This is a genomic window from Persephonella sp. (assembly GCF_027023985.1).
GTDB lineage: Bacteria > Aquificota > Aquificia > Aquificales > Hydrogenothermaceae > Persephonella_A.
In genome coordinates this window covers 165,339-209,350 of sequence record NZ_JALVTW010000033.1, presented here as the reverse complement: position 1 = coordinate 209,350, position 44,012 = coordinate 165,339, and the positions used below count along the sequence as shown (strand labels likewise).

Annotated in this window: 46 protein-coding genes (1 of these 46 only partly in view); 29 read left to right on the top strand and 17 right to left on the bottom strand. The window is 35.1% G+C overall.

The genetic code is table 11. The annotated features are described in order from the left end of the window. Positions 1-171: 171 nt before the first annotated feature. The 11 genes from MVE07_RS09315 to MVE07_RS09265 form a co-directional block, all read right to left on the bottom strand. Entirely contained in the window at positions 172-435 is a 264-nt protein-coding gene (locus MVE07_RS09315) for a hypothetical protein (protein WP_297456720.1), read from the bottom strand. Positions 436-649: 214 nt separating this feature from the next. Further along, positions 650-910 (bottom strand): hypothetical protein, encoded by a 261-nt coding sequence (locus MVE07_RS09310; protein ID WP_297456717.1) that lies wholly within the window; start codon positions 908-910, stop codon positions 650-652. A 46-nt stretch (positions 911-956) separates the two neighbouring features. Next, positions 957-1,409 (bottom strand): hypothetical protein, encoded by a 453-nt coding sequence (locus MVE07_RS09305; protein ID WP_297456714.1) that lies wholly within the window; start codon positions 1,407-1,409, stop codon positions 957-959. A gap of 211 nt (positions 1,410-1,620) precedes the next feature. Beyond that, complete coding sequence (thiE, locus tag MVE07_RS09300; protein ID WP_297456711.1) at positions 1,621-2,262, bottom strand: thiamine phosphate synthase; 642 nt, start codon at positions 2,260-2,262, stop codon at positions 1,621-1,623. Continuing rightward, positions 2,263-2,685, bottom strand: a complete 423-nt coding sequence (locus MVE07_RS09295) for an arsenate reductase ArsC (RefSeq protein WP_297456708.1) — start codon at positions 2,683-2,685, stop codon at positions 2,263-2,265. Positions 2,686-2,706: 21 nt separating this feature from the next. After that, positions 2,707-3,186: a DUF2231 domain-containing protein gene (locus tag MVE07_RS09290; protein WP_297456705.1), complete on the bottom strand. Its 480-nt coding sequence runs from the start codon at positions 3,184-3,186 to the stop codon at positions 2,707-2,709. A gap of 2 nt (positions 3,187-3,188) precedes the next feature. Beyond that, positions 3,189-3,572, bottom strand: a complete 384-nt coding sequence (locus MVE07_RS09285; protein WP_297456702.1) for a carboxymuconolactone decarboxylase family protein — start codon at positions 3,570-3,572, stop codon at positions 3,189-3,191. A gap of 1 nt (position 3,573) precedes the next feature. Next, complete coding sequence (locus MVE07_RS09280) at positions 3,574-4,794, bottom strand: FAD-dependent oxidoreductase (RefSeq protein WP_297456699.1); 1,221 nt, start codon at positions 4,792-4,794, stop codon at positions 3,574-3,576. 4 nt (positions 4,795-4,798) lie between these two features. Further along, the gene (locus MVE07_RS09275; RefSeq protein WP_297456696.1) at positions 4,799-6,109 is read right to left on the bottom strand and encodes an arsenic transporter; all 1,311 of its coding nucleotides are present in this window, start codon (positions 6,107-6,109) and stop codon (positions 4,799-4,801) included. Beyond that, positions 6,102-6,410 carry a metalloregulator ArsR/SmtB family transcription factor gene (locus MVE07_RS09270; RefSeq protein ID WP_297456691.1) on the bottom strand — a complete coding sequence of 103 codons (309 nt, stop codon included), beginning with the start codon at positions 6,408-6,410 and terminating at the stop codon, positions 6,102-6,104. The genes MVE07_RS09275 and MVE07_RS09270 overlap by 8 nt, the downstream gene beginning before the upstream one ends. After that, complete coding sequence (locus tag MVE07_RS09265; RefSeq protein ID WP_297456687.1) at positions 6,411-6,686, bottom strand: hypothetical protein; 276 nt, start codon at positions 6,684-6,686, stop codon at positions 6,411-6,413. 134 nt (positions 6,687-6,820) lie between these two features. Here MVE07_RS09265 and ndhC point away from each other — a divergent pair, with 134 nt between their 5' ends. The 20 genes from ndhC to tsaE all read left to right on the top strand — a co-directional run bounded on the left by ndhC (position 6,821) and on the right by tsaE (position 25,439). Beyond that, a complete protein-coding gene (gene ndhC / locus MVE07_RS09260; protein ID WP_297456684.1) occupies positions 6,821-7,189 on the top strand; it encodes an NADH-quinone oxidoreductase subunit A in 369 nt (122 codons plus the stop codon). Beyond that, positions 7,180-7,719, top strand: coding sequence for an NADH-quinone oxidoreductase subunit B (locus MVE07_RS09255; protein WP_297456681.1), 540 nt, complete (start codon positions 7,180-7,182; stop codon positions 7,717-7,719). The genes ndhC and MVE07_RS09255 overlap by 10 nt, the downstream gene beginning before the upstream one ends. Before the next feature lie 52 nt (positions 7,720-7,771). Further along, positions 7,772-9,520 (top strand): NADH-quinone oxidoreductase subunit D, encoded by a 1,749-nt coding sequence (locus tag MVE07_RS09250; protein ID WP_297456678.1) that lies wholly within the window; start codon positions 7,772-7,774, stop codon positions 9,518-9,520. An 89-nt stretch (positions 9,521-9,609) separates the two neighbouring features. Next, complete coding sequence (gene nuoH, locus MVE07_RS09245) at positions 9,610-10,620, top strand: NADH-quinone oxidoreductase subunit NuoH (RefSeq protein WP_297456675.1); 1,011 nt, start codon at positions 9,610-9,612, stop codon at positions 10,618-10,620. Between the two features lie 4 nt (positions 10,621-10,624). Then, on the top strand, positions 10,625-11,227 hold the full coding sequence (locus tag MVE07_RS09240; protein ID WP_297456672.1) for an NADH-quinone oxidoreductase subunit I: 603 nt from the start codon (positions 10,625-10,627) through the stop codon (positions 11,225-11,227). Then, positions 11,218-11,748: an NADH-quinone oxidoreductase subunit J gene (locus tag MVE07_RS09235; protein ID WP_297456669.1), complete on the top strand. Its 531-nt coding sequence runs from the start codon at positions 11,218-11,220 to the stop codon at positions 11,746-11,748. The genes MVE07_RS09240 and MVE07_RS09235 overlap by 10 nt, the downstream gene beginning before the upstream one ends. After that, positions 11,748-12,050: an NADH-quinone oxidoreductase subunit NuoK gene (gene nuoK / locus MVE07_RS09230; protein ID WP_297456666.1), complete on the top strand. Its 303-nt coding sequence runs from the start codon at positions 11,748-11,750 to the stop codon at positions 12,048-12,050. Before MVE07_RS09235 ends, nuoK begins: the two co-directional genes overlap by 1 nt. A 10-nt stretch (positions 12,051-12,060) precedes the next feature. Further along, positions 12,061-14,007 (top strand): NADH-quinone oxidoreductase subunit L, encoded by a 1,947-nt coding sequence (gene nuoL, locus MVE07_RS09225; RefSeq protein WP_297456663.1) that lies wholly within the window; start codon positions 12,061-12,063, stop codon positions 14,005-14,007. Between the two features lie 12 nt (positions 14,008-14,019). Beyond that, positions 14,020-15,528: an NADH-quinone oxidoreductase subunit M gene (locus tag MVE07_RS09220; RefSeq protein WP_297456660.1), complete on the top strand. Its 1,509-nt coding sequence runs from the start codon at positions 14,020-14,022 to the stop codon at positions 15,526-15,528. Between the two features lie 3 nt (positions 15,529-15,531). Next, the gene (locus MVE07_RS09215; RefSeq protein WP_297456655.1) at positions 15,532-17,001 is read left to right on the top strand and encodes an NADH-quinone oxidoreductase subunit N; all 1,470 of its coding nucleotides are present in this window, start codon (positions 15,532-15,534) and stop codon (positions 16,999-17,001) included. Then, positions 17,001-17,621, top strand: a complete 621-nt coding sequence (gene gmk / locus MVE07_RS09210) for a guanylate kinase (protein ID WP_297456652.1) — start codon at positions 17,001-17,003, stop codon at positions 17,619-17,621. Before MVE07_RS09215 ends, gmk begins: the two co-directional genes overlap by 1 nt. A gap of 1 nt (position 17,622) precedes the next feature. Then, complete coding sequence (locus MVE07_RS09205) at positions 17,623-17,964, top strand: VanZ family protein (protein WP_297456649.1); 342 nt, start codon at positions 17,623-17,625, stop codon at positions 17,962-17,964. A gap of 42 nt (positions 17,965-18,006) precedes the next feature. After that, a complete protein-coding gene (gene rpoZ / locus MVE07_RS09200) occupies positions 18,007-18,216 on the top strand; it encodes a DNA-directed RNA polymerase subunit omega (protein ID WP_029520029.1) in 210 nt (69 codons plus the stop codon). 5 nt (positions 18,217-18,221) lie between these two features. Beyond that, a complete protein-coding gene (locus MVE07_RS09195) occupies positions 18,222-19,391 on the top strand; it encodes a HAMP domain-containing sensor histidine kinase (protein WP_297456645.1) in 1,170 nt (389 codons plus the stop codon). Continuing rightward, positions 19,372-20,742, top strand: coding sequence for a sigma-54 dependent transcriptional regulator (locus tag MVE07_RS09190; RefSeq protein WP_297456642.1), 1,371 nt, complete (start codon positions 19,372-19,374; stop codon positions 20,740-20,742). The genes MVE07_RS09195 and MVE07_RS09190 overlap by 20 nt, the downstream gene beginning before the upstream one ends. A 58-nt stretch (positions 20,743-20,800) precedes the next feature. Beyond that, positions 20,801-22,537 carry a lysine--tRNA ligase gene (lysS, locus tag MVE07_RS09185; RefSeq protein WP_297456638.1) on the top strand — a complete coding sequence of 579 codons (1,737 nt, stop codon included), beginning with the start codon at positions 20,801-20,803 and terminating at the stop codon, positions 22,535-22,537. A gap of 64 nt (positions 22,538-22,601) precedes the next feature. Beyond that, positions 22,602-23,549 carry an ADP-ribosylglycohydrolase family protein gene (locus tag MVE07_RS09180; protein WP_297456636.1) on the top strand — a complete coding sequence of 316 codons (948 nt, stop codon included), beginning with the start codon at positions 22,602-22,604 and terminating at the stop codon, positions 23,547-23,549. 13 nt (positions 23,550-23,562) lie between these two features. Next, on the top strand, positions 23,563-23,817 hold the full coding sequence (hfq, locus tag MVE07_RS09175) for an RNA chaperone Hfq (RefSeq protein WP_297456633.1): 255 nt from the start codon (positions 23,563-23,565) through the stop codon (positions 23,815-23,817). Positions 23,818-23,899: 82 nt separating this feature from the next. Further along, positions 23,900-24,937 (top strand): cytochrome-c peroxidase, encoded by a 1,038-nt coding sequence (locus tag MVE07_RS09170; protein WP_297456630.1) that lies wholly within the window; start codon positions 23,900-23,902, stop codon positions 24,935-24,937. A 43-nt stretch (positions 24,938-24,980) separates the two neighbouring features. Further along, positions 24,981-25,439, top strand: coding sequence for a tRNA (adenosine(37)-N6)-threonylcarbamoyltransferase complex ATPase subunit type 1 TsaE (tsaE, locus tag MVE07_RS09165; RefSeq protein WP_297456627.1), 459 nt, complete (start codon positions 24,981-24,983; stop codon positions 25,437-25,439). Positions 25,440-25,787: 348 nt separating this feature from the next. On the opposite strand, the gene MVE07_RS09160 is transcribed toward tsaE, so the two are convergent. Genes MVE07_RS09160 through ffh form a run of 3 tightly spaced genes read right to left on the bottom strand, consistent with a single transcriptional unit; the run spans position 25,788 to position 27,659 of the window. Beyond that, positions 25,788-26,027, bottom strand: a complete 240-nt coding sequence (locus MVE07_RS09160; protein WP_012676045.1) for a KH domain-containing protein — start codon at positions 26,025-26,027, stop codon at positions 25,788-25,790. Positions 26,028-26,061: 34 nt separating this feature from the next. Then, positions 26,062-26,310: a 30S ribosomal protein S16 gene (gene rpsP / locus MVE07_RS09155; protein ID WP_297456622.1), complete on the bottom strand. Its 249-nt coding sequence runs from the start codon at positions 26,308-26,310 to the stop codon at positions 26,062-26,064. 20 nt (positions 26,311-26,330) lie between these two features. Beyond that, entirely contained in the window at positions 26,331-27,659 is a 1,329-nt protein-coding gene (ffh, locus tag MVE07_RS09150; protein ID WP_297456619.1) for a signal recognition particle protein, read from the bottom strand. A 177-nt stretch (positions 27,660-27,836) separates the two neighbouring features. Between ffh and MVE07_RS09145 the strand changes: the two genes are divergently transcribed. The 8 genes from MVE07_RS09145 (at position 27,837) to MVE07_RS09110 (ending at position 36,482) form a co-directional block, all read left to right on the top strand. Beyond that, positions 27,837-29,048 carry a pitrilysin family protein gene (locus MVE07_RS09145; protein ID WP_297456616.1) on the top strand — a complete coding sequence of 404 codons (1,212 nt, stop codon included), beginning with the start codon at positions 27,837-27,839 and terminating at the stop codon, positions 29,046-29,048. Between the two features lie 13 nt (positions 29,049-29,061). Then, positions 29,062-29,895, top strand: coding sequence for a polyamine aminopropyltransferase (speE, locus tag MVE07_RS09140; RefSeq protein WP_297456614.1), 834 nt, complete (start codon positions 29,062-29,064; stop codon positions 29,893-29,895). A gap of 12 nt (positions 29,896-29,907) precedes the next feature. Further along, on the top strand, positions 29,908-30,984 hold the full coding sequence (locus tag MVE07_RS09135) for a bis-aminopropyl spermidine synthase family protein (protein ID WP_297456611.1): 1,077 nt from the start codon (positions 29,908-29,910) through the stop codon (positions 30,982-30,984). Positions 30,985-31,106: 122 nt separating this feature from the next. Further along, positions 31,107-33,179 carry a molybdopterin-dependent oxidoreductase gene (locus MVE07_RS09130; RefSeq protein ID WP_297456608.1) on the top strand — a complete coding sequence of 691 codons (2,073 nt, stop codon included), beginning with the start codon at positions 31,107-31,109 and terminating at the stop codon, positions 33,177-33,179. 72 nt (positions 33,180-33,251) lie between these two features. Further along, positions 33,252-33,992, top strand: coding sequence for a hypothetical protein (locus tag MVE07_RS09125; RefSeq protein WP_297456605.1), 741 nt, complete (start codon positions 33,252-33,254; stop codon positions 33,990-33,992). Positions 33,993-34,052: 60 nt separating this feature from the next. Then, a complete protein-coding gene (locus tag MVE07_RS09120) occupies positions 34,053-34,778 on the top strand; it encodes a type IX secretion system membrane protein PorP/SprF (RefSeq protein WP_297456602.1) in 726 nt (241 codons plus the stop codon). Further along, entirely contained in the window at positions 34,775-35,404 is a 630-nt protein-coding gene (locus MVE07_RS09115) for a response regulator transcription factor (protein WP_297456599.1), read from the top strand. Before MVE07_RS09120 ends, MVE07_RS09115 begins: the two co-directional genes overlap by 4 nt. A 43-nt stretch (positions 35,405-35,447) precedes the next feature. After that, complete coding sequence (locus tag MVE07_RS09110; protein ID WP_297456596.1) at positions 35,448-36,482, top strand: HAMP domain-containing sensor histidine kinase; 1,035 nt, start codon at positions 35,448-35,450, stop codon at positions 36,480-36,482. On the opposite strand, the gene acnA is transcribed toward MVE07_RS09110, so the two are convergent. After that, positions 36,479-39,217, bottom strand: a complete 2,739-nt coding sequence (acnA, locus tag MVE07_RS09105) for an aconitate hydratase AcnA (RefSeq protein ID WP_297456594.1) — start codon at positions 39,215-39,217, stop codon at positions 36,479-36,481. The two genes, MVE07_RS09110 and acnA, sit on opposite strands and share 4 nt — an antisense overlap. A 129-nt stretch (positions 39,218-39,346) precedes the next feature. Between acnA and MVE07_RS09100 the strand changes: the two genes are divergently transcribed. Continuing rightward, complete coding sequence (locus MVE07_RS09100) at positions 39,347-40,513, top strand: FAD-dependent oxidoreductase (RefSeq protein WP_297456589.1); 1,167 nt, start codon at positions 39,347-39,349, stop codon at positions 40,511-40,513. A gap of 26 nt (positions 40,514-40,539) precedes the next feature. Here the strand turns inward: MVE07_RS09100 and acnB are convergent, their stop codons facing one another. Next, positions 40,540-43,131, bottom strand: coding sequence for a bifunctional aconitate hydratase 2/2-methylisocitrate dehydratase (acnB, locus tag MVE07_RS09095; RefSeq protein ID WP_297456586.1), 2,592 nt, complete (start codon positions 43,129-43,131; stop codon positions 40,540-40,542). A gap of 275 nt (positions 43,132-43,406) precedes the next feature. Further along, on the bottom strand, positions 43,407-44,012 hold the 3' portion of the coding sequence (rlmN, locus tag MVE07_RS09090) for a 23S rRNA (adenine(2503)-C(2))-methyltransferase RlmN (RefSeq protein WP_297456582.1). The gene runs 480 nt beyond the window's last position; only the last 606 of its 1,086 coding nucleotides appear in the window; its start codon lies off the right edge, out of view; its stop codon occupies positions 43,407-43,409.

Sequence of the window (44,012 nt, the reverse complement as noted above, 5' to 3'; positions counted from 1 at the left end):
CTTTGTAATAGTATCCAACTATTTTTCTGTGCAGTTTTTTGGACTCAATAGAAAATGTATCTTGCTTTAGATTTTTTCTATTCTTTAATTTCTGTAATATTCTGTCCTGTTTTGTTTTTTCTACATTTTCTTCGGTTAATATTTTCTTAATATCCTTTTCTGAAAACATATTCATTCCTGTATTGAATTTTTAATAAGATTATAAAAACTTTTGATACGTATTTCCTTAATAGGAATTGATTTAATTTCTGCGAAAGTATAACTGTCAATTAAGACTAATTGCACATCAAAATAATCATTTTTGTTTATCCATAATCCTAACCTATCTATTATTTTTGCTTCTGGTAAATCATCAACAGAGTATATGTTCCCATTTTCATCAACAATTTCAACATATCTATAAGGATTTTCAAAAAGAAAGATTATTCCTTTCACAAATTTTCCTTTTTTGTTTTTACGGGTTGCTTCAAGTATTTCTGTGGGATACGGATTAATATTTTCAATTGTTATTTCTTGATATCTTTTAATTTCACTTTTTATCCCTTCTATTAGTATTGGAGATAAACTGATATTTAATGCTTCTAAATTTTTTTTAATGGCGTTTAATGTATCAATTTTGGGGTATTTTTTTCAGCTAATTCTCCTTATTTTATATTTGAATTTCATTGGGAACTGCAAATGCTGCATAGTAGATATTTTTTTGTATTGAACTTTTTTCAAGGAACAAAACTAATCCAATTTCTTCTCCTATTTCCACATGTTCTATAAAAGTTTTTACATTTTTGTTACAACGGATATTTAGAACCTGGATTTGATTTTTCTTTTTTACTTTAATTTGAAATCTCCATTCCTTGTTAAAAGGAATAATTTGTGAATGTAATTTCCCATTAACTATAAATGTTTTTTTCATTTTTTCCTCCTATAATGAAAATTTTTAAATTAAAACTTTTGTTTTTTTAATCATCATCTTTTTCTATATAAACCCTTTTTGCGCTTAATTCGTAGACATCATCTGTGATAACACCAAACACAAATTTTGTAGCAGACACCCATATACCTATCATAAGTATTGAGATAAAATTGTCATTGGAAACAAAATTATTGAGAGCTTCTGTTAGGAAATAATGTCCTGTAAAATGTTTAACTATGCCCATATAGACACCTGTAAATGCAGCATCTGCAATAGGATAGATCAGACCTAATAGAGCAATAAGTCCTATTAAAGATATAAGAGATATTTCTGCACATCTTATATAAAGGTCAGGATTAGTGAATGTTGATAGTAAAAACTTAACAACATCGAAATTTTTTGAGGATATACTTATTCCTGCAAATAGTAATATAAATAAATAGGCAGTTATAAATGAAGATATATACATTATTACCGGAAAAAAGATAAGCTTTTTCATTTTTCCTCCCTTTTTTATTTATTGGAGGGCATAAATGCCCTCTCACTATATATAACTTTTACTTTTTGTATTTTCTGACATAAAAAAATTATGTTTATGGTGTTAAATTTTTTAACATAATCTACAAATAAGTAATTGGAGATTAAGAGTTTTTGTAATGAAGCGATTTTTTGGAAAAAATTATCAGGATTTCAGTATTAATTTTATTTTTTTAAAATCCCATTCTTTTCTTCTTGCTTAGGATTTCTTTTAGGCGTTTTGCGTTTTGTTTTATGTTTTCATTTTTAAAAACTGCAGATACTACAGCCACATTTTCGCAACCTGTGTCTAAAACAGACTGTAGATTTTCTTCGTTTATTCCTCCTATTGCAACTACTGGTTGAATAGAAATTTCTATGGCTTTTTTAAGTTGTTCAAGTCCTGCAAGCTGGGCGTCTTCTTTCGTTCCTGTCGGAAAAATACTGCCAAATCCTATGTAGTCAACAGGGAGTTTATTTGCTTCTTCAACCTGTTCTATGTTTTTTGTGGATAAACCAAGAATTTTGTCAAAACCAATTAATTTTCTAACTACTTCAACATCTAAATCATCCTGACCAACATGGACACCATCGGCATCAACAGCCAAAGCAATATCTACTTTGTCATTTATTATTAGCGGCTTATTGTATTTATCGCATATTTTTTTTATCTGTGTAGCTTCCTGATATATTTCTCTGGAGGATTTGTTTTTTGCTCTATACTGGATAATATCTGCTCCGCCTAAAATGGCTTCTTCAACTGCTTTTGCTACATTTTTTCCCTCAAGGAGTTTTTCATCGGTGATTACATATAAAGACAATTTCAACTCTTTCATTTAGAATCCTTCAATAAGATTTTTTACTCTTTCTTCTATTTTATCTCTAATCTGTCTGAAAACCTGTAGTTTCTCTTCTTCTGTGCCTTCTGCTCTTGCAGGATCAGGAAGTCCCCAGTGCTGAGTATTAGCACAAGGGATAACAGGACAAGTTTCAGCAGCATCTCCACAAAGGGTTATTACATAATCAAGTTCATTTAAAGGTATATCATCTAGAGATTTAGACTTATTGTTAGAAATATCTATTTCTTTTTCTGCCATAGCTTTTATAGCAAGGGGATGGACATATCCAGAAGGATTAGACCCTGCAGAGTAAACCTCTACATCTTTTCCTAATTTTTCTGCATAATATTTCCCAAATCCTTCTGCCATCTGGCTACGGGCAGAATTTCCAGTGCAGATAAAACCTATTTTTATGGTCATTATTTATTACACCCCAAAGATTTAATCTTCATCTTCTTCAGAAGAATGTATTACAGGAGATTTCCCCATTAAAGGTTTTACTCCAACTCCATACTCATAAACCATTTTGCCACCTAATCTTCCTTGATAACCTATTAACCCTATACCAATAAATGCTGCAATTAAATAAATTATCATCAGCTTAGAGTTTTCTTTAACATAAAGATAAACCCTAAATAGACCTAAACCTGTAAATATCCATGGTAAAAACTTTCCAAGTTCTTCATGGGGTTCAAAAACTTTTTCTACATTTGTTCCTTCTATGAACTTTTCTACTACTTCTTCAGCAGCTTCACCTGAAAACATAGCTCCCCATACGGCTAATACTCCAACAATAAACGTCCAAAAGGCCGCATGTTTTAAACTTTCTCTTTTAAGTGCAAAACCAAGAAGCTCAAAAATGACTCCTATTATTGTTAAAGCTATTGCAAAATGAACTATAGGTGGATGTAATTCAGCCATATCTATTTCCTCTCAAAAATTTCTTTTAATATAGGTGTAGAGGCACCTACTATTGATGAATTTACTGCATGTTTAACTATTTTGATAACTGCAAGAAGTTCTTCTTTTGTTGCTCCCATATTTAATGCTGCTTTAGTTTGAGCTTTTATACATTCCTCATCCCTTAAAGCCAGTGCTGCAGCAAGAAAAATAAGTGTGCTTGTTTTTGGATCAAATGGTGAATTTTCATCTGCAACGCTTTTTTTAGAACTCATTGCAACATCAACTATTAATTCAGGTGCAATCTCTTTTGCGTGTTTGATTGCTTCCGGGATATGTTCTTCTCCTCCAAGTTTGTTCGCCATCATTCCTAAAATTTGTTCTATACTTGGCATCTGATTTGACATTTTATTTACCTCCAAACATTTTTTCTATTAGATATTTTGATACTTCCAGAATAAAATCAGGTGGTAGTTTACCGTGGGCATAGTAGTATTCTTCATCAAAACTGATTTTCATTAATTTTGCTATTGGTGAATGCCATGCAATGTCGTATTCATTATCATAAAGGGCATTTGATAGTATTAATGTTGCTTCAAAACCTCCCATGTTCATGATACAGAACACTTCCGGTTTGAACGGTTTTATTTCGTCTGTTAAACCTTCCTGTTTTTCTATTGCCGAAGATGCAACATCAGCCTGTATAATGGCTATGTGCCCTAATTTTGGCTGTGCTAAAGCGTTTACATCACCAACAGCATATATATTGTCATACTTTATATGTTTCATTGTTTTGTCTGTTGGAACCCAGCCTTTATCATCTCCCAGACCACTATTTGCTATAAATTCTGGGGCTTTATACGGTGGAATGATAATGGCTAAATCTGCAGGTAAACTACTCCTATCTTTAAAAACCACTTCTTTATCTGTGATTTCTACCAGTTCTTTATTTATGTGTAGTTTTATTCCTCTTTCTTCCATTATTTTTGCCACAGTATTTCTTGCATTATCTCCAACATCCTCAAAGAAAACTTTCCCGGGAGTAAATACATTTATATTGCTTCTTTCTCTTTTACCTTCTTTTCTAAGTTTATGGTCTATCATAAACATTATTTCTCCAACAGGACCTTCACATGGTGCTTTTAGGTCAGGAGCATTTACAGTATGTCCAAAATAACTTCTTGCAGCTCCAACAACTACGTTACCACCATCAAAATTTTTTAACCTTTCATAAAGCCTTACAGCCTCTTTATCATCACAAACAGAATAGCCGTATTCTCCATAGCCTTTTATCGCGTCATAATCTTTTATGGCTCCTGTGGCTATAACTAAATAGTCATAAAGTATAGTTTCTCCATCAAGTTCAACTTCATTTTTTTCAGGATTTATTTTTTGAACTTCTCCAAGTTTAAAGTTAATACCTTTTTTTTCCAGAAAATCTTTTATTTTTATCTGGGTTTTGCTAACAGGTTTTCCTTCAATAGCAACTTCAGGTAATGCTGGTCGTTCAAGGGAATAATCAGTTTTATTAATCACGGTAAAATCAAATCTGTCTTTGTATTTTTCTAGATTGTAAATAGTTCTTAATCCTCCAAAACCTGCACCGATGATAACAACTTTTTTCCTCATAGCTTTATCCTCCAATGGCTAAATGCCAGATATAAAGTCCAAACAGCGTAAACAGTAAAACTGGTGGAGTTAAAATTATTCCCACCTTAAAGTAGTATCCCCAACCTATTTTTATCCCTTTTTGCTCCAAAACGTGAAGCCATAGAAGTGTAGCAAGAGAACCAATTGGAGTGATTTTAGGCCCTAAATCACAGCCAATAATATTTGCATAAGCAAGTAAATGCTGAATACTTTCTTTAAAACCTGTATATGCTATAGCAAGGTCTACAACCATCACAGAAGGCATATTATTCATAATTGCTGATAAAACAGCAGCTATAACTCCTGTTCCTATAATTCCAGATAAATCTCCGTAAGATTGAAAATCTTTGATAAACTTAGCAAGTTCTGAGGTTAAGCCTACATTTTTTAGCCCATAAACAACCACATACATACCTATTGAAAAAACGACAATTTTCCACGGAGTTTCTTTGAAAACAAGGGTTTTCATGTTAACTATTTTTTCTCTGTAAGTAGCTATACCAAGAACAATTGCACCGATTGTTATTATTATTGAAACTGGTATGTGGTAAATCTCCGATACTATGAAACCAATAAGCAAAAATCCGCCAAGCCACCAGGCAATTTTAAAAATAAACCAGTCTTTTATAACCTCATCTGGATTTTTTAGAAGAGATGGGTCATATTCCTTAACAATATCCTTTTTGAAAAACAGATATAAAACAGTTAAAGTAGCCAGTAGCGAGAAAATATTTGGAACAATCATTTTAAAAGCATACTCAATAAATCCTATACTGAAAAAATCTGCTGTAACAATGTTTACAAGATTAGAAATAACAAGGGGGAGGCTGGTTGTATCAGCAACAAAACCACTTGCCATTATAAATGGAAGTATAAATCTATCCTTTAGTCCTAAATGTTTGATCTTTGCATAAACTATTGGAGTGAGCATTAAAGCTGCACCATCATTGGCGAAGAATGCAGCGATTAATGCTCCAAGCAAAATTATATAAACAAAGAGTTTACGACCGTTTCCATCAGCCCTTTTCATTATATGAAGTGCTGACCATTCAAAAAATCCAATTTTATCAAGGATAAGGGATATAAAAATAATTCCAACAAATGCAACTGTCGCATCCCAGACTATTTGGACAACAACCCAGACATCCCGAAGAGATACCACACCGGTTAAAAGGGCAACAATAGCCCCAATGGTGGCAGTCCAGCCTATACTTAGACCTTTAGGCTGCCAGATTACAAAAATAAGAGTCAAAAGGAATATAACAACTGCTAGAATTGTATGAAATTCATTCATTTTTCAGCTCACAGAAAGATTTAAGTTCAGGTGTGTCAATCTCTTTTTCTATAGATGGAATAAGCTGTTTCAAAACAGAATTATCCATATTTAATGAATAATAACTCCATTTTCCATCTTTACGGGACTTTATTAATCCGGCATCTTTCAAGACTCTTAAATGGAACGAGATATTGGGTTGTGATATACCGAAAATTTCTTGAAACTGACATACACACAGTTCAGAATGGCTTATTAAAAGCCTGACTATTTTCAATCTAATCTCATCTGATAAAGCATAGAAAACTTTTCTCAGCTCCATTTATAACTCTTTTTTAGACCTGCTTACAGCCTCTTTTATTTCTTCTTCAGAAACTTCTCCTTTTATCTCTATCACAGGCTTTCCATTTTCAACTCTAAAATCCATAAATGTAACTTTTGCTTTTGTTTCTTCAGACATACAGTCACACTTTCCTGTCTGGCAGTTTTCAACTACTTCTTTTACTTTGTTTGCATCTACAGTTTCATCAACGACTTCTATAACAACCCCCTCTTCTGTTGATTTTACCTGAGACACATCTTTCATAGTTTTTTTCATTTTTCCACCTCATATAAAAAATTTTTTATATATTTTAGACCTAAAGGCAGATTAAAAGCAAGGGAATTGATTTTAAAAAAATTATCAGTTATTCTAATAAAACACTGTTTGAAAAATTCGCTGAGGTTGGGGATATGACTGGTTATCTGGCTCTGGTGATATTTGGAATAAGTGCTCTAATAGTAGGTGCAGCACTACTGTTGATTAACAGACTTGTTGCTCCTAAGATTCCTGACCCAATGGAAGGATACACTTATGAGTGTGGTGTTCCCCTTTACGATAAAACATCACATATATCCCTTGAACAAAAATATTATCTGCTTGGACTACTCCTTGTTCTGTTTGACCTTGAGGCAGCATTTGTCCTGCCGTGGAGTGTAATATTTAAAGAAGTAGCAAAAATTAATGCTGGATTTATTTTCACAGAAATGTTTATATTCCTATTTATCCTAATCCTTGGATATGTATATGCCTGGAAAAAAGGAGCGTTAAAATGGCAATAAAACACAACAATGGGATAATATTAACAACAGTAGAAGAAGTTTTAAGCTGGGGAAGAAGAAACTCTTTATGGCCTGCTTCTGTAGGCCTTGCCTGCTGTGCTATTGAGATGATGCACACGGCAGCATCAAGATTTGACACAGACAGACTTGGAATTATATTCAGAGGTTCCCCAAGACAGTCTGACGTTCTTATAGTTGCCGGAACAGTTGTTAATAAAGTTGCCCCTATGCTTAAGCTTATATATGATCAAATGCCAGACCCTAAATGGGTTATTTCAATGGGTGGTTGCTCATCAGCAGGTGGTCCATTCCCAACTTATGCAACACTACAAGGTGTAGACAGAATAATACCTGTTGATGTATATGTTCCAGGATGCCCTCCAACCCCACAGGCTTTATTATGGGGAATAATGCAACTGCAAAGAAAAATTAAAGCCCAGAAAGAAGGAAAAATCTGGAAGGAAATTCCTGTTAGAGAAGTGCCAACAGCTTCTCAACCTGTTAAAGAAAAGTCTATATTTGGATTTTAAGGCTCCTTGTGGGGTGTTTCCCCTTTTATAAAAAATTTTAAGGGGCATTATTTTGCGTTTATGGATTGATAAAGAAGATTTGGATTTAATAAAAAATAAATTTCCTGAAGTTGAAGTCCAGCAAAGGGAAAACTTTACTTCAATAACTATAGATAAAAAAAATCTTAAAGACCTTTTACTTTTTCTCAGGGATGAACTTTCCTATAAGATGTTTATAGACCTTTTTTGTATAGATTTTCCCCTTCATAAACCCAGATTTCAGGGTATTTATCTCCTCTTTAATCCAGAAAAGAAAAAACGAGTTGTTGTTAAATCCTGGGCTGAAGATGATTCATTGCCTACCGTTACAGATTTGTGGAAAGGTGCCAAATGGGCAGAAAGGGAAGCCTGGGATATGTTCGGAGTAAATTTTGAAGGCCATGAAAATCTGGTAAGAATGTTTTTATGGGAAGGATATAAATACCATCCCCTCAGAAAAGATTTTCCTTTAAAAGGGATAGAAGATACATATTTACCTTCTTTAAATCTTAGACCTGAGGAGGTTCCTGCCCATAACTACAATCCATATCATACAGCTATACCTACCCTTGAGGATTTAGAAAGAACAGAAAAAGCCAGAATGGAAAAGAAAAATCAGATAGTTCTTAACTGGGGTCCTCTCCATCCAGGGACACACGGAACAATATGGTTCTTATTTGATATGGAAGGTGAATATGTTAGAAATTGCGATATTATTCTTGGGCAACTTCATAGAGGCGTTGAAAAAATAGCAGAAAATCTAACATACACCCAGTTTATCCCATATACAGACAGGATGGATTATATCTCTGCATTATGTTCGCAGGTTGCCTATGTAAATGCTGTAGAAAAACTCCTTGGTGTTGAACCTCCTGAGAAGGCGAAATGGATTAGAACTATGATGTGTGAGCTGCAAAGGATAAATTCACACCTTCTCTGGCTTGGAACATTTGCCCTTGACCTTGGAGCCCTGACAATCTTCCTTTATGCATTTAGGGAAAGAGAAAAAATAATGGATATTATAGAAGGTATATCAGGCATAAGGCTAAACTCTTCATACATAAGAATTGGAGGAGTCGCAAAGGATTTACCTGAAGGAGCTCTTGATGTTATTGAACATTTCACAAATGATTTTCCACAAAAATTAGAAGAGTATGAGACTATCCTGACAAAAAATAGAGTATGGCTTAAAAGAAATGTTGATATTGGAATAATATCTGAGGAAGATGTATATCAATACGGTCTTACAGGTGTTGTTGCCCGTTCTGCAGGAGTTCCTTATGACATTAGAATGATTCAACCTACAGATGCTTACGATAAAGTTGATTTTGAAGTTCCTTTAGGCACTGTTGGTGATTGTTATGATAGATATTTACTTAGAATGGAAGAGATGCGCCAGTCTAATAATATTGTTAAGCAGTGTGTCAAAAAGCTGAGAGAAATAGAAGATGATGATTATGTTTTTACAGAAAATCCATATGTTCTTCCAACCCTTGAAGAAGTATTTAACTCAATAGAATCAATGGTTAAAGACTTTACTCTTAGGGTTTATGGAGAACAGGCTCCGGAAGGGGAGATTTATCTATCTGGAGAAAATCCAAGGGGAGAATTGGGATTTTATATCAACAGTAAAGGAGAAGGAAAACCTTACAGGCTTCGCATAAGGTCTGGTGCTTTTTATAATCTGCAGATTTTCACAGAACTTATAAAAGGTAGAACAGTTGCAGATGCTGTTGTATTACTTGGAAGCCTTGACCCTGTAGTCGGAGAAACAGACCGATAATTTAACAAACACTGTTTGATTTTTCCTCTGTTTATGTTAAGATTTTTTAAACTTTTAAGGCCTGAATAACAAAAATAAAGAGGTTTAGGATGGAGATACTCGGAACGGTTATTGGTTTAACAATAAAGTCTTTAATCTTCATCATAGCAATGTTTCTTGGTGCAGCATATCTCACATTAATTGAAAGGAAATTTGCAGGTCATGTCCAACAAAGACCAGGTCCTTTACATGTTGGGCCCCATGGAGTTCTTCAGCCTATAGCAGATGCACTTAAAGTTTTAACAAAAGAAGATATTGTTCCTGATAGTGCGGATAAATTTCTTTTCTATCTTGCGTCATTAATGGCTTTCGTTCCTGCAATAATGATACTTGCTGTTGTTCCTTTTGGAGAGCCATTTACAATTTTTGGAATAACAATAAAGCCTTATATAACAGATTTAAATATTGGCCTTTTACTTGCTCTGGCATTTGGTAGTATTTCAATTTACGGTGTTATTTTTGCCGGATGGGCTTCTAACTCAAAATATCCAATGATTGGTGGTTTAAGGAAAGCTGCTGTCTTAATAGGATATGAAGTTGCCCTTGGTTTTGCACTTGCAGGACCTATTATGATGGCAGGTTCTTTCTCCCTTAAAGAAATAGTAGAAGCACAGCAAAATATCTGGTTTATAATTCCAAATATTCTCGGTTTTGTGGTAATTATCTTTTGTGTTCTTGCTGAGACAGGTAGAACACCATTTGATGTTCAGGAAGCAGAAGCTGAGCTTGTTGGTGGTTATGTTACAGAGTATACAGGAATGAAATTTGGATTGTTCCCACTGGCTGAATGGTATATTGCAACATTCGTTCTCAGTGCAATTACAGTAATTCTTTTCTTTGGTGGATGGAATCCATTACCGTTTATGGGATGGCTTCCAATACCGGCTTTTGTATGGTTCTTCTTAAAGTTATTCCTCGTATTTATGTTCTTCTTGTGGGTTCATTGGACACTTCCAAGATATAGAGTTGACCAGATTACAGAGCTTGCATGGAAAGTAATGCTTCCACTTGCCCTTGCAAATATATTTATCGTTGCAATCTGGATAATAATATTTGGCTAAAAAGATGGTAAAAGTTAAATATGTGGAGAGACCCGGGCTTTCAAATAGGGAGAGGATTTTTTTCCTTGATTTTATAAAAGGAATGAAAATCACCATTAAGAATTTCTTTAGAAAAACAATAACAACTTCTTATCCATTTGAAAAGCTTACTCCTCCCAAAAGATTCAGGGGAACACATGCCCACAGGGTAAAAAATGGAAATGAACCTCCTTCCTTTAAGGTAATTGAGAAATTTATGGATATAAAAGATGGAGAAAGCAGGTGTGTTGCATGTTATATGTGTCAGCAAGCCTGCCCTGTTCCAGAATTATTTAAGATAGAAGCTGTTCAGACACCTGAAGGTAAAAAAAGAGTTACAAGATTTGATATGAATTTACTTAATTGTATGTATTGTGGTTTATGCACAGAAGCCTGTCCTGTAGATTGTTTGATTATGACTGATATATATGAAACGGCTGCATATCACAGAGCAAGTTGTGTCACACATATGGAAGATATGGCACAACGTGCTATTGATTTTGATAGAAGAAGATACAATGAGCCTGACCGAATCTGGATAGATGATGAACAAAGAAGTAAGTTATGGGGGCAGATTAAATGGAGTTAACATCTGTTGCATTCTGGACTTTTTCAACACTGGCTGTTTTATCAGCAATGGGCGTAGTGTTCTTTAGAAATATTATTTATGCAGTTTTATCCCTTATATCAACTCTTGTAATGGTATCTGGTTTGTTTTTCACTATGGGTGCTGAGCTTATAGGTGCTCTCCAGATACTTATTTATGCTGTTGCTATAGTTGTATTCTACGTTCTGGTTATCTCTACAGTTCCAGAATTTAAAGGAAAAGCATTTGAGCCTAAATATATGCTTTTATCTATACCGACTGGATTTTTGATCTTTATTGAACTTGCCTTTGTTTCCCTTTACGGTGCTTGGAAATCTAATACTGGGATGTTTACACCAGAAATCATTGAAAAGGTTGGAAATATTAAAGCAGTATCAACAATGCTATTTACAAAATATCTTTTCCCATTTGAGGTCGCTTCTCTAATTCTTTTAGTGGCAATGATTGGGGCAATTATAATTGGTAAAAAAGAACATGTATTAGATGAGGAGGCAGAAGGGTAATGATTCCTTATGAATATTATGTGGTTCTAAGTGCATTGTTGATGGTTCTTGGATTAATTGGTATTGCTATCAGAAGAAATATAATTGCTTTGCTTCTTGCGACAGAGCTTATGCTTAACGCTGTTAATATCGCTTTTGTTGCCTTTGATATGAAACTTGCCGATGTAAGTGGACAGGTTTTTGTGTTTTTTATACTGACTATTGCTGCTGCTGAAGCAGCTGTAGGACTTGGTCTAATTATGGCGATTTACAGACTTCGTAAAGATGTAGATACAGAAACACTAACAGAATTAAAAAATTAAGAGGAGAGAGATGGAGTACTTATGGATTATACCGTTTTCACCTCTGGTTGCATTTATAATCATTGGGCTTTTGGGATATAAGTTCTTAAGAGAACCTCTTGCAGGTATTCTTGCTGTATTAGGAGTAGCAATATCAGCAGTGGCTTCTATAGTAGGATTTATCAATGTGGCACAAACAGGTGCCCATTATGACCTGAAATTATTTACGTGGATGCCTATAGGGGATTATTCTATCTCTGTGAGTATATTCTGGGATCCATTATCTGCATTAATGACCTGTGTTGTTACAGTGATATCAACATTTATTTTCATATTTGCAACTGGTTATATGCGGGGTGAACCTTCTTATCCAAGATTTTTTGCATATCTCTCTTTATTCGTGTTTATGATGCTTATGCTTACCCTTTCAGATAACCTTGTTCAGCTATTCTTTGGATGGGAAGGTGTTGGTTTAGCATCTTATCTCTTGATTGGTTTTTATCACCATAAAAGCTCAGCTGCAGATGCAGCATTTGAATCTTTCATAACAAACAGGGTTGGTGATTGGTTATTCCTTACAGGAACTATTCTTACTTTTGTAACTTTTGGAACACTTGATTATTTAGATGTATTTAATAAACTTCCAGAAGCAGGATATTGGACAATTACTGCGATAGCACTTCTTCTGTTTGGTGGTGCAGTTGGTAAATCAGCTCAGCTGGGGCTCCATATATGGCTTCCAAACGCGATGGAAGGTCCAACTCCTGTTTCTGCATTAATCCACGCTGCTACAATGGTTGCAGCTGGTGTTTACATGGTTGCGAGATTAATGCCGATATTTGCTTCTTCTGATCTTGCTCTTGATGTAGTCCTTTATGTTGGTGCATTCTCAGCATTTATAGCGGCAACAATGGGTCTTGTTCAAAACGATATTAAGAGAATAATTGCTTACTCTACAATGTCCCAGCTTGGATATATGTTTGCTGCAGAAGGACTTGGATTATTTAAACCGGGAATGTTCCACCTTGCATCCCATGCTGTGTTCAAAGCATTACTATTCCTTGCAGCAGGTTCAGTTTTAATAGGAATTCACCATATACTTAATGTTCAAAAAATGGGACAGCTTAGAAAATATATGCCAATTACTGCTATAACTTTTCTAATTGGTGCACTTGCACTTGCAGGTATTCCTCCATTTGCAGGATTTTTCTCTAAAGACCCGATTATAGAAGGTGCTTATGAAATAGATAAATTTGTTTGGATTCTTTTATGGTTCGGAGCACTGCTAACAGCATTTTATATCTTTAGACTTTACTTCTTGGCATTTGAAGATGGTGATAGATTAGATCCTCATGTAAAAGCACATGTTCATGAGTCTCCACCAACAATGACTGTTCCACTTATTGTGCTTGCTACAGGAGCAGTTGTATTAGGATTCTTTAAAGAATTCTTTGATAAATTCCTTAATCCTTCTCTCAATCCGGATGCTATGCCTTTCCTATCAGAAGAAACGAGGAAACTTGTTGAAAATGGCCTTGCAAGGGCACATCACGTTCATATAGCAGAGGATGCATGGCATTTCCTCGTTCATTCATTAACATCACCACTGGGATTACTTGCATTATTTACAGCATTGGCAGGTATATTTGCTGCTTGGGTTATTTATCAACTCAGGAAAATTGATGCAAGGGAAATTGCAAAAACATTCAAACCTCTTTATCTGCTTCTGTATAACAGATGGTATTTTGACTTTATTTACTATGCAATATTTGTATACGGCTACTACAAATTTGCGAAAATACTGTGGTTCATCGGTGATAAGGTAATAATAGACGGAATTGTTGATGGTTCTGCAAAAGCTTCACTGGTTACAGGAAGTGGTTTAAGACTCTTCCAATCAGGAAGGATTGGTGCTTATATTACACAAATGGCAATAGGAATACTTATATTCCTTGGAATATTCTTACTTTTTATGTAGGGGGCTGAGAGAATGACAGTAGAATTTGTGCATGCGTCGTTTCCGATCATAACGATTTCTATACTGATACCTCTTGTTGCAGCGGCTATTCTGTTTTTCTTAAATGAAAGATTTGCAAAACCTATAAGTATAATTGCATCTCTGGTTGTGTTTCTAATCTCTACTTATATGCTGTTTGCTTATGATTATTCAACCTATGCAATACAGTTTTATGAAAAGTATTCATGGATACCTTTCCTTGGGGTTAATTATGAAGTTGGTGTTGATGCTCTTAGCTTAACAATGGTCTGGCTTACTGCTATATCCTTTGTTGCTGCTTTTGTATGGAGCACAAATATTCAAAAAAGAATTAAAGAATATTTTATTGCTTTTCTTGTTCTTGAAGCAGCATGTATTGGTGTTTTCGTTGCCTGGGATATGGTATGGTTCTATATCTTCTGGGAAGCAATGCTCATTCCAATGTTCCTGATTATTGGTATTTGGGGATATGCTGAAAGAATCTATGCAGCAACCAAGTTCTTTATTTATACATTCTTTGGTTCTCTTTTCCTTCTTATCGGTGTTGTTGGAATGTATATCTATCAATATATGGAAAAGGGAATATTATCTACAAGCTATTTTGATCTTGTAAATCTTGGTTTACCATTTAAGCTTGAAGTAATTTTCTTCTTACTTCTGGCACTTGGTTTTGCAATTAAGGTTCCTATGTGGCCGTTCCATACATGGTTGCCTGCAGCACACGTTCAGGCACCAACAGCAGGTTCTGTTATACTGGCAGCGGTTCTGTTGAAAATGGGAACTTACGGTTTTGTTAGATTTTCTCTTCCTTGGTTTCCTGAAGCATCAAAATACTTTGTCCCGGTTATGTTTGCACTTGGAGTGATTGCTATTATCTATACAGCTGCAATGGCTTTATCGCAAACACATATTAAGAGAATTATTGCTTATTCTTCAGTATCTCACATGGGCTTTGTAACAATAGGGACATTTGCCCTTAATACAGAAGGTATGAATGGTGCTATTATTACCATGATTTCACACGGATTTACTTCTGCGGCATTATTCCTTGCTGCAGGTTTCATATATGAGAGGGTTCATTCTTATGAGCTTAAAGACCTTGGAGGTCTAGCCAGATTTATGCCTGTTTTTGCAACTTTATTTATGATTTCTGCTATGGCTTCAGCAGGATTACCGGGCTTATCTGGATTTGTTGGAGAGTTTTTGTCACTCCTTGGGACATTTAAGGTAAGTATTCTTACAGCAGTGCTTGCAGGTCTTAGCTTGATAGTGGGTGCCGGATATACCCTTTACCTTTATCACAAATCTATGTTTAAAGAAAGCTTATTACCTGAAAAGAAAATAGAAAAGTGGGAAAAACTTAGAGATATGAACACAGCTGAATTACTTTCATTCTTACCACTTGTAATAATGATGTTTGTAATTGGTATATACCCAACATGGTGGGTGAGATTAATAGAAACAACTTCTAAAGCTATTCTTTCTAAGTTTATAGGAGGCTAAGGGATGTCGGTATTACAGGATATAGTGGCAGGTTTAGGAGCTCCAAACTTCAGTGTATTGATACCGGAGATAATTATTCTAATTACGGCGCTTATAGTATTCTTCATTGAATTGTTTACAAAAGCAAGGCTTGTAATATCTATTGTTACTGCGATTGGTTTGCTCCTTGCAGGGATAGCAACATTAACAATGGAACACGGTGATATAACATTCTATGGTCTCTATGCTGTAGATTCATTTTCTTTAACATTTAAATTTTTCCTGATACTAACTACTTTCTTTGTTGTGATTGTCCTTAGACCTTATCTTGAATCTAAAAGAACATACTACGGAGAATATTACTATCTGATTCTCTTTGCCCTCCTTGGAATGATGATAATGGTCTCGGCCAATAATCTGGTGACAATGTATATTGGACTTGAACTTGCGTCTGTGACTATTTATATACTGGCAGGTATGTTTAGAAAAGATTACCTTTCTAAAGAAGGTGCTTTTAAATATCTAATAATTGGTGGAACAGGAACAGCTATTTTAAGTTATGGTATTGCTGTTATTTACGGTAGAACAGGAAGCTTTGATTTTGCACAAATAGCAGATGCAATAACATCAAATAATCTTGATGTAGCAGCTCTTGCCGGAATAGCTTTGATACTAATAGGATTAGGACTTAAGGCTTCAACAGTGCCGTTCCATTTCTGGACACCAGATGCTTATCAGGGTGCGCCTACGCCTATTACTGCATTTATGGGTGTTGCTGCAAAAATAGCTACCTTTGCTGTTATTCTTAGGGTTATGGTTCAGGCATTCCCATTCGCTTCTGAAGCCTGGACACTGGGGTGGGCATTACTTGCAGCTGCCTCTATGATTTTCGGTAATTTTGTTGCGCTCAGACAGGATAATGTTAAAAGAATGCTTGCATATTCTTCTGTTGCCCATGCAGGTTATATACTGGCAGCTCTCGCAGCTCCAACAGGTATGGCATTTACTGCATTAATTTTCTACTCCTTAGTTTACATCTTTATGGGTCTTGGAGGATTTATATTCCTATCTGCAATGGAAAGGCAGCATGGCTGGACAAATAATATAAATGATTTTAGAGGACTTGCTAAAAGAAGTCCTATGATGGCTCTGTTTATGCTGATATTTATGTTCTCAATGCTTGGAATTCCTCCAACAGTTGGATTTTTTGGAAAATTAGGTGTATTCCTTGCACTTATTGGTTCTGATATATGGTGGCTTGCTATTGTTCTTGTAGTTATGAGTATTGTATCTGCTGGATACTATCTCAGAGTTGTGGTTTATATGTATATGCATGAACCTCAATCTGCAGCAAGATTTAACTTCTCTTTAGGAGAAATGTTTACTATAGCGTTTATGGCAACATTTATCCTTATACTTGGTATATATCCAACAGTTTTCTGGGGATTATCAACACTTTTAAGTGACCTTCTAATACAGGGTATTGGAAGATAATGAAAAAAGGGGAATTATTTATATTGTCCTCTCCTGCCGGAGGGGGCAAGACTACTCTTGCTAATCTACTTATTCAAGAAATTCCAAATCTAAAAAGAGTTATCACCTGCACAACAAGAAAACCCCGTCCCGGAGAAAAAAACGGGGTTGATTATTATTTCCTATCCAGAGAAGAGTTTGAAAAAAGAATAAGAGAAAATGATTTTCTGGAATATGCAGTGGTTCACGGAAATTATTATGGAACTCCAAAAAAAGAAGTGGAAGATGAATTACAAAAAGGTTTTGATTTACTGCTGGTAATTGATGTTCAGGGGATGAGACAGATTGTTTCCAATAAAAAGGATGTAATTACCATTTTTATACTTCCTCCATCCCTTGATGAACTTGTAAAAAGGATGAAAGAAAGGGGAGATAGCGAAGAAGAAATTCAAAAAAGGTTAGAAACTGCCAAAAAAGAAATACCTGCATGGAAAGAATATAATTATGTAGTAATTAATGACAATTTGGATAAAGCCAAAGAAAATTTAAAACATATAATCTTATCCAGCAGATTGAAAACAAATAGGTTTGATTTATCTCAGATAAAAGATGAAAAATTAAAAAAACTTATGCAGGGGTAAAATGGTAAAATTACTGAAAGTCGCTTTTTGGATTTATACAGTTTTAATAATGTACTTCGCATTTACACCCCAGACAATTACCCAGAATCATGACAAAATATACCATTTTTTTGCATTTTTCATTTTTGCTATTCTGTTAAAAGAATCATATAATACAAGTTATTGGGGGGCATTTTTCTATTCGTTGTTTTTTAGCCTTTTCATAGAAGTGGTTCAATATTTTCTACCATATAGAACCGCTGAGTATGGAGATATAACAGCTGATTTACTTGGAGCTACATCTGGGTTATTTATGTATTTTGTAATAAAACTAACCTATCTGGAATTAAAATATAAAGAATGATATACTAAATTGTTACTATAAAAGCTGTCCGGAGGAACAGATTTGAGCAAGAGACCTTTAATTGAACAGGCTTTAAAAAGAGTTAATAATAGATATGAGCTGGTTCATGCAGCGGCAAAACTTGCAAAAGAACTTTATGAAACCGGTGCTGAAAGTTACGTAACAGAAGAGGGAGTTCCACTAAAAAAGACAGTTATTGCAATAGATGAAATAGCGAAAGGAAGAGCAATAATTATAAGAAAATCTGAGTAGGATATGTGCATTTAGGAAAAATTCAGTATAATTACAAGCTATTAAGGTTTATATTCTCCTTAGCCCTTTTAATCTCATTTACCTTTTTTGCTGGAACATCCGATCTTAAAAGTTCCACTCAGGTTGTAGCGGTCTTTATTTTATTTGTTTATACGGCTGTTTCATTTGTTACACTTTTTATAAAAAATGTTTCTATAATTGATACTATACTTGATGTTACTTTCATTTCAGCCTTTATCTTTACAGATTTTGATAAACTGAAATACTTTTCTCTCCTGTATTTATTTCCGCTGTTCTTTTCAGGATTTAGTTTTGAAAGCAGACAGGCCTATTCTGTATTGCTTTTAACAGCTTTTGAATATTCATTTTTGTTTTTTATGTATAGTGAGCAACATTCCAGTGGATATTTACATTTAATCTTAAATTTATTTGCATTCTGGATAATAACATTTGCCGGTTTAAGACTAAGAAGAGACTTACAGCTTCAACAGGCTTATATTTCCAAATTGGAGGAAGAAAAGAAACAGGCAGAAGTATACAAAAAACTTTATAGAATTAGTGCAGAACTTGCCCATGAGATAAGAAACCCTCTGGCCTCAATAAAAGCTGCTGCAGACCTTCTTGCAGAGGGAAAAACTGACCAAAAATTAATAAATATGATTAGAAATGAAGCAGACCGTCTTAATAGATTACTCTCGGATTTTTTACTGCTTTCAAGACCAAAAGAGAGTGAAAAAACATTAATCAATGTTAAAGAAAGAGTGCTTAGGTTTCAGGAACTATTTAAAGACCATAAAGAAATTAATGTTAATGTTTCCGGAAATCCTTACGTTTATATGAGCGAAAAAGCCTTTGATTCTGTATTATCTAATCTTATTAAAAATGCAGTAGAATGGGCAAAGAGCAAGATAGTTATAAATGTTTATCAGCTTGGGAATAAAGTCTATATAGAGATAGAAGATGATGGAAAGGGAATAAAACCCGAAATAAGAGACAAAATATTTGAACCTTTCTTTTCTACAAGTAAAACAGGGACAGGTCTTGGCCTTGCTATTACAAACAGGATTGTAATGGAAAACAAAGGTAATATATTGGTGGAGGATAGCTCGCTGGGTGGAGCTAAGTTTGTTTTAATTTTTCCTTTAGGGAGGGAAAATGAAAGCGCTGATAGTTGATGATGAAATAAATATACAGGAAATTTTATCAATGCTTCTTGAAGAAGCCGGATTTGAGGTAGATAGGGCTTCTTCATATAAAGAAGCTTTAGAACTCATTGAGAATAGGTACTACGACCTTGCACTTTTAGACCTTAGGCTTCCAGATGATTCAGGCATAGATATCTTAAAAAAACTGAAAGAAAAAAATCCTAAAACCGAGGCAGTTATTATAACTGCTTTTGCTTCTTCTGATACGGCAGTTGAAGCCATAAAACTGGGTGCTTATGATTATCTGACAAAACCCTTTGAGCTTAATGAACTTAGACTGATAATCAGAAATGTAAAAAATAAGATAGAACTTGAAAGGAAATTAGCACAGCAAAAAGATGAAAAGTTTGAAGGTTTAATAGGAAAATCTCCAGCAATCAGAATAGTAAAGGAAACAATAGAAAAAATAGCTCCTTATGATATAAACGTTCTTATCATAGGAGAAAGTGGAACAGGGAAAGATGTTGTTGCAAGGACAATACATAAACTTTCAAAAAGAAAAGATAAACCTTTTGTCGCTATAAACTGTGCATCTTTACCACCTGAACTTCTTGAAAGTGAGCTGTTTGGATATAAAAAAGGTGCATTTACCGGTGCAGTTTCAGACAAAAAAGGTCTGATTGAAGAAGCAAACGGTGGAACACTTTTCTTAGATGAAATAGGAGAAATGCCTATATCCCTTCAGGCAAAACTTCTTAGATTTCTGGAAAATAAAAAAATCCGGCCACTTGGAAGTGTTAAAGAGGTCAGTGTTGATGTCAGGATTATCTCAGCAACAAATAAAGATTTAGAAAAAGAAATAGAAAAAGGTAATTTCAGGGAAGACCTTTATTACAGACTTTCGACAATAGTGATAAAAATGCCGTCTCTCAAAGAAAGAAGGGAGGATATTCCTTTACTTGTAGAAAGCATTCTTCAAGACCTGAAAGAAAAATACAACAAAGATATAGAAAAGATATCCCCTGAATTTCTCAATTATCTGATGAATTATGACTACAAAGGAAATATAAGGGAGTTAAGAAATATTCTTGAAAAAGCAGTGATTCTTTCTGAAGGAAAAGAGCTTGCTCCAATTGGAATAGAGAAAAAAAGCATCAATTCTATATATATAGACAATCCTGACCGGGAATTTAAAGTAAAAACATTCCCAGAAGAAGGTATCAACCTTAAAAAAACTATGGCACTTATTGAAAAAGCACTTATAAATAAAGCAATGGAATTGGCTCAGGAGAATAAAACAAAAGCATCTCAGATTCTTGGAATTACTTTCAGGGAGTTCAGATATAGATATGATAAATATTTTGGTAAAGATGAAACTTAACAAATATCCCCTAATTCAATTATAATTTAAGTTTGTCAAAAACTTTTGGAGGAAATTAATGCCTGAAGAAATTATAGAAAGCAGAAAACAGCTTATAGAGCAGATGAAAAAAGAAGGGAAAAATCCATATCCTCACAAATTTGAGGTAACAACCACCTTGGATAAGATAAGGGAAAAGTATGAAAAACCTGTTCCTGAAGATGAGTTTACAATAAAAGGAAGAATTAAAAGGGTTTCTAAAAGGGAAGATAAGTATGTTATAAGGCTTGCTGACTTTAATGAGCCTGTTGAGATACAGGTTATAATTCCACAATTGGCAGGTAAATTTGCACCAAATCAAGAAGTCGCCTTTAAAGGAAAACTTAAAAGGATTGATGGAAAACTTACACTTGTTGCTGAGGAAATAGCCTCTGTAGAAAATGCACAGGATGTTCATCAGGTAAAATCCCAATTTGACCTTGACCCAAACAGAGAACAGGTTTCTGTAGCCGGTAGACTTATCGCTCTCAGAGACCAGGGGAAAGCTGCCTTTGGACATATTCAGGATGCAGATGGAAAACTGCAGGTTTATTTCAGAAAGGACACCTTAGGTGAGGAAAAATATCAGGAGGCAATGAATATCCTTGATGTTGGAGATATTATCGGAGTTAAGGGTGAGCTTTTCAGAACTATGACAGGTGAGCTTACAGTTGAGATTAAAGATTTTCAACTTCTGGCAAAATCACTCAGGGCTTTACCTGAAAAATGGCACGGTTTAAAGGATGTAGAACTTAGATACAGGCATAGATATATTGACCTTATAGCAAATCCGAAAGCAAGGGAAATTTTTAAGATTAGGTCAAAGGCTATAAAAAGTCTAAGGGAATATCTGGAAAGCAAAGGTTTTATGGAAGTAGAAACACCTATTCTCCAAACTGTTGCTTCCGGGGCTATGGCAAAGCCATTCATAACTCATCATAATGCACTTGATATGGATATGTATCTCAGAATAGCCCCTGAGCTGTATCTAAAGATGCTTGTTGTTGGAGGATTTAACAGGGTTTATGAAATTGGTAGAAACTTCAGAAATGAAGGTATTGATACCACCCATAACCCTGAATTTACAATGGTTGAATTTTACGGAGCATACCTTGATTATAATGACCTTATGGATATGACAGAAGAGTTATTCAGAAAAATTCTTATGGATACAGTAGGAACACTGAAAATAACATGGGAGGGACAAGAATTAGACTTTTCAAAACCGTTTAGAAGATTACCATTTTTTGATGCATTAAAAGAAAAAACAGGTAAAGATAAAGAATTTTTCCTTGATGAAGAAAAGGCAAGGACTTTCGCAAAAGAAGTTGGAATACCAAGAGCAGAAGAACTCACACACCTTAAGCTTTTAGACAAACTGTTTGAACACTTTATAGAAGAAGAACTTATTCAACCTACATTTGTTATAGATTTTCCAAAAATCCTTTCACCACTGGCAAAAACCCATAGAAATGACCCTGACCTTGTTGAAAGATTTGAATTAATCGTTAATAAACAAGAACTTGCCAATGCATACACAGAGTTAAACGACCCAGAAGACCAAAGGGAGAGATTCCTGCAACAGCTTAAAGAAAAGGCTGCAGGCGATGAAGAAGCAATGGATATAGATGAGAACTTCCTTATGGCACTGGAGTATGGTCTGCCTCCAACAGGTGGAGAAGGTATCGGAATAGATAGACTTATTATGATGCTTACAGATAGTTCATCAATAAGAGAAGTTATTCTCTTTCCAACATTAAGACCGGAGAAAGAATAATCTCTGGTCTTTCTCTTACAAACTCATTAAATTTAAATTTTAGAAAAAAAGTCAGAGGAAGAAATTGAAAAACAAATTTAGAGGAGCCCTTGTAGGTGCTGCAGTTGGCGATAGCATGGGGATGTGTGTTGAAGAAATCCCTATGGATGAAGTTATATTACATTATGGAGATAAAATAACCGAGATATGCAAACCTCATCCAGCATCCCCGGCGTCATTTCTAAAGCCTGGAGAAACATCCAGTGAATTTGAACTGGTAAAAATTGTGGCAGAATCCCTTGCAGATAAAGGTAGATTAGATATAAGGGATATTATAGAAAGATATATAGACTGGTATGAAAAGGAAGAGCTCCATAGCTATGTAGACCCTTCTTTTCTTGTCGCAATAGAAGCTCTCAAAGAAGGAAGGGATATTGGGAGAGGTGGAAGTTCTGTTGAAGGGACACTACCGGCAATTCCTATAGGAATGTATCATTACACAAATCCTATTCTCGCTGTTGAAGGAACGAAGGCAGTAGTTATGCTTACACATAGAAATGAGATAGCTCTTGATGCAGCTTCTATACTTGCCGTTGCTATCGGAGAGCTTTTACAGGGAAGATTTTATCTTGAAGATGAATATGGTTATTTTATAGAGCTTTTAAAAACATTTGTTAAGCAAAAAGAAACAAAATTTTATCTGGATAGGGTAAAAACACTTTTAGATAAAGATGCATCTTATGATGATGCTATTGATGAACTGGGAAATGGTTCCTTTGCACTGGAAGCTGTATCACAGGCTCTATTCATATTTCTAAAGACTCCGGAAAATACCGAAAGTGTAATTATCCATGCTGTTAACTCATATGGAAATTATGGTGGAGATACAGATTCAATAGGCTTAATAGCAGGTGCTTTCGCAGGTGCTTATAATGGGGAGGAAACAATTCCTGCAATATGGAAAACAAAACTTGTAAAATATAAAGATATAGTAAAACTGGCAGACCGACTTTATAAAGTAGCACAACACTAAAAGAGGTGAAGAAATGGCAAAGAAAAAAGGAAGACTGCAGGAACAATTTTTGAACGCAATCAGAAAAAACAGAGTTAGGGTAAATATCTATCTAGTAAATGGAGTGAAATTAGAAGGAAAAATAAGATATTTTGACCCATTTACAATTTTACTAAAAGAAGGTCCAAGGCAAGTTTTAGTATATAAACATGCAATCACAACAGTTATTCCAAAACAGGAAATAGAGTTTACATACGAAGAACAGGAAGAACAGACAGAAAGCCAATAATTAAAATCCTCCTATATTTCTTGACAGTTTCCTTTTTTGTTTTTATACTTAATAGTAATAATTATCATTAAGGAGGATGAAAATGAGGAGCCTGAAATTAGCAATAGCTGCGGTCGGAGCTGTTGCAGTATCTGCTTTTGCATCTGATGCAGACCTGCTTAAACAGGCAAGAACTTATTTCAAACCATTACCAAAAGAAATTCCAGCACCTAAAGACAATCCAACAACACCTGAAAAAGTAGAATTAGGTAAGAAACTTTATTACGACCCAAGATTATCCCTTAGTGGAGTTATAAGCTGTAATACCTGCCATAACCTTGCAACCTATGGTGTTGATGGTGTTCCAACAGCACTTGGACACAAATTCAGAACAGGTGGAAGAAACTCTCCTACTGTTTTAAATGCAGGATTCCATATTGCACAATTCTGGGATGGAAGGGCAAAAACCCTTGAAGACCAGGCAAAAGGTCCAATACTTGCCCATGTTGAAATGGCAATGCCAAATCCTGATTTTGTAGTTCAAAAGGTTCAATCTATTCCCGGATACGTAAAAGAATTTAAAAAAGTATTCGGCGACAAGAATCCAATTACCTATGACAACATTGCAAAAGCAATAGCTGCATTTGAAAGGACACTTGTTACCCCATCAAGATTTGACAAGTTCCTGAAAGGTGATACCAATGCCTTAACTAAAAAAGAGAAAGAAGGTCTCAAACTATTTATGGAAAAAGGATGTGCAGGTTGTCACAATGGTGTTGCCGTTGGTGGAACAATGTTTGCTAAATTCGGTGTTGTAAGACCATATCCAACTCCAGACCTTGGAAAATACAAAGTTACTAAAAAAGAAGCAGACAAATATGTATTTAAAGTTCCATCCCTCAGAAATATAGAAATGACATATCCATACTTCCATGACGGTTCTGTTTGGGACTTGAAAAAAGCAGTTAAAATAATGGGTGAAACACAGCTTGGTATTGAACTTACAAATGATGAGATTGACAAAATTGTTGCATTCCTGAAATCCCTTACAGGAGAAGTTCCAAAAGAAGCAAGAACAATGCCTGTTCTCCCACCATCTTCAGACTATACACCAAAACCAAAACTCAAAATACATGATTAAAATAAAAGCCCCTTTTGGGGCTTTTTGATTTAAAATACTATTTATGAAAGTCCAGATAAACTCTTTAAAAGAACTTAAACAGCTTACAAACAGGCTTGCAAACTGCCTTAAAGGAAATGAGATAATATTGCTGCAAGGAAATCTGGCTGCAGGAAAAACCACTTTTACCCGTTATCTTGTCTCTTCTATTGACCCATCTGTAGAAGATGAGGTTAACTCTCCTACTTTTTCAATTATGAATGAGTATGAAACATCAAAGTTCCCTATATATCACATAGATCTATATAGAGTGAAGGATTTTGATTTTACAGATGTTTTGGGAAATGGGATTGTTATTGTTGAATGGGCAGAAAAAAAGCTAAAAAATGAATTAAGCCAGTATACAAACTTACCGGTTATTTTTATAAAAATATATGTTGAAAATGATGAAATACGGCTGTTTGATATAGATTTTATCAATGCAGACTATCTAAAAGAATGTATTTCCACGCTTTATAGTTAAAATAGACCAAAACAGGGAAATTATTTCAGGATAAAATAACTGCCTAAACCTTTTTCTCTTTATCAGTGAGATACAGGCAACATATATTCTTAAATTCTTCCCTGAGGGATACAGCGAACAAGGATTAAGACTGTAAATAGTGCAAAACTTTTGTAAAGCATAAAGCTAACTGTTTTAAGAGCGAATAGACTTAAAAATCTTTTTGAAACAGAAAGAAATCTTAATTCAAGGATATATAAGGTTAAAAATTCCCCTGAGATTAACAGAGAATGTGTTTAAGGTGAAGTGAAATCTCCCCCGTATTTATGCTTACAATACTGAAAAAAGGGGCAAAAGCCCCTGTATTTATTATTCTAAAATCTCTAATACTGCTCTTTTGTTTTGTTTTCTTGCAACAGCAGCAAGTAAAGTTCTGATAGCTCTTGCTGTTCTTCCTTGTCTTCCAATAACTTTCCCAAGGTCTTCAGGAGCAACTTTTAATTCAATAACAGTTGTTTTTTCACCTTCAATTTCCTTAACTTCCACTTTGTCCGGGTGGTCTACCAGTGATTTTGCCACGAACTCTACCAGTTCCTGTAATTTGCTCATTGAACTTCCCTCCGTTTAGATTTTCTGTTTCAGATTAAGGTTTTGCTGTCTCTTCCAATCCAAACTGTTTTAATATTTTTAAAGCTCTTTCTGTAGGCTGTGCACCTTTTGCAAGCCATTCTTTTGCTTTTTCTACATTAATATTTCCTGTTTTTAATATTGGGTCATAAGTTCCAATATAGTCAATATACTTAGATTCTCTTGGTGCTCTGCTATCCATTACAACCATTCTGTAAACTGGATGCTTCTTTCTTCCTGCTCTTGAAAGTCTTATCCTTACCAAGTTTTCACTACCTCCTGTTATTAAAATGGTAAATTAGGCATATTGAACGGAAGTTTCATTTTACCAGATTTTTTGAATTTTTTCATCATTTTCTTCATTTCTTTATATTGTTTTAGCACTCTGTTTACATCCATTATTGTTGTTCCACTACCCCTTGCTATTCTCCTTTTTCTACTTCCATTGATTATGTGGGGATTTGCCCTTTCTTCAGGGGTCATTGAGTTAATTATAGCCTCTATTTTGATAAACTGTTTTTCGTCAACTTTAAGGTCTTTTATTTTTGAACCTATTCCTGGAATCATTTTTAATACATTTTCAAGGGGTCCTAAGTTTCTAATCATCTGGAGTTGTTCCCTCAGGTCATCAAGGGTAAATTCGGCGTTCATTACCCTTTTTGCCATTTCTTGAGCTTTTTCTTCATCTATAGCAGCCTGCATTTTTTCCATTAAGGTTTGAATATCACCAAGTCCCAGGATTCTCTGAGCTATTCTGTCAGGATGGAAAGGCTCAAAATCTTCTATTTTTTCACCGACACCGATGAATTTAATAGGAACTCCTAAAACTTTTCTGACAGAAAGGGCTATACCACCTTTTGCATCACCATCCAGTTTTGTAAGGATTACCCCTGTTAATCCCAGTCTTTTGTGGAATTCCTCTGCTGTGTTTATTGCATCCTGACCCTGCATTGCATCTGCAACATACAGGATTTCTGCAGGGTTAACTTTTTCTTTTATTTTGACAAGTTCATCCATTAATTCTTCATCAATATGAAGACGACCGGCTGTATCAAGGATTATATGTGATAAACCTGCGTCTTTAGCTTTTTGGATTACCTTTTCTGTAAGTCGGACGGCGTCTTTTTCTTCTTCATCTATAAAGCATGGAACACCAATAGTTTCTGCAAGTGTGCATAACTGTCTTCCGGCTGCAGGTCTTCTAACGTCTGTTGATACAACTCCTACTGCATATCCTTTTGATTTAAGCCATCTTGCAAGTTTACCTGCTGTAGTTGTTTTACCTGTTCCCTGAAGACCTACAAGCATTATAACTGTAGGAGGTTTTTCCGATTTATTAAGAGGAGCTTCTTCACCTAATATATTCAGTAGTTCATCATAGATAAGTTTTATTACTGTTTCACCGGCATTAAGCCCTTTTATTACTTCCTGACCTACTAATTTTTGTTTAACATCATTTAAAAATTGTTTTACAACGTCTATATTTACATCAGCTTCTAATAATGCTCTTCTTATGTCTTTAAGAGCTTCATCTATTGTTTTTTCATCAAGTTTTTTTACCCTTTTTAATTTTTCAACAACATTACTAAATTTTTCTGTTAGAAGCTCAAACAACTTTCACACCCCTTTTCAGATTTAATGATTTAAAATAAATATTATCACATAACTGTGGTTTAATTGATTAAATATTGTTGGAAATTAGGATTTTTCAAGTTTTGAGGTGGATTGATGTTATATAGAATTTTTCTGTTTTTTCTTTTATTAATACTTCCGGTTTTTGGGGAGGAAAAGGTGATTAAGAATATTTTGCCAAACAGCGTAACTATTTTGTTTAAACAGACAGAAGGAGAAGGTATTATTGCCGGGACGGTTTTTATCAAGGGTGGTTCCCTTGAAGACCCTAAAGGAAAAAAAGGTCTTACAAATTTAACGTTAGCACTTCTCCTTAAAGGTAGTAAAAATTTCTCTGCTTATCAGATAAACAAAGTTTTTGAAGATAGCGGAGGATATATCTCAACTTCTGTTGGAGAGGAATACTCAACAATAGAGTTTGCTTTAAGGGTAAAGGATTTTCAAAAAGGCATGGAAGTTATAAAAGATATGATTTATAACCCTCTTTTCCCTGAAGATAAACTTCAGATGGAAAAAAGAAATGTTATTGCCCAGATAAGAGCTAAGAAAGAAGAAGGATTTTCTTATGCCTTCGATGCCCTCAGAAAAGAAATGTATAAGGGAACCCCATACCAGTATTCTCCCCTTGGGACAGAGGAAGATGTTTCAAAAATTACTATTAAAGATATCCAAAAAAGATGGAAACAGCTTTTAAATGGTAAGAGATTTGTGGTTTCTATAGTTGGAGATATGCCTTATACTGAAGCGGAAAAGTATATAAAGGATGTTTTTGCTAAACTACCTGCAAAAGAGTATAAATTCCCCCATTATGACTACAAACTAAAAGGAAAAAAATGTAAAACCCTGAAAAGAGAAGGTGCCCAATCAACAATCCTATTTGCCTATGAAGCCCCAACAGCAACGGATAAAGAATATTTTGCGATGAAGGTTTTAAACGGAATTTTAGGGGACGGATTTACATCAAGGCTGTTTCAGGAACTTAGAGAAAAAAGAGGACTTGCTTATGCTGTGGGTTCATTTTTCCCAACAAGGAGGAATATGGGCAGACTGATAGCTTATATTGGAACAGCACCACAAAAAACGGAAGAGTCTGTAAAAGGAATAGAAGAGGTTGTAGAAAGTATAAAAAATGGGATAACCGATGATGAGATAAAAACAGCAAAGGAAAAAATTGTAGGTCATTTCCTTATGGAACATCAAACAAGAGCTAAACAATCATGGTATATAGGCTGGTTTGAGACTATGGGATTAGGTTATCAGATGGATAAAGAGTATCCACAAAGAATTAATAAGGTAACAAAAGACCAGATAATAGAAACATGGAAAAAATATATTCCTTCAGGATACAGATGTGTAATTGTAAAACCATAGGAGGTTTAGAATATTGATATGGTTCACTGAATACTGGACAGATGGTGTTGGTCTTACACTTAAAGCAGATGAAGTTAAAAAAATTAAATCAAAGTATCAGGAAATCGTTATTTTAGACACGCCACAGTTTGGGAAAGTGCTTATACTTGATGGACTGGTTCAGACAACAGAAAAAGATGAGTTTATTTACCATGAGATGCTGGCACATCCTGCTATGGTTATGCATCCAGAGCCTAAAAAAGTGCTTGTTATCGGTGGTGGAGATGGTGGAACAGTCAGAGAAGTTCTAAAACACCCATCTGTTGAGGAAGTCCACCTATGTGAAATAGATGAAGAAGTGATAATTGTTTCAGAAAAATATTTTCCAACCATATCAGAAAAATTAAAAGACCCTAAAGTAAAAATCTTTATAGAAGATGGAAATGCATTTTTAGAGGAAAAGAAAAATTACTATGATGTAATAATAATGGATTCTTCGGACCCTGTAGGAGCTTCTGAGGTGCTTTTCAGCGAAGAATTTTATAAAAAAGTAAAAGCATCCCTAAAAGATAACGGAATAATGGTTGCCCAGACTGAATCTCCAATGCTTCAAGAGGAATACTTTAAAAATGCAGTTTCCCAGATAAAAAAAGTATTTAAAAATGTTGGTATCTATCTGGCTTATGTGCCTACATATCCTTCTGGTATGTGGAGTTTTACCATCGCTTCTGATGTTATTGATATAACCGATACTTCGCAAAATGCAGAAAGGGTTAAGGAATTGAAAACTAAATACTTTTGTGATAGCATATATGCTTGTCTTTTTGCACTGCCTAAATTTGTTCAGGATATGATAAAAAAATCTTAAGGAGGTAAACAATTGGCAGAAATTTTGAAAAAGATTGCTGACAGAGCAACAGAAAAAACAAATATCAAACTTATTCTTAGAAATGTTGAAAGGGTTCTTGCTGCACTGCAAGTAACATCAGACTTCTGGAAAGTTGTTGATTACTCAGACCTTCCAGTTCCAGCAGCTTCAGAAATAGTAAAAGGTCTTATTGAAGAAGGTTTTGTTAAAGTCGAAAATGATGAGCTTTATATCACAGAAAAAGGATTTAATCTTATAAAGGAATTAAACATTCCACCTTATGTGGACTACACATGTCAGGCTTGTGAAGGAAGGGGAATTCCTTTCTATGCAAACAAAGAATGGTATAGAACATTTGTTGAACTGGCAAAAGACAGACCAAAAGCTATTCAAGAGTATGACCAGGGTTCTGTTACCCCTGAAACAACAATCTCAAGAATCCTTTTCCTTGATTCAAGGGAGGATTTAAGAAACAGAGATATCCTTGTTATGGGAGCAGAGGACGACCTTACAGGTCTCGCAGTTGCTTTAACAGGTCTTGCAAGAAGAGTTCTTATACTTGATATTGATGAAAGGTCAATTGATTTTGATAACAGAATATTCAAAGAGCTTGGAATAGACAACGCTGAGGCAATCAGATTTGACCTTAGAAATCCATTCCCAGAAGAATGGATTGGTGCCTTTGATGTATTTATAACAGATCCTCCTGAAACAGTAAAAGCATTCAAAGCATTTATCGCAAGGGGAATTGCTGCACTTAAGGGAGAGGGTTCAGCTGGATACTTTGGATTAACACTCAGAGACTCTTCTTTAAACAGATGGCAGCAGTTCCAGAAGGCTTTATTAAATGATTACGGAATGGTTATCACAGACATTGTTCAGGACTTTAACGCATATATGAATTGGGAATATCACGAAGAAACAAGAGCACAAAAAGTAGCACCTGTAAACAAAGGACCATCTGATATATGGTATCGTTCTGCATGGTATAGAATTGAGGCTATGCCAGGATTCAAAGGCGAAAACGAACAAATCAAAGATGAAGTATTCAGAGAGCTTTACTTAGACGAGGAAGGCTCAACAACATAAATCATAAGGGGCTTTAAAGCTCCTTTTTTATTTTCTTTTCATTTCAATCAGAAAAATCATATTTTATCTCCATTCTTCCAATATAATATTTTCTAATCATCTTTCCCAGAGGAGAAAAAATCTTGATTATAGATACAGTATGCACCTATTGCGGTGTAGGCTGTGATATATCCTTCAGCCTTGATGATGGTCAGATTATAAAAGCCTTTGCTAAAAAGGAAGGGGAAGTATCCCTCGGAAAACTATGTATCAAAGGCCGTAAAGGCTGGGAATATCTATATTCTCCTTATCGAATAAAAAAACCTAGAATAAAAAAAGAGTTTATACAAAAAAATAAAGAACTTTTCCCATCTTATATAAAAGACAGATTAAACACACTAATTGATTTTGATGAAAAATTTTATGAAGCAGATTTTGACCTTGCCTGTGATATAGCCGCATGGAAATTAAATCAGATAAAAGAAAAATATTCCCCCTATGCAATAGCAGGTATAGGTGGAGCAAGAACAAACTGTGAAAGTGCCTATTACTTCCAGAAATTTATTAGAAAGTATATAGGTTCTCCACATATTGACAACTGTGCCCGTGTATGCCATTCTCCATCCCTGAAAGGAATGAGAACAACCATCGGGGAAGGTGCTGCAACAAATCCTTTTAATGATATTTACAACACAGAATTTTTAATTGTGATTGGTTCAAACACAACAGAGGCACATCCAATTGTGGCTAATAGAATTTTAGATGTTGTCAGGGAAGGAATTCCCCTTGCAGTAATAGATGTCAGGGAAATTCCCCTATCAAAATTTGCCACCTATCAGCTTACCATTCCTTTTGAGACCAATCTCCTTGTCCTGAATATGATGGCAAGGGTTATTATAGAAGAAAATCTTTATAATGAACGGTTTTTAAATGAGAGGGTCAAAGGATTTGAAGAATACAAAGAAAAAATACTTAATGACCCTTATACAGACCCTGATTTGTTCCTAAAAATAAAAGGATATGAAGATCTACCGGAAAAAATACGGCAGGTTGCAAGGCTGTATGCCACAAGGAAATCCATGATACTCTGGGGGCTCGGAGTTACCGAACATATAGACGGTAGTTATACTGTAATGGCGATTACACATCTTGCCCTTTTAACAGGCAATATAGGGAAAAAAGGTGCAGGACTGATGCCACTCAGGGGACAGAATAATGTTCAGGGTGCCTGTGATATGGGATGTTTGCCATACTACGACCCGGATTACAAAACACCACAAGAAATAGGCTTGATGACCCCTGATATTATAGATGCAATTTTAGAAGGGAAAATAAAAGCCATTTATAACATAGGTGAGGATATTGCTCATATACATCCTAACCAGAATAAAATTCATAAAGCTTTAAAACAGCTTGAACTCCTTGTTGTTAATGAGTTATTTCCAAATGAGATTACAGAATATGCAGATATCATTTTTGGTGTAAAAAGTGCCTATGAAAAAGAAGGTGTTTATGTGAATGCAGAAAGGAGACTTCATCTATCCCAGCCTGTTGTATATTCAGACCTGCCAGATGATTGGCAGGTTTTAGATGAGATAGCCAAAAGAATGGGAATAAATACATCTTATAAAAACTCTGAGGATGTATGGAATGAAGTTAGGAAAGAAGCACCGGAAAGGTTTTCAGGAGCTTCTTATGAAAAACTCAAACAAAATAGACTAAGGGGCTTACAATGGCCAGTTAAAGAAGAAGATACTCCTATCCTGCATATAGACAAATTCAGGACTCCAGATGGATATGGGAAGTTTCATTATAAGCAATGGGAAAAACGGGGAATGGTTGCTGAATTGCTGGAGGAAAATGAATTTTCTGACTTTTATCTGACCACCGGAAGAGCATTAATTCACTACAACAATGCTGTCCAAACAAAAGAGTGTATATCTTTAATATCAAAAATGAATGAGGATAAGTTATTTGTAAGTGAAGAAGATAGGGAAAGACTTAATAATACTCAAAAAGCAATACTTAAATCCAAATACGGAGAATCGGAAGTTTTAAGTATTGAGTATGTTCCCTGGTTAAAAAAAGGAACCCTATATACCACATTTCACTTCGCAAAGAGTAAGATTAATTTTCTGTTTGGAGATGAATCAGATTCCTTTGTAAAAACGGCAAGATTTAAAGCTATCAAGGTTAAAATCATCCCTGTCCATTAAGATGTAATGAAAATGTAACATTTTTATCTTATTATTAATTATTAACAGAGGTTGAGGAGGGTTAATATAAAGTTGAAAAAACTCCTGATTCTTTTGATGGGTTTTTTTGTGTCTTTAGCCATAGCACAGGATAACGGAACCGGAGATTATACCCTTAAACTCCGGGAACTGATATACCAGTTCAAAAATGCCCCTGCAGACAAGAAATATATATACATGAACAAAATTAAACTTCTTATTCGCCAACTGGAAGCAGAAAAGAGACAAAAAATTTTGCAACAGGTAATACATCAAATAAAAGAAAATCAGAGGAATCAAAACAGAGAAATACCTGAGAGACACGAAAATTACAGAGATAACAACAATACAAACAGGGAACATAATAATAGGACAAAGCATTCTAACGAAAATAAACCAAACAAAAATAGAGAGCATCAAAATCATAAATCAGTTGAAAATCACCATGAAAATATAAACAGATTTAAAAATTTTGATAAAGACTTTACAAAACCTGTGTTAAGAAATATAAACTTTAAGGGTTTTATGAAGAATTTTGATAATCATAGTTATCAGTGTAGAAATATAGGGCATAAGAATTTTAATAAAGAAAAAAACAGGGAAAATAGAAAGTTTAAAGGGCATATAAATAAAAAAGAAAGAAAGCATGAATATAAACATAAAAATTTTCATAGGGAAAAAGAAAGAAAAAATAAAGACTTCAGAGACTTCAATAGGGATATTAAAAAATATAAAGATAAGTTATTGAAAAAATACAGAAATTATAAAAAAATAGATAATGTTATGAGATGGTAGTTTATATGAAAGGGGTAGTTTTTCTTGTTACACAGAATAATATTTTTGGTGTTGCTGGGGATGTTATTAAAATCTGCAATTGCTTTTACAGATACTGATTTTGACGGGGTGGAGGATAGCATAGATAAATGTCCTAATACCCCTTTTGATGTGCTGGTAAACCAGTATGGCTGTCCTGTTGAGCAGGTAAAAGAGGAAGCCGGCTGGTTTTCTGCAAAAATAGGCGGAAGCTACTACACAAATGAAGGATATGAGACTTCCTATGTTTCAGCATCTATATCTTATGGATATAAAGCCTGGTATTTCTCATTAAGTTCAAATTATTACATATATGATTCTTTTTATAAAAAAGGAGGTATGGGAAGTTCTTATATTTCCGGTAGTTATACATTCTCCACTAAAAATCTTGATATTACGCCGGGATTAACTATTAAAGTTCCTACTGCCAAGAAAGAGTTTGGAAGCAAAAATATTGATGTTTTACCTTCGATAGATGCTGATTTTTATATAGGAGATTTTGATATTTTTGCATATTACGGTTTGATCTTTAGGGGAAAATCCAGCGATAATCAGTATTCCGCATCTATAGGTGCCGGTTACCAATTAAATGACAGATTATATTTAAGCGGTTCCTATGATTTTGAAGAAGATAATAGCAAATATCTTTCTACCTTTGGAGTTTTTGATATAACAAATAAATATTTCTTAACTGTTAGTTATAGCTACGGACTTAATAAAAAAGCAATTGATAATTATTTTTCCTCACAGATTGGGGTTAGATTTTGAGTATTAAAGTGCTGCTTGTTGAGGATGATAGAACTTTGGCAGATAGTTTAAAAAAATATTTAAAATTAAGCGGGATTGAGGTGGATACTGCATATACTTATGAGGATGCTTCACAGAAAACGCTTGATACCAGATATGATGTCTATCTGGTGGATATTAACCTTCAGGATGGAAATGGGATAGAACTTGTGGAAGCACTAAAGCTTTCAGAAGACCACACTCCCGTTATTTTTATAAGTGCTTTAACTGATTTAGGAACAATCGCAAAAGGGTTTGAAGTTGGAGCGGAAGATTATATTAAAAAGCCATTTGACCCTGATGAACTTGTTATAAGAATAAAAAGCAGAGTAAAGAAAAACTCTCCTAAGGAATTAAGATACAAAGATTTGATTTATAAAGATGGAAGATTTTTTAAAAATGGAAAAGAGATAGAACTTGGGGAGGTTATGAGGAATATATTATTAATACTTCTTGAGAATAAGGGAAAAGTGGTTCCAAAGGAAACCCTTTACGATCTTATGATAAATCCTTCTCCGACGGCTTTAAGGGTGTTAATCAACAGGCTGAAAAAGAAAACAGACATTGAAATAAAGTCAGTTCGGGGACTTGGTTATGTCGTGGATTAAGTCCCCCCTACTCTCCCCCGCAACACGCTATGAGAAGGAGGCCTTGCTTAAGGCTTTCCTTCTCCTTTTTATCTCTTTAGAAGTTCTGTTGATTATTATTTTATATCTTTATTATCAAAATCAAGTGATAAGGCTAAAAAATGAGATATTTTTAGAGCTGAAAAATTACAGCTATACATTAAAAGGTAAGGATTTCAAAGTTGATATTGTTTCAAACTCACCTGATATAAAGTTTTATCAGCTATACAACTCAGATAAAGAGTTCTATATATATGTCCCGATACCTTCTATAAAGGATGAGGCACTGAAAATAATTTATCCTGCAGAAAAAGTTGATAAAGAAATTTCTAAGATTAAAAAGCAGGTATTAATCATTTATGTGATGTCTACTCTTATTATTGCATTTGTTTCTATAGTCTTTGCATCTTATTCGTTAAATCCTATAAGAAAATCTATTCAAATCATAGACAATTTTGTTACAGAGCTTATCCATGATATAAACACTCCTTTATCTTCAATTCTAATTAATCTGAAAATTCTGAAGAAAAAATATGATGATGAAGAAATATCAAGAATTGAAACCGCTGCAAAGCAAATAGGTTCTTTATATGAGAATATGCTTATTCTTTCTAAAGAAAGGGAAAAAATACAAAAAGAGGTTGATTTAAAAAAACTTATTACGGAAGAGGTAGAAGTTTTCAAAAGCAATTATCCTGATATCAAAATAGCCCTTTATCTTGAAGATAAAAAAATAAAAGCTGACGAATCTGCATTAAAAAGAATAATATCAAACCTTCTTATGAATGCTTTTAAACACAACGTAAAAAATGGGCATATTTATATCACCCTTACTGATGATTATCTTGAAATAGAAAACAGTAGTAGACCCATTAAAAATCCTGATAGATTATTTGAAAGATATTACAGGGAATCTCCAAGGGGTTTAGGACTTGGACTTACAATAGTTAAAAAGCTTGTTGATGAACTTGGATACAGAATAATGATTAAAACAACAGATAACAGTTTTATTGTTAGACTTTATTTTAAAAAGGGTGGACAGAGCCACCCTGAAGATTAACTTTCCCTGATTATTTTTCTCAGAACCATTGGTAGTATTCCACCATTTTGGAAATACTCAACGTCGACCACCGTATCAAGTCTGGAGATTACATTGAACTCTACAACTTCACCGTTTTCCTTTGTCGCCTTTACAGTTAACTCTTTCCCTGGTTTCATATCTTCTATACCGATTATCTCATAAGTTTCTGAACCATCAAGTCCCAGTTCTTCCCAACCCTCTCCTTCTTTGAACACGAGAGGCAGGACTCCCATTCCGACAAGGTTAGACCTGTGTATTCTTTCAAAGGATTTTACAATTACCGCTTTAACTCCTAAAAGCTGTGTTCCCTTTGCTGCCCAGTCCCTTGATGAACCTGTTCCGTATTCTTTTCCGCCTAAAACAATAAGGGGAGTTCCTTCTCTTGCATATTCAACTGCTGCGTAATAAACAAACATCTCTTTTTTCTCTGGGAATTTCAGAGTATATCCACCTTCTTTAGGTGCAACCAGTTTGTTTTTGATACGAACATTGGCAAATGTTCCCCTTACCATAACTTCATGATTTCCTCTTCTTGCACCATAAGAGTTAAACTCCTCAACAGGAACACCATGTTCAAGGAGATATTTACCTGCCGGATATTCTGGAGGAATTTTACCTGCAGGTGAGATATGGTCTGTTGTTACCGAATCTCCAAGTAGTTCAAGAACCCTTGCACCTTTAATATCTGTTGGAGGATCAACCTCAACTGTAAAGTTATCAAAGTAAGGAGGTTTTCTAATATATGTTGATGCAGGATCCCATTCAAATGTTTCTCCTGTAGGGGCTTCAAGGGCCTGCCAGTATTCATCTCCAAGGAGGATATCTTTATACTTCTCTTCAAATACTTTTTCATCAAGGACCTGATTCATAATCTGTTTAATTTCTTCCTGGGAAGGCCAGATATCCTTCAGGTATATAGGATTTCCATTAGGGTCTTTTCCTATAGGCTCTGTTGTCAGGTCTATATCAGTTCTACCTGCGATTGCATAAGCTACAACAAGTAATGGAGAAGCAAGCCAGTTAGCCTTTACATCAGGATGTATCCTTGCCTCAAAGTTCCTGTTTCCTGATAGAACTGCAGATACAATAAGGTCATTTTCTTTAATCGCCTTTTCTATTTCAGGATGGAGAGGACCACTGTTTCCAATACAAGTTGTGCAACCAAATCCAACAATATGAAATCTTAAAGCTTCCAGATAAGGAAGTAATCCGGCTTTTTTCAAGTATCCTTCAACAACACGGGAACCGGGAGCAAGAGATGTTTTTACATAAGGTTTAACAGATAAGCCTTTTTCAACAGCTTTTTTGGCAAGTAAACCTGCTCCTATTAACACAGATGGGTTAGAAGTGTTTGTGCAGGAAGTTATTGATGCAATTACAACGGAACCATCTCCGATAACAACTTCTTCACCATCAAGATTGATTTTAGCTATTTTCTTACCTTTGTGTATTCTACATTCGCCGATTTCCATATCTTTACCGGCTTCATCCTCAAATGCTGTTATCTCTTTTATATCAATCTCTCTGTTGTAATTACAGTTCAGAAGGTCTATAAATGTTTTTTTCATATCTCTAAGATTTACCCTATCTTGAGGTCTTGAAGGACCTGCCAGAGAAGGTTCAACCTGAGACATGTCTATTTCTATGACATCAGTATAATCAGGGTCATTTTTGCCATCGTAGAACAGCATATTTTCTTTTGTATAAGCCTCAACAAGCTCAGCTGCTTCTTTTCTATTTGTTAGCCTGAGGAAGTTTACTGTTTCTTCATCTACAGGGAAGAATCCCATTGTTGCACCGTATTCCGGAGCCATATTTGCTATAGTTGCTCTGTCTGGAAGGGAGAGTTTCTTAACACCTTCACCGAAGAACTCAACAAATTTTTCAACAACGCCATACTCCCTGAGTTTTTGAGTTATTGTCAGGACAAGGTCTGTTGTCGTTGCCCCTTCAGGAAGTTCTCCTGTAAGTTTAACTCCGATAACCTCAGGAATTTTCATATAGTAAGGTTGTCCAAGCATAACTGCTTCAGCTTCAATTCCACCAACACCCCATCCGAGAACCCCAAGACCGTTTATCATTGTTGTGTGTGAATCTGTTCCTACAAGGGTGTCCGGATATGCTACAGTTTCCCCATTTTCCTGTCCTTTCATAACAACCTGTGCTATATACTCAAGGTTTACCTGATGAATAATACCGCTTCCTGGAGGGAATATTCTCAGGTTATCAAATGCATTCTGAGCCCATTTAAGAAGCTGGTATCTTTCTTTATTTCTTTTGTATTCCATCTCAAGATTTTTCTTTAAAGCCTCTTCTGTTCCGAAGAAATCAATCTGGATAGAGTGGTCTATAACAAGGTCAACAGGAACGAGGGGATTAACTTTTTTCGGGTCAATTCCCAGTTCTTTTGCTGCATCTCTCATAGCTGCAAGGTCAACAACCCCCGGAACTCCTGTAAAGTCCTGCATTATAACCCTTGCAGGATGGAAAGGAATTTCTACTGGAGTTTCATAACGTTTCTTCCATGTTGCTATTTCTTCTATATGCTTCTCAGTAACAACCCTTCCATCAAATTTTCTGATAAGGTTTTCTGCAAGAACTCTGATTGAAAATGGAAGTGTCTCCACCCCAGGATGTAATTGATTAAGCTTTTCAAGGCTGTAGATTTTGTAGCTATTTCCGTTTACAGTGATATTTTTTGCAAATTCTCCCATGGCTCATCTCCTTGGTAGTTTTTTAAAATCTATATTACAAATTATCTATAAAAAAGATGATTTACAACATTTATTTTAGAAAAGCAGATATTATGATATTATTATATGCTAATAAACAGGAGGGCTAAAATGAAAAAAGTTGTTGTATTAGGTGGTGGGATAGCAGGGGCTGAGGCAGCGATAGCTTTAAGGAAAGAAGGTTTTCAGGTAAAACTTGTTTCAGATAGGGACTCTTTATTTGTATACCCAATATCTATCTGGATACCAACAGGAGAAAAATCACCGGAAGATGTCCAAATTCCCCTGAAAAATATAGCTGATGCACACGGATTTGAAGTTGAGATTGATAAAGTTGTATCTATTTCGGGAAAAGAGTTTTATTATGAAACGGAAAAAAAAGGAAAACAGACAGATTTTGATTATATGGTTATTGCTCTGGGACAAACAAAATTAAAGCACAAAGGTATTGAAAATACCCTCTCTGTATGTGGAAGCCCTAAGGAAATCATAGAGATTAAAAATAGACTGGAAAATTTAATAAATCAAGGCAGTGGCAAAATAGCCTTCGGATTTGGAGGTAATCCTAAAGCCCCTGAAGCTGTTAGAGGAGGTCCAGTCTTTGAAGTTATGTTTAACATTCATAACCATTTAAAAAAATTAGGTGTCAGAGATAAATTTGAAATTACATTTTTTGCTCCGATGCCTAAACCGGGAGCTAGACTCGGTGAGAAAGCCCTGAAGATGATGGATATGATGTTTAAAAATATGAACATAAAGAAAATTACCGGTAAAAAGATAAAGGAATTTACCCCTAGCTCTGTTATTTTAGAAGATGATAGCATTATTGAGGCAGATCTTATTGTTTTCACTCCTGCAGGAGATGGTCATCCTGTAATTAAAAACTCAGACCTGCCACAGACAGAAACGGGATTTTTGAAAATAGAAGATACCTGTCAGGTAAAGGGATTTGAAAATATATACGCAATAGGAGATAGTGCATCTATTGAAGGGCCGGACTGGAGAGCTAAACAAGGACATCTGGCAGAAGTTATGGCAAGGGCAACTGCACACAATATCGCCATTAAAGAAGGTCTAAAAACAGGAAAGCCTGAAGGATATAAGGAACATATCAATATTATGTGTCTGATGGATACTGGAAATGGTGGAGCCCTTGCATACAGGAGTGATAAAAAAGCTATGCTTGTTCCTATGCCAATTGTTGGACATTTGATGAAAAAAGCTTGGGGAGTATATTATAAACTCTACAAATTGGGGAAAATTCCAAGATTGATATAAAAAGAAGGGGCAAAAGCCCCTTTCTATTAGAAAGTGTATAAAGCGTCTGCTACAAGAATATCCAGTTCTTCTTCTGGAAGTTCATGGAAGTTAAGGAATTTATAAACTTTATCTTCTTTGCCTGCGATCTTCTCTGCCATAAATTTGTGGTATTCCTCCACAGTTGGTAATCTTCCAAGTATAGAACAGATAGCCGCTATCTCTGCAGAACCAAGGTAGACTTTAGCATCTTTACCCATTCTGTTATCAAAGTTTCTTGTGGATGTTGACATTACCACAGCGCCATCTTTAACCCTTGCCTGATTACCCATACAGAGAGAACATCCTGGGACTTCAGTTCTCGCTCCTGCTATACCGTAGATGTTGTAATATCCTTCCTCAACAAGTCTTCTTTCATCCATCTTAGTTGGTGGAACAATCCACAGTCTTGTTGGAACCTGTCCTTCTCCTCTGAGAATTTCACCAACAGCTCTAAAGTGTCCTATATTTGTCATACAAGAACCAACGAATACTTCATCTATATTTTTAGGTCTTCTTTCATCTGCAAGAACTTCTGAGAGGGTGGCAACATCATCTGGGTCGTTTGGACATGCGAGGATAGGCTCTTTAATCTCATTAAGGTCAATTTCTATAACAGCTGCGTATTCAGCGTTTTCATCTGCTTCAAGAAGTTCAGGGTTATCAAGCCATGCTTTCATCTTGTCTATTCTTCTTTGGAGTGTTCTTGCATCCTGATATCCAGCTTCTATCATTTTCTCAAGAAGAGCAATGTTTGACTGGATGTATTCAATAACCGGTTCTTTGTTTAGTTTTACCGTGCACGCTGCAGCACTTCTTTCTGCAGATGCATCAGAAAGCTCAAAAGCCTGTTCAACCTTGAGATTTTCAAGTCCTTCTATCTCAAGTATTCTTCCTGCAAAGATATTTTTCTTACCTTGCTTTTCAACAGTTAAAAGTCCTTGTTTGATAGCAAAGTATGGAATTGCATTAACAAGGTCTCTAACTGTGATACCCGGTTGTATTTCACCTTTGAATCTAACCAATACAGATTCAGGCATATTAAGAGGCATTGTTCCGGTAACAGCTGCAAAAGCAACAAGTCCTGAACCTGCCGGGAAAGATATTCCAATTGGAAATCTTGTGTGGGAGTCTCCACCTGTTCCAACAGTATCAGGAAGAACCATTCTGTTAAGCCATGAGTGGATAACACCATCACCAGGTCTTAGGGATACACCACCTCTTTTTATTATGAATTGAGGAAGTGTAAGCTGTAATTTAACGTCAGCTGGCTTTGGATATGCTGCTGTGTGGCAGAAAGACTGCATTACAAGGTCAGCACCAAAAGATAAAGCAGCAAGCTCTTTAATCTCATCCCTTGTCATTGCTCCTGTTGTATCCTGAGAACCTACTGTAAGAACCTGAGGCTCAACATACATTCCAGGTCTTACACCTTTCATTCCACAGGCTCTACCGACTATTTTCTGGGCAAGTGTGTATCCGACGCCTTCTTTTTCAGGTGGCTGCTGTGGTCTGATAAAGATATTTTCTTCAGGCATTCCAAGAACTTCTCTTGCTTTTCTTGTAAGATTTCTTCCGATGATTAAAGGAATTCTTCCACCTGCTCTAACTTCGTCTGGAAGTGTATTTGGCTTAAGCTCAAAAGTTGCAACAACTTCACCATTTTTAACAATTTTTCCTTCGTATGGATAAATATCTATAACATCTCCTGTTTCAAGCTTAGAAACATCAGCTATTATTGGAAGTCCACCAGAATCTTCCCATGTGTTGAAGAAGATAGGAGCTATAACTCCACCTATTACAATGCCCCCTCTTCTTTTGTTTGGAACGTAAGGGATATCCTCACCTATCCACCACATAAGAGAGTTTGTTGCAGATTTCCTTGAAGAACCTGTTCCAACAACATCACCGACAAATGCAACAGGATGGCCTTTTTTCTTAAGCTCCTGTATTTTTTGTATTGCATCTGGCATTTTTGCCTGAAGCATTGAAAGTGCGTGTAGTGGAATATCACTTCTTGTTGAAGCTTCCCTTGCAGGAGAAAGATCATCTGTGTTAGTTTCCCCTGGGACTTTGAAAACTGTAACAGTTATTTTTTCTGGGAGTGGTTCTTTTGATGTGAACCATTCTGCATTTGCCCAGCTTTCTAAAACTTCCTGTGCATATTTATTTCCTTCTTTTGCAAGCTCAACAACATCATTAAAGTAGTCATATACTAAAAGTGTATTTTTTAAAGCCTTTGCAGCCTCTTTCGCAATTTCTTCATCTTTATGGGAGAGTGCTTTTACAAGTGGTTCAACATTATAACCACCAAGCATTGTTCCAAGTATCTGAACCGCATGAACAGGTGTTATAGCAAGGGATTTTGCTTTTCCTTCAATGATATCAGCAAGGAATTTAGCCTTTACAAACGCTGCGTCATCAACCCCTGGGGGAACTCTGTTAAGGAATAAATCCATAAGATACTCTTCTTCAACTATTGGAACCTGCTGAAGAAGCTCTACAAGTTCCTCAACCTGTTTTTTGTTAAGTGGAAGTGGAGGAATTCCAAGTTTGGCTCTTTCTTCAACGTGTTTCCTGTATTCTTCTAAAAAGCTCATGCACACACCTCTCCTGTAAGTTTTTGATTTTAGACAGATTATTATAATTGAGGCAGTTATAAAAAATCAAACACTGTTTTATAAATTTTGAGAGCTATAATGTTTATTCTCAAGAAAAATTAAAATTTTGGGCTTAAATATTTATCTTCAAGGATTTCTATAAATATTTATTTTTTGGTTTTTGTATAAAAGAAAAATTTGAGAATTTTATAGCTATAAATATTTTTATGTCTGGAACAAAAACTTATTTGAATTTATAAAACTAAAATCCATTCTTAAACCTTTAAACTTTTTGGAGATATAAAAGTTATTTTCTTTCCTTCTATATTTTTCTTTCTAAGCTGTCCGCAGGCTGCGGATATATCCTTTCCCTTACTCCATCTAACAAATGCACCAATATTATACTGCCATAGTATCTGGTGGAACTTATTGACCCTTTCCTCATCAGGCCTTTCAAATGGTGAACCTGGATGAGGATTAAATGGTATAAGATTGACTTTGTATCTTTTCTTATTTTTTCCTATTAATCTGGCAAGTTTATGGGCATCTTCAGGTCTGTCATTTATATCTTTGATAAGAACATACTCCAGCATAATTCTATAGCCATTTTTAACAGGCAGTGAGTTCAAAGTTTTCATAAGGTCTTCAAGTGTGTTTGTTTCCGAAATAGGCATTATTTTGGTTCTTGTCTCCTGGTCTGCGGCATTTAATGACACAGCAAGTCTAACCTGAGGAAAGGATTTGTCTTCATACATTCTTTTAATCTGGTGAATTATACCGCTGGAAGATATTGTTATTTTTCTATTTGAAAGGCCAAGCATTCTTTCATCTGTCATAATTTGAACAGCTTTTTTTACATTGTCATAATTTGCAAGTGGTTC

What these genes read in the sequence shown, in the direction of transcription:
- MVE07_RS09235 (WP_297456669.1), top strand. Translation starts at nt 11,218, where the DNA reads ATGGAGTTAACATCTGTTGCATTCTGGACTTTTTCAACACTGGCTGTT.
- MVE07_RS09310 (WP_297456717.1), bottom strand. Translation starts at nt 910, where the DNA reads ATGAAAAAAACATTTATAGTTAATGGGAAATTACATTCACAAATTATT.
- MVE07_RS09255 (WP_297456681.1), top strand. Translation starts at nt 7,180, where the DNA reads ATGGCAATAAAACACAACAATGGGATAATATTAACAACAGTAGAAGAA.
- MVE07_RS09205 (WP_297456649.1), top strand. Translation starts at nt 17,623, where the DNA reads ATGGTAAAATTACTGAAAGTCGCTTTTTGGATTTATACAGTTTTAATA.
- MVE07_RS09170 (WP_297456630.1), top strand. Translation starts at nt 23,900, where the DNA reads ATGAGGAGCCTGAAATTAGCAATAGCTGCGGTCGGAGCTGTTGCAGTA.
- acnA (WP_297456594.1), bottom strand. Translation starts at nt 39,217, where the DNA reads ATGGGAGAATTTGCAAAAAATATCACTGTAAACGGAAATAGCTACAAA.
- hfq (WP_297456633.1), top strand. Translation starts at nt 23,563, where the DNA reads ATGGCAAAGAAAAAAGGAAGACTGCAGGAACAATTTTTGAACGCAATC.
- MVE07_RS09160 (WP_012676045.1), bottom strand. Translation starts at nt 26,027, where the DNA reads ATGAGCAAATTACAGGAACTGGTAGAGTTCGTGGCAAAATCACTGGTA.
- MVE07_RS09295 (WP_297456708.1), bottom strand. Translation starts at nt 2,685, where the DNA reads ATGACCATAAAAATAGGTTTTATCTGCACTGGAAATTCTGCCCGTAGC.
- gmk (WP_297456652.1), top strand. Translation starts at nt 17,001, where the DNA reads ATGAAAAAAGGGGAATTATTTATATTGTCCTCTCCTGCCGGAGGGGGC.
- MVE07_RS09275 (WP_297456696.1), bottom strand. Translation starts at nt 6,109, where the DNA reads ATGAATGAATTTCATACAATTCTAGCAGTTGTTATATTCCTTTTGACT.
- MVE07_RS09265 (WP_297456687.1), bottom strand. Translation starts at nt 6,686, where the DNA reads ATGAAAAAAACTATGAAAGATGTGTCTCAGGTAAAATCAACAGAAGAG.
- MVE07_RS09240 (WP_297456672.1), top strand. Translation starts at nt 10,625, where the DNA reads ATGGTAAAAGTTAAATATGTGGAGAGACCCGGGCTTTCAAATAGGGAG.
- nuoH (WP_297456675.1), top strand. Translation starts at nt 9,610, where the DNA reads ATGGAGATACTCGGAACGGTTATTGGTTTAACAATAAAGTCTTTAATC.
- MVE07_RS09280 (WP_297456699.1), bottom strand. Translation starts at nt 4,794, where the DNA reads ATGAGGAAAAAAGTTGTTATCATCGGTGCAGGTTTTGGAGGATTAAGA.
- nuoK (WP_297456666.1), top strand. Translation starts at nt 11,748, where the DNA reads ATGATTCCTTATGAATATTATGTGGTTCTAAGTGCATTGTTGATGGTT.
- MVE07_RS09290 (WP_297456705.1), bottom strand. Translation starts at nt 3,186, where the DNA reads ATGGCTGAATTACATCCACCTATAGTTCATTTTGCAATAGCTTTAACA.
- MVE07_RS09270 (WP_297456691.1), bottom strand. Translation starts at nt 6,410, where the DNA reads ATGGAGCTGAGAAAAGTTTTCTATGCTTTATCAGATGAGATTAGATTG.
- lysS (WP_297456638.1), top strand. Translation starts at nt 20,801, where the DNA reads ATGCCTGAAGAAATTATAGAAAGCAGAAAACAGCTTATAGAGCAGATG.
- thiE (WP_297456711.1), bottom strand. Translation starts at nt 2,262, where the DNA reads ATGAAAGAGTTGAAATTGTCTTTATATGTAATCACCGATGAAAAACTC.
- tsaE (WP_297456627.1), top strand. Translation starts at nt 24,981, where the DNA reads ATGAAAGTCCAGATAAACTCTTTAAAAGAACTTAAACAGCTTACAAAC.
- MVE07_RS09285 (WP_297456702.1), bottom strand. Translation starts at nt 3,572, where the DNA reads ATGTCAAATCAGATGCCAAGTATAGAACAAATTTTAGGAATGATGGCG.
- MVE07_RS09220 (WP_297456660.1), top strand. Translation starts at nt 14,020, where the DNA reads ATGACAGTAGAATTTGTGCATGCGTCGTTTCCGATCATAACGATTTCT.
- MVE07_RS09190 (WP_297456642.1), top strand. Translation starts at nt 19,372, where the DNA reads ATGAAAGCGCTGATAGTTGATGATGAAATAAATATACAGGAAATTTTA.
- ndhC (WP_297456684.1), top strand. Translation starts at nt 6,821, where the DNA reads ATGACTGGTTATCTGGCTCTGGTGATATTTGGAATAAGTGCTCTAATA.
- MVE07_RS09100 (WP_297456589.1), top strand. Translation starts at nt 39,347, where the DNA reads ATGAAAAAAGTTGTTGTATTAGGTGGTGGGATAGCAGGGGCTGAGGCA.
- MVE07_RS09215 (WP_297456655.1), top strand. Translation starts at nt 15,532, where the DNA reads ATGTCGGTATTACAGGATATAGTGGCAGGTTTAGGAGCTCCAAACTTC.
- nuoL (WP_297456663.1), top strand. Translation starts at nt 12,061, where the DNA reads ATGGAGTACTTATGGATTATACCGTTTTCACCTCTGGTTGCATTTATA.
- acnB (WP_297456586.1), bottom strand. Translation starts at nt 43,131, where the DNA reads ATGAGCTTTTTAGAAGAATACAGGAAACACGTTGAAGAAAGAGCCAAA.
- MVE07_RS09120 (WP_297456602.1), top strand. Translation starts at nt 34,053, where the DNA reads ATGTTATTAAAATCTGCAATTGCTTTTACAGATACTGATTTTGACGGG.
- MVE07_RS09305 (WP_297456714.1), bottom strand. Translation starts at nt 1,409, where the DNA reads ATGAAAAAGCTTATCTTTTTTCCGGTAATAATGTATATATCTTCATTT.